This is a genomic window from Janibacter limosus NBRC 16128 (assembly GCF_001570985.1).
Taxonomy (GTDB): domain Bacteria; phylum Actinomycetota; class Actinomycetes; order Actinomycetales; family Dermatophilaceae; genus Janibacter; species Janibacter limosus.
Window position 1 is genome coordinate 1 of record NZ_BCSS01000015.1, and the last position, 56,196, is coordinate 56,196.

General features: G+C 69.8%; 55 protein-coding genes (1 of these 55 only partly in view). 10 read left to right on the forward strand and 45 right to left on the reverse strand.

Translation table 11 applies throughout. The features are described from left to right. The 3 genes from JLI01S_RS07350 to JLI01S_RS07360 form a co-directional block, all read right to left on the reverse strand. On the reverse strand, positions 1–903 hold a 903-nt coding region (locus JLI01S_RS07350; protein WP_068262400.1), incomplete at its 3' end, for a uroporphyrinogen decarboxylase/cobalamine-independent methonine synthase family protein. Then, complete coding sequence (gene mnmA / locus JLI01S_RS07355; protein WP_068262403.1) at positions 900–2,072, reverse strand: tRNA 2-thiouridine(34) synthase MnmA; 1,173 nt, start codon at positions 2,070–2,072, stop codon at positions 900–902. The genes JLI01S_RS07350 and mnmA, both read right to left, overlap by 4 nt. After that, the gene (locus JLI01S_RS07360; protein WP_068262583.1) at positions 2,072–3,256 is read right to left on the reverse strand and encodes a cysteine desulfurase family protein; all 1,185 of its coding nucleotides are present in this window, start codon (positions 3,254–3,256) and stop codon (positions 2,072–2,074) included. The genes mnmA and JLI01S_RS07360 overlap by 1 nt, the downstream gene beginning before the upstream one ends. A gap of 98 nt (positions 3,257–3,354) precedes the next feature. On the opposite strand from JLI01S_RS07360, the gene JLI01S_RS07365 reads away from it, so the two are divergent. After that, positions 3,355–4,836: an MFS transporter gene (locus JLI01S_RS07365; RefSeq protein ID WP_068262406.1), complete on the forward strand. Its 1,482-nt coding sequence runs from the start codon at positions 3,355–3,357 to the stop codon at positions 4,834–4,836. A gap of 51 nt (positions 4,837–4,887) precedes the next feature. On the opposite strand, the gene JLI01S_RS17455 is transcribed toward JLI01S_RS07365, so the two are convergent. The 8 genes from JLI01S_RS17455 to JLI01S_RS07405 all read right to left on the reverse strand — a co-directional run bounded on the left by JLI01S_RS17455 (position 4,888) and on the right by JLI01S_RS07405 (position 11,165). After that, positions 4,888–5,787, reverse strand: coding sequence for a VldE C-terminal domain-containing protein (locus JLI01S_RS17455; protein WP_068262409.1), 900 nt, complete (start codon positions 5,785–5,787; stop codon positions 4,888–4,890). Positions 5,788–5,993: 206 nt separating this feature from the next. After that, positions 5,994–6,935 carry an electron transfer flavoprotein subunit alpha/FixB family protein gene (locus tag JLI01S_RS07375; RefSeq protein WP_068262411.1) on the reverse strand — a complete coding sequence of 314 codons (942 nt, stop codon included), beginning with the start codon at positions 6,933–6,935 and terminating at the stop codon, positions 5,994–5,996. Positions 6,936–6,966: 31 nt separating this feature from the next. Next, positions 6,967–7,746, reverse strand: a complete 780-nt coding sequence (locus JLI01S_RS07380) for an electron transfer flavoprotein subunit beta/FixA family protein (protein ID WP_068262414.1) — start codon at positions 7,744–7,746, stop codon at positions 6,967–6,969. A 188-nt stretch (positions 7,747–7,934) separates the two neighbouring features. Beyond that, positions 7,935–8,267 carry a YqfO family protein gene (locus JLI01S_RS07385; protein WP_245634551.1) on the reverse strand — a complete coding sequence of 111 codons (333 nt, stop codon included), beginning with the start codon at positions 8,265–8,267 and terminating at the stop codon, positions 7,935–7,937. A 1-nt stretch (position 8,268) separates the two neighbouring features. Then, positions 8,269–8,910, reverse strand: a complete 642-nt coding sequence (locus JLI01S_RS07390; protein ID WP_245634552.1) for an acyltransferase — start codon at positions 8,908–8,910, stop codon at positions 8,269–8,271. 13 nt (positions 8,911–8,923) lie between these two features. Further along, positions 8,924–9,886, reverse strand: a complete 963-nt coding sequence (locus JLI01S_RS07395; RefSeq protein WP_068262420.1) for a class I SAM-dependent methyltransferase — start codon at positions 9,884–9,886, stop codon at positions 8,924–8,926. Then, the gene (locus JLI01S_RS07400) at positions 9,886–10,665 is read right to left on the reverse strand and encodes an enoyl-CoA hydratase/isomerase family protein (protein WP_068262423.1); all 780 of its coding nucleotides are present in this window, start codon (positions 10,663–10,665) and stop codon (positions 9,886–9,888) included. The genes JLI01S_RS07395 and JLI01S_RS07400 overlap by 1 nt, the downstream gene beginning before the upstream one ends. After that, complete coding sequence (locus tag JLI01S_RS07405; protein ID WP_084349272.1) at positions 10,662–11,165, reverse strand: T3SS (YopN, CesT) and YbjN peptide-binding chaperone 1; 504 nt, start codon at positions 11,163–11,165, stop codon at positions 10,662–10,664. The genes JLI01S_RS07400 and JLI01S_RS07405 overlap by 4 nt, the downstream gene beginning before the upstream one ends. A 34-nt stretch (positions 11,166–11,199) precedes the next feature. Between JLI01S_RS07405 and glgX the strand changes: the two genes are divergently transcribed. After that, positions 11,200–13,302, forward strand: a complete 2,103-nt coding sequence (glgX, locus tag JLI01S_RS07410) for a glycogen debranching protein GlgX (protein WP_068262434.1) — start codon at positions 11,200–11,202, stop codon at positions 13,300–13,302. Positions 13,303–13,662: 360 nt separating this feature from the next. Here the strand turns inward: glgX and glgP are convergent, their stop codons facing one another. Then, positions 13,663–16,233 carry an alpha-glucan family phosphorylase gene (gene glgP, locus JLI01S_RS07415; protein WP_068262586.1) on the reverse strand — a complete coding sequence of 857 codons (2,571 nt, stop codon included), beginning with the start codon at positions 16,231–16,233 and terminating at the stop codon, positions 13,663–13,665. Between the two features lie 73 nt (positions 16,234–16,306). Between glgP and JLI01S_RS07420 the strand changes: the two genes are divergently transcribed. The 3 genes from JLI01S_RS07420 to glgB are packed head-to-tail and all read left to right on the forward strand — an operon-like array spanning position 16,307 to position 21,979. Beyond that, positions 16,307–18,355: an alpha-1,4-glucan--maltose-1-phosphate maltosyltransferase gene (locus tag JLI01S_RS07420; RefSeq protein WP_157074860.1), complete on the forward strand. Its 2,049-nt coding sequence runs from the start codon at positions 16,307–16,309 to the stop codon at positions 18,353–18,355. A gap of 16 nt (positions 18,356–18,371) precedes the next feature. Continuing rightward, positions 18,372–19,787 (forward strand): maltokinase N-terminal cap-like domain-containing protein, encoded by a 1,416-nt coding sequence (locus tag JLI01S_RS07425; RefSeq protein ID WP_068262592.1) that lies wholly within the window; start codon positions 18,372–18,374, stop codon positions 19,785–19,787. Beyond that, positions 19,784–21,979 (forward strand): 1,4-alpha-glucan branching protein GlgB, encoded by a 2,196-nt coding sequence (gene glgB, locus JLI01S_RS07430; protein ID WP_068262436.1) that lies wholly within the window; start codon positions 19,784–19,786, stop codon positions 21,977–21,979. Before JLI01S_RS07425 ends, glgB begins: the two co-directional genes overlap by 4 nt. An 88-nt stretch (positions 21,980–22,067) precedes the next feature. On the opposite strand, the gene JLI01S_RS07435 is transcribed toward glgB, so the two are convergent. The 5 genes from JLI01S_RS07435 to JLI01S_RS07455 form a co-directional block, all read right to left on the reverse strand. Continuing rightward, the gene (locus JLI01S_RS07435; protein WP_068262439.1) at positions 22,068–23,030 is read right to left on the reverse strand and encodes a tetratricopeptide repeat protein; all 963 of its coding nucleotides are present in this window, start codon (positions 23,028–23,030) and stop codon (positions 22,068–22,070) included. A gap of 33 nt (positions 23,031–23,063) precedes the next feature. Next, positions 23,064–24,047, reverse strand: a complete 984-nt coding sequence (locus JLI01S_RS07440) for a hypothetical protein (RefSeq protein WP_068262443.1) — start codon at positions 24,045–24,047, stop codon at positions 23,064–23,066. After that, entirely contained in the window at positions 24,044–24,685 is a 642-nt protein-coding gene (locus JLI01S_RS07445; RefSeq protein ID WP_068262446.1) for a hypothetical protein, read from the reverse strand. Before JLI01S_RS07445 ends, JLI01S_RS07440 begins: the two co-directional genes overlap by 4 nt. Before the next feature lie 108 nt (positions 24,686–24,793). Continuing rightward, the gene (locus JLI01S_RS07450; protein ID WP_068262595.1) at positions 24,794–25,096 is read right to left on the reverse strand and encodes a thiamine-binding protein; all 303 of its coding nucleotides are present in this window, start codon (positions 25,094–25,096) and stop codon (positions 24,794–24,796) included. 14 nt (positions 25,097–25,110) lie between these two features. After that, positions 25,111–26,577, reverse strand: a complete 1,467-nt coding sequence (locus JLI01S_RS07455) for a serine/threonine-protein kinase (RefSeq protein WP_169797301.1) — start codon at positions 26,575–26,577, stop codon at positions 25,111–25,113. Positions 26,578–26,677: 100 nt separating this feature from the next. Between JLI01S_RS07455 and JLI01S_RS07460 the strand changes: the two genes are divergently transcribed. Continuing rightward, entirely contained in the window at positions 26,678–27,235 is a 558-nt protein-coding gene (locus JLI01S_RS07460; protein WP_157074861.1) for a hypothetical protein, read from the forward strand. 72 nt (positions 27,236–27,307) lie between these two features. Here JLI01S_RS07460 and meaB read toward each other — a convergent pair whose 3' ends face one another. Next, the gene (gene meaB / locus JLI01S_RS07465; protein WP_068262454.1) at positions 27,308–28,270 is read right to left on the reverse strand and encodes a methylmalonyl Co-A mutase-associated GTPase MeaB; all 963 of its coding nucleotides are present in this window, start codon (positions 28,268–28,270) and stop codon (positions 27,308–27,310) included. Positions 28,271–28,272: 2 nt separating this feature from the next. After that, complete coding sequence (locus JLI01S_RS07470; RefSeq protein WP_068262457.1) at positions 28,273–29,472, reverse strand: acetyl-CoA C-acetyltransferase; 1,200 nt, start codon at positions 29,470–29,472, stop codon at positions 28,273–28,275. 229 nt (positions 29,473–29,701) lie between these two features. Between JLI01S_RS07470 and mce the strand changes: the two genes are divergently transcribed. Both mce and ccrA read left to right on the forward strand, forming a co-directional pair. Beyond that, positions 29,702–30,133, forward strand: a complete 432-nt coding sequence (mce, locus tag JLI01S_RS07475) for a methylmalonyl-CoA epimerase (RefSeq protein WP_068262460.1) — start codon at positions 29,702–29,704, stop codon at positions 30,131–30,133. Between the two features lie 156 nt (positions 30,134–30,289). After that, a complete protein-coding gene (gene ccrA, locus JLI01S_RS07480) occupies positions 30,290–31,630 on the forward strand; it encodes a crotonyl-CoA carboxylase/reductase (RefSeq protein WP_068262598.1) in 1,341 nt (446 codons plus the stop codon). Positions 31,631–31,728: 98 nt separating this feature from the next. Here ccrA and JLI01S_RS07485 read toward each other — a convergent pair whose 3' ends face one another. The 4 genes from JLI01S_RS07485 to JLI01S_RS07500 form a co-directional block, all read right to left on the reverse strand. Beyond that, positions 31,729–33,729: an ABC transporter ATP-binding protein gene (locus JLI01S_RS07485; protein ID WP_068262463.1), complete on the reverse strand. Its 2,001-nt coding sequence runs from the start codon at positions 33,727–33,729 to the stop codon at positions 31,729–31,731. Continuing rightward, entirely contained in the window at positions 33,726–35,459 is a 1,734-nt protein-coding gene (locus JLI01S_RS07490; RefSeq protein ID WP_068262466.1) for an ABC transporter ATP-binding protein, read from the reverse strand. The genes JLI01S_RS07485 and JLI01S_RS07490 overlap by 4 nt, the downstream gene beginning before the upstream one ends. Positions 35,460–35,546: 87 nt before the next feature. Beyond that, the gene (locus JLI01S_RS07495) at positions 35,547–35,831 is read right to left on the reverse strand and encodes an Rv1322 family protein (RefSeq protein WP_068262469.1); all 285 of its coding nucleotides are present in this window, start codon (positions 35,829–35,831) and stop codon (positions 35,547–35,549) included. 201 nt (positions 35,832–36,032) lie between these two features. Then, positions 36,033–37,241 carry a 3-hydroxyacyl-CoA dehydrogenase family protein gene (locus JLI01S_RS07500; RefSeq protein ID WP_068262602.1) on the reverse strand — a complete coding sequence of 403 codons (1,209 nt, stop codon included), beginning with the start codon at positions 37,239–37,241 and terminating at the stop codon, positions 36,033–36,035. A 107-nt stretch (positions 37,242–37,348) separates the two neighbouring features. On the opposite strand from JLI01S_RS07500, the gene nucS reads away from it, so the two are divergent. After that, entirely contained in the window at positions 37,349–38,044 is a 696-nt protein-coding gene (gene nucS / locus JLI01S_RS07505; protein WP_068262472.1) for an endonuclease NucS, read from the forward strand. An 11-nt stretch (positions 38,045–38,055) separates the two neighbouring features. On the opposite strand, the gene JLI01S_RS07510 is transcribed toward nucS, so the two are convergent. The 5 genes from JLI01S_RS07510 to JLI01S_RS07525 form a co-directional block, all read right to left on the reverse strand. Beyond that, the gene (locus JLI01S_RS07510) at positions 38,056–38,367 is read right to left on the reverse strand and encodes a hypothetical protein (protein WP_068262477.1); all 312 of its coding nucleotides are present in this window, start codon (positions 38,365–38,367) and stop codon (positions 38,056–38,058) included. Between the two features lie 23 nt (positions 38,368–38,390). Then, positions 38,391–38,522 (reverse strand): hypothetical protein, encoded by a 132-nt coding sequence (locus JLI01S_RS17640; protein ID WP_281177454.1) that lies wholly within the window; start codon positions 38,520–38,522, stop codon positions 38,391–38,393. Next, positions 38,519–40,606: a protein meaA gene (locus tag JLI01S_RS07515; RefSeq protein ID WP_068262480.1), complete on the reverse strand. Its 2,088-nt coding sequence runs from the start codon at positions 40,604–40,606 to the stop codon at positions 38,519–38,521. The genes JLI01S_RS17640 and JLI01S_RS07515 overlap by 4 nt, the downstream gene beginning before the upstream one ends. Before the next feature lie 76 nt (positions 40,607–40,682). After that, the gene (locus JLI01S_RS07520; protein WP_068262485.1) at positions 40,683–41,777 is read right to left on the reverse strand and encodes a DUF418 domain-containing protein; all 1,095 of its coding nucleotides are present in this window, start codon (positions 41,775–41,777) and stop codon (positions 40,683–40,685) included. 50 nt (positions 41,778–41,827) lie between these two features. Next, positions 41,828–42,181, reverse strand: coding sequence for an STAS domain-containing protein (locus JLI01S_RS07525; RefSeq protein ID WP_157074862.1), 354 nt, complete (start codon positions 42,179–42,181; stop codon positions 41,828–41,830). Positions 42,182–42,347: 166 nt separating this feature from the next. Here JLI01S_RS07525 and JLI01S_RS07530 point away from each other — a divergent pair, with 166 nt between their 5' ends. Beyond that, positions 42,348–42,980 carry a cob(I)yrinic acid a,c-diamide adenosyltransferase gene (locus tag JLI01S_RS07530; RefSeq protein WP_068262491.1) on the forward strand — a complete coding sequence of 211 codons (633 nt, stop codon included), beginning with the start codon at positions 42,348–42,350 and terminating at the stop codon, positions 42,978–42,980. A gap of 21 nt (positions 42,981–43,001) precedes the next feature. Here JLI01S_RS07530 and JLI01S_RS16615 read toward each other — a convergent pair whose 3' ends face one another. The 17 genes from JLI01S_RS16615 to prmC all read right to left on the reverse strand — a co-directional run. Further along, the gene (locus tag JLI01S_RS16615; protein ID WP_084349274.1) at positions 43,002–43,436 is read right to left on the reverse strand and encodes a DUF2550 family protein; all 435 of its coding nucleotides are present in this window, start codon (positions 43,434–43,436) and stop codon (positions 43,002–43,004) included. A gap of 5 nt (positions 43,437–43,441) precedes the next feature. After that, a complete protein-coding gene (locus JLI01S_RS07540; protein WP_068262500.1) occupies positions 43,442–43,708 on the reverse strand; it encodes a F0F1 ATP synthase subunit epsilon in 267 nt (88 codons plus the stop codon). Between the two features lie 74 nt (positions 43,709–43,782). Beyond that, complete coding sequence (locus tag JLI01S_RS17360; RefSeq protein ID WP_068262502.1) at positions 43,783–44,262, reverse strand: DUF2752 domain-containing protein; 480 nt, start codon at positions 44,260–44,262, stop codon at positions 43,783–43,785. Next, entirely contained in the window at positions 44,259–44,801 is a 543-nt protein-coding gene (locus JLI01S_RS17365; protein ID WP_218005477.1) for an NINE protein, read from the reverse strand. The genes JLI01S_RS17360 and JLI01S_RS17365 overlap by 4 nt, the downstream gene beginning before the upstream one ends. Before the next feature lie 110 nt (positions 44,802–44,911). Further along, the gene (gene atpD / locus JLI01S_RS07555; protein WP_068262505.1) at positions 44,912–46,366 is read right to left on the reverse strand and encodes a F0F1 ATP synthase subunit beta; all 1,455 of its coding nucleotides are present in this window, start codon (positions 46,364–46,366) and stop codon (positions 44,912–44,914) included. A 17-nt stretch (positions 46,367–46,383) separates the two neighbouring features. Continuing rightward, positions 46,384–47,286 carry a F0F1 ATP synthase subunit gamma gene (locus tag JLI01S_RS07560; protein WP_068262508.1) on the reverse strand — a complete coding sequence of 301 codons (903 nt, stop codon included), beginning with the start codon at positions 47,284–47,286 and terminating at the stop codon, positions 46,384–46,386. A gap of 131 nt (positions 47,287–47,417) precedes the next feature. Continuing rightward, positions 47,418–49,052, reverse strand: a complete 1,635-nt coding sequence (gene atpA, locus JLI01S_RS07565; RefSeq protein WP_068262511.1) for a F0F1 ATP synthase subunit alpha — start codon at positions 49,050–49,052, stop codon at positions 47,418–47,420. 71 nt (positions 49,053–49,123) lie between these two features. Beyond that, positions 49,124–49,933, reverse strand: coding sequence for a F0F1 ATP synthase subunit delta (locus JLI01S_RS07570; RefSeq protein WP_068262515.1), 810 nt, complete (start codon positions 49,931–49,933; stop codon positions 49,124–49,126). After that, the gene (locus JLI01S_RS07575; RefSeq protein WP_245634553.1) at positions 49,933–50,580 is read right to left on the reverse strand and encodes a F0F1 ATP synthase subunit B; all 648 of its coding nucleotides are present in this window, start codon (positions 50,578–50,580) and stop codon (positions 49,933–49,935) included. Before JLI01S_RS07575 ends, JLI01S_RS07570 begins: the two co-directional genes overlap by 1 nt. 50 nt (positions 50,581–50,630) lie before the next feature. Further along, positions 50,631–50,837 (reverse strand): ATP synthase F0 subunit C, encoded by a 207-nt coding sequence (locus JLI01S_RS07580; RefSeq protein WP_218005478.1) that lies wholly within the window; start codon positions 50,835–50,837, stop codon positions 50,631–50,633. 100 nt (positions 50,838–50,937) lie between these two features. Next, positions 50,938–51,735 (reverse strand): F0F1 ATP synthase subunit A, encoded by a 798-nt coding sequence (gene atpB, locus JLI01S_RS07585; protein ID WP_068262518.1) that lies wholly within the window; start codon positions 51,733–51,735, stop codon positions 50,938–50,940. Further along, a complete protein-coding gene (locus tag JLI01S_RS07590; RefSeq protein ID WP_068262521.1) occupies positions 51,732–52,067 on the reverse strand; it encodes an AtpZ/AtpI family protein in 336 nt (111 codons plus the stop codon). Before JLI01S_RS07590 ends, atpB begins: the two co-directional genes overlap by 4 nt. A 41-nt stretch (positions 52,068–52,108) precedes the next feature. Next, positions 52,109–52,528, reverse strand: coding sequence for a hypothetical protein (locus tag JLI01S_RS07595; protein ID WP_068262524.1), 420 nt, complete (start codon positions 52,526–52,528; stop codon positions 52,109–52,111). Between the two features lie 150 nt (positions 52,529–52,678). Next, the gene (locus JLI01S_RS07600; protein WP_068262528.1) at positions 52,679–53,818 is read right to left on the reverse strand and encodes a glycosyltransferase family 4 protein; all 1,140 of its coding nucleotides are present in this window, start codon (positions 53,816–53,818) and stop codon (positions 52,679–52,681) included. Between the two features lie 28 nt (positions 53,819–53,846). Next, entirely contained in the window at positions 53,847–55,124 is a 1,278-nt protein-coding gene (gene glyA, locus JLI01S_RS07605) for a serine hydroxymethyltransferase (protein ID WP_068262531.1), read from the reverse strand. Beyond that, positions 55,121–55,900 carry an L-threonylcarbamoyladenylate synthase gene (locus tag JLI01S_RS07610; protein WP_068262614.1) on the reverse strand — a complete coding sequence of 260 codons (780 nt, stop codon included), beginning with the start codon at positions 55,898–55,900 and terminating at the stop codon, positions 55,121–55,123. Before JLI01S_RS07610 ends, glyA begins: the two co-directional genes overlap by 4 nt. A 253-nt stretch (positions 55,901–56,153) precedes the next feature. Further along, positions 56,154–56,196 carry the end of a peptide chain release factor N(5)-glutamine methyltransferase gene (gene prmC / locus JLI01S_RS07615; protein WP_068262534.1) on the reverse strand. Its footprint extends 833 nt past the window's final position, so the window shows 43 of its 876 coding nt (coding positions 834–876); its start codon lies beyond the right edge, outside the window — the gene reads right to left on this strand; it ends in the stop codon at positions 56,154–56,156.

A 56,196-nucleotide genomic window follows, 5' to 3' on the forward strand; every position in this document is an offset into this window, starting at 1 on the left:
CGCACCCGCCAGCCCGCAGGCGGGGGTCACGACGACGGCTTCGAGGGCGGCGAGCGGCAGGCCGACCCGCTGCCAGGCGCCCACGACCCGATCACGGGCGGAGCGCCAGTCGGCGGCCCCCGACGTCGGGACCGCCCCGGCCCACAGGACGGTCCCGGCCTCCACGGCCGTCGCCACCTGCTCCCAGCGCGGGTCGTCGAGCAGTGAGGTGTCGAGCGAGATCGCGTGGGCGCCGCTCTCGCGCAACAGGTCGACGGGGACATCACCGGCACAGCAGTGCACGACGGTCGGTGCCTCACCGGCGCCGTCGAGCACGGTCCGCAGCCCGTCACGGAGCTCGTTGCGCCCGACCGGGCGCAGTCGTCCATAGCCGGACTGCGTGGGCAGACGCCCTTCGAGGACCGCCGGCAGGCCTGGCTCATCGATCTGGACGGTCAGCTGGGCACCGGGGACGAGTCGCTGGACCTCGCCCAGGTGGTGGGCGAGCCCGTCGGCGAGGGCTGCGGCGATGTCCCGGCGGGCGCCGGGGTCGGACACCGCGCGTTCGCCGCGGGTGAGCTCGATGCTCGCGGCGAGGGTCCACGGTCCGGTGACCTGCAGCTTGAGCGGTCCGGTCCAGCCGTCGTAGGCCTCGGCCAGCTCATCGAGGTCCTCGCGCAGGAAGGCGCGGGCCCGCCCTTCGTCCTTGCCCGGCCGATCGACGAAGCGCCATCCGTAGGGCTGGGTCTCGACGTGCAGCTCAGTGAGCAGCGCTGCCGTGCGGCCGACCATGTCGGCACCGACACCGCGTGCGGGGAGCTCCGGCAGGTGAGGGATGCCGTCACCCAGCAGGTCGCGCACGGCGACGACGGCCTCCCGCGATCGCGTGCCGGGCCACGACCCGATCCCGGACGCGCGGGTCACGCCGACCTCCCGCCGGGTGAAGGTGTAGGCGCTGGTGATTCGCCGGCGCGTACACCTCCACCCGGGGAGTGGGAGGCGGAGGCGCGGTAGGCCCGCGCGATGGTCCCGGACCCGACGACGCGGGTGCCGTCGTAGAGGACGATCGACTGGCCCGGAGCGGCGCCGCGCACGGCGCTGTCCAGGCGGACGACCAGGCGGGTGTCCTCCCCTTCGCCCCCGACCTCGGCCAGGGCCGGGATCTCCTCGCCGTGCGCACGGATCTGCGCACCCAGACGGTGGCGACCGGAGGCTGCTGGACCGCACCAGCGGACGTGGTCGGCCTCGATCTCGTCGGCGCCGAGCAGGTCGGCCGTGCCGATGAAGACGCGGTTGCTCTCGGCCTCGACCCTCGTGACATATCGGGGCTCGCCGTCCAGGCCCGAGCGGTCCAGACCCAGACCGCGACGTTGCCCGACGGTGAACCCATAGGCACCGCGGTGCTCACCGACGACCTCGCCGGATCCCTCGTCGACGATCTCGCCCTCCTGCTCGCCCAGGCGTCGGGTCAGCCAGCCTCGGGTGTCGCCGTCGGAGATGAAGCAGATGTCGTGGGAGTCGGGCTTCTTGGCCACGGCGAAGCCGCGCTCGGCAGCCTCCTCGCGGATCTGCGGCTTGGTCGTGTCACCGAGGGGGAAGAAGGCACGGGCGAGCTGCTCCTCGTCGAGCACGCCGAGGACATAGGACTGGTCCTTGGCCATGTCGACCGCGCGGTGCAGCTCACGCCCATCGGGCCCGTCGACGATCTGCGCGTAGTGGCCGGTCGCGACGGCGTCGAAGCCGAGCGCCAGCGCCTTGTCGAGCAGCGCCGCGAACTTGATCTTCTCGTTGCAGCGCAAGCAGGGGTTGGGGGTGCGGCCCGCCTCGTACTCGGCGACGAAGTCCTCGACGACGTCCCGGGCGAAGGGGGTGGCCATGTCCCAGACGTAGAACGGGATGCCGAGCGTGTCGGCGACCCGACGGGCGTCACCGGCGTCCTCGATGGTGCAGCAGCCGCGGGCGCCCTCGCGCAGGGTCTTGGCATTCTTGGCCAGGGCGAGGTGCACCCCGACGACCTCGTGCCCGGCCTCGATCATCCGCGAGGCGGCGACCGCGGAGTCGACCCCACCGCTCATGGCTGCGACGACGCGCATCAGGCGGCCCCGCTGGCCCGCCGGGCCCGGGTGACGGCCTCGGGGAGGGCGGCGAGCACGGCATCGACGTCGGCCTCGGTGGACGTCCAACCGAAGGAGACCCGCAGGGAGCCCCTGGCCTCCTCCTCGGACCGACCCATGGCCAGCACGACGTGGGAGGGCTGCGGGATCCCGGCCTGGCAGGCGGAGCCGGTCGAGACGGCCACGTCAGCGGCGTCGAGGAGGTAGAGCATGGAGTCGCCCTCGCACCCGGGGATGGTGATGTGGGCATTGCCCGGGAGCCGGGTCGTGATGTCGCCGGCCTCCCAGCAGCCGGTGACGCGGATCCCGAGGTCGAGTGTCTGGGTGCCGGCGAGGAACATGTCGCGCAGCGCGCCGATGCGGGCGGCCTCGGCCTCGCGGTGGTCGACGGCCTCCCCGAGAGCGACGGCGAAGGCACGGATGGCCGGCACGTCGAGGGTGCCGGAACGGATGCCACGCTCCTGCCCACCACCGTGGCTGAGGGCGACGAGCCGGGCGTCGCGCTTGGCCACCAGCGCGCCGATGCCGATCGGTCCGCCGAGCTTGTGGGCGCTGACGCTCATCAGGTCGACACCGCTCGCGGCGAAGTCCACGGCCAGGTGACCGGCCGCCTGCACGGCGTCGGTGTGGAAGGCGAGCCCGTGCTCGTGCGCGATCGCCGCCATCGACGCGACGTCCTGGACGGTCCCGACCTCGTTGTTGGCCCACATGACCGAGATGAGGCCGACGCTGTCCGGGTCCTCCTCGATCGCCGTGCGCACGGCGTCGGGGTGGACGGTGCCGCACTCCCCCGGTGGGACGAAGGTCGCCTGCGCGCCCTCGTGCTCGACCGCGTGGTCGACGACGTCGAGGACCGCGTGGTGCTCCACGCCGCTGACGACGATGCGGGAGCGAAGGGGGTCGGTCGCCCGCGCGGCCCGCAGGCTGCCGGTGATGGCGAGGTTGTCGGACTCGGTACCGCCGGAGGTGAAGACGATCTCGCTCGGCCGTGCTCCCAGCGCGGCGGCGATCCGCTCGCGTGACTCCTCGACGACCCGGCGCGCATCGCGGCCGGGGCCGTGCACGCTGGATGCGTTGCCGGTGATCCCGAGCTGCTCGACCATCGCCTCCCGGGCAGCCGGGGTCATGGGCGTGGTCGCCGCGTGATCGAGGTAGGTGGTCATCATCAGGAGTCTACGGACCGACGACGGTGGATATTCCCCCCTTCGTCGGTGGTGGGAATGACGGCGCCGTCGCTGGCGTTCGTCTGCAGGATGCATGCATGAGCTTCGGGAGGTCACGGGTGGCGGGTCAGGGCGACGCGGTCGCAGGTCCCGATGACGCGATCGCGAGCGCCCAGCGTTGGCGAATCCTCGCGGTCCTGCTCGTCGCGATCTTCATGTCCCTCGTCGGCGTGAGCATCGTCAACGTCGCCATCCCCTCGATCCAGCACGGCCTCGACGCCAGCGACTCCGATGTCCAGTGGGTCCTGTCCGGGTACGCACTGACCTTCGGTGTCGTCCTCGTCGCCGGTGGCCGCGCCGGTGACCTCCTCGGGCGCGGCGGCCTCTTCATCATCGGTGCGACGATCTTCACCCTCGCCTCTGTCGCCGCAGGCTTCGCTCCGGGCGCCACCTCCCTCAACGCCGCCCGCTTCGTGCAGGGCGTCGGGTCCGGGCTGCTCAACCCGCAGGGCGTCGGGATGATCCAGCAGTACTTCCGGGGAGCCGAGCGCGCCCGAGCCTTCGGGGCCTTCGGCAGCGTCGTCGGCGTCGCCGTGGGGATCGGGCCCGTCATCGGTGGGCTGCTCATCGAGCTCGGCGGGACGCAGATCGGCTGGCGGCTCACCTTCCTCGTCAACGTGCCGGTGGGCGTGCTGTGCATCGTGCTCGCCTTCCTCTGGTTCCCCAGGCCGCTGCTGAGTCGGCCACGCGCGACCGACGGACGCGCCGCTCCCGGGATCTGGCGCTCGCTCGACCCCGTGGGCTCTCTCCTCCTCGGCCTCGCGGTGCTGGCGACCATGCTGCCCTTCGTCGAAGGGGGCTCCTCACCGCTCTTCTGGCTCACCCTGCCCGCCGGGCTCGTCCTGGCGTGGGCGTGGGTGCGCTGGGAGCGTCACCACCGGGCCACCGGTGGCATCCCCATGGTCGACCTCGGGATCTTCTCGATCCGCAGCTTCACCCAGGGCAGCATCATCGCGCTGCTCTACTTCCTCGGGATGACGAGCATCTGGGTGCTCGTGGCGCTGTACCTGCAGGACGGCACGGGCAAGAGCGCCCTGCAGGCCGGGCTCGTCGGGGTCCCGTCAGCGATCCTCGCCGCGCTGGCCTCCGGCTGGGCCGGACGCAATGTGCCGCGGTACGGCCACACGATCATCATCGGCGGCCTCGTCCTCGCCTTCATCGGCGTCGCGTCGAGCATCGGCGTCGTGCTCCTGCAGGAGGGTGGTCACGTGAGCGAGTGGTGGCTGCTGCTCACCCTCGCCTTCGTCGGCGCGGCCCAGGGGGCGGTGATCAGCCCCAACCAGGCGCTGGCCCTGGAGGAGGTCCCGCTGGCCTACGCCGGCAGCTCGGGCGCCGTGATGCAGACGGGTCAGCGCATCGGCACCTCGATCGGCATCGCGGTCATCACCTCGGTCGCCTTTGCCACCCTCGCCGTGAGCAGCTGGGCGGTCGCGATGGCCGTGAGCTTCGGCGTGATCCTCGTGGTCGTCCTCGTGGCGCTCGCCGTGGCGATCAAGGACCAGCGCGAGCGTCGCCGCTGACGACGCAGGCCCCGCCGCGCGAGTGCGCGACGGGGTCTGGTGCGGCAGGTGTCAGTTGACCGACACGTGCACGTGGTCGTAGTGGTTCTGCGTCGGGCTGCCCCGGTCGGACATGCCCTTCCAGCCGCTGCCGGGCATCCAGATCTGCTGCTGCCAGATGACGTACTTGATGTTGAGCTCACCGGCGTGGGCCTGCAGCCAAGCGGAGACCTGGTCGCCGCGGGCACCGGTGACCATGATGTCGACGGCGTTGCCGCTGCCGTGGTCGCCCGGGTCACCGGCGCGGAAGCCACCGATGTTGCTCATGTCGGGGAACTGCGTGCGCACGGCCGAGTAGACCGCCTGCGCGTTGGCGCCCAGGCCCAGGGCAGCCCCCTGCGAGGCGTAGCCGCCCGTGTCGACCGACCCGCTCGACGGGGTCTCGGCCTGCTCGGGGCTGCGGGCGGTCTCGGTGGAGGCCTGGTCCTCGCCAGCCTGCGCCTGCTCGGCGTCCTCGCCCGTCTGCTCCTGGTCCGTCTGCTCCTGCGGCTCCTCGACCGGCTTCGGCTTGGGCTTGGGCTTCGGCTTCACGACCGGGTCGAGAGCCAGGACACCGACGCTGTCGTGCACGTCCTTGGCCGTGGACCCGGTGGGGGCGGTGACGGCCGTCGCGGTGCGGTTGGCCGACCTCGATGCGGCGGGGTCGGCCGCGCGCTCACCGAGGAGCTCGGTGACCGAGGCGGTGTCGGTGTCGGCGCTGATCGACGCGAGGTCGGTCGAGGCCGGGGTGCCAGCGGCCGAGCTCGGGGCGATGACGAAGGCACCGGAGCCCAGGACGATGCCGACACCGGCGACGGTCTTGACCGCCGCGCGGGCTCCGTGGGAACCGACCGACGAGGGCAGGCCCCCCAGGCGGGCGAGCGGGCTGCGACGGCGGGAGCCGTGGCGGCTGACATATCGGGACGAACTCACGCGAGACCTCAAAGCGTTGAAAACACGGACGGCCTCACGGCCACGCACACCATAGCGAGAACCCCACCCCAAAGTCACGTTTTGGTAAAGGCGACCTGTGGAGACCTCGCCCACGCTCCCCTGGCGGAGCTGTGCGCGGGGACGCGCGAAGGGGGGTCACGCACCGAGATGGTGCGTGACCCCCCTTCGTCAGGAGTGACTCGAGGTCACTTGCCCTTGACGGCCTCCGTGGCCTGCGGCAGGACGGTGAAGAGGTCACCGACGACACCGAAGTCGACGAGTTCGAAGATCGGGGCCTCCTCGTCCTTGTTGATCGCGACGATCGTCTTGGACGTCTGCATACCGGCGCGGTGCTGGATCGCACCGGAGATGCCCGCGGCGACGTACAGCTGCGGGGAGACCTGCTTACCGGTCTGCCCGACCTGCGAGGTGTGCGGGTACCAGCCGGCGTCCACCGCGGCGCGCGAGGCGCCGACAGCGGCCCCCAGCGTGTCCGCGAATGCCTCGACCGGGCTGAAGTCGCCACCGGTGCCACGACCGCCGGAGACCACGATGGCCGCCTCGGTGAGCTCGGGACGACCAGAGGCCTTCCGCGGCTCGGACGCCGTGATCTTGGCGGACTTCGCACCGTCGGAGATCTCGACGGTGAGCTCCTCGAAGGCACCGGCGCCATTGGCCTGCTCCGGCGCAGCGGAGTTGGGCTTGACGCAGATGAGCGGGGTGCCCTTGGTGACCTTCGCCTGGACGGTGTAGCTACCGGCGAAGACGGACTGCGTGGTGACCGGACCGGCCTGCACGTCGACGGCGTCGGTGATCAGACCCGACTCCGTCTTGACGGCCAGACGCGCACCGATCTCCTTGCCGCCGGCGTTGCTCGGGATGAGCACTGCCGCGGGCTGCTTCTCCTGGACCAGCTGCGCGAGGATCTCGGCCTGCGGGGCGACGAGGTTCTCGAGAGCGGCCGGGTCGGAGACGGCGTAGATCTTGTCGGCGCCGTAGCGCGCGAGCAGGTCCTTGGCGGTCTCGGCACCGGGGCCGATGAAGACGGCGGAGGGCTCACCGAGGCGGCGAGCGATGGTCAGCATCTCCGCGGCGGGCTTCTTCACCTCACCGTTTGCGTGGTCGATGAGGACGAGGACTTCAGCCATGTTGTTGCTCCTTGATGTCCGGAGTCGTCACTCAGACGAACTTGTTGGTGGTCAGGAACTCGGCGAGCTTGGTGCCGCCGTCACCCTCATCGGTGACGATGGTGCCCTGCTCGCGCGGGGGACGCTTCGTGGTCGACTCGACGGCGGTCGCCGCATTGGCGAGACCGACCTGGCCGGCGTCGACGCCGAGGTCGGCGAGGGTCCACTCCTCGACCGGCTTCTTCTTGGCGGCCATGATCCCCTTGAAGGAGGGGTAACGCGGCTCGTTGATCTGGTCGGTGACCGAGATCAAGGCCGGGAGGGAGGCCTCGACGGTCTCGCTCGCGGTGTCGCCGTCACGACGGATCGTGGCGACGCCACCATCGACGGACAGCTCCGAGGCGTAGGTGACCTGCGGGAGGCCCAGACGCTCGGCGAGCATCGCCGGAACGACACCCATGGTGCCGTCGGTGGATGCCATACCCGTGAGGACGATGTCCGGGGTACCGATCTTCTTGATGGCCTCGGCGAGGACGAGCGAGGTCGCGAGGGCGTCAGAGCCGGCAATCGCGTCGTCGCAGATGTGCACGCCCTTGTCGGCACCCATCTGGAGCGACTTCTTGACGGCCTCGGCGGCGTCGGCGGGACCGATGGTCAACACAGTGACCTCGCCCTCTCCGGCCTCGGCGATCTGGAGGGCCTGCTCGACGGCGTACTCGTCGAGCTCGGACAGCAGACCGTCCACGCCTTCGCGGTCGGTCGTGTTGTCCTCGTTGAATCCGCGGTCGGACTGTGCGTCCGGAACGTACTTCACGCAGACGACGATATTCATCGGTGAATCGTCCTCTTCCTGGGTGAGGGGGCTGGGTACCGGGCGATCCTCTCAGCAGACGCGCGTTGTGGGCACGAACTGTGGGGAGGGTCCCAGTCCGCTCACGCTATCCACCGGGGTGGTGGACCACCAAGGCGGCCGGGGGTGCCCTTGGACACACCCTTCGAGACGCGTGCTGCGCACGCTCCTCAGGGAGCGTGGTCAGCCGCGTTGACGAGGACGTGGAAGGAGGGCTCCTCGTAGGGGTGCGCCGCGCGAAGCGCCTTGACCACCACCGCGCGTCGCGACCTGGGGAAGGTGACCTCCACCCGGTCCTCGACGACGTGCTCGAGCTCACCGACGGTCCCGATGGTGGGGTTGGCGGCTCCCACGGGGCGAAACCTCCCTTCGCCTCGCTGGACGAAGGCGCACTCGCGGTACTCCCCCACCGCCCCGGCTCCGACGGCGAAGAGCGCCGCGAGGACCTCGTCGGTGTGCGTGGCCGGGATGTGCGCGACGAGGACGTCGAGCGGCTCGCTCACGTCACCACCCCGCAGGCAGGTCGAGGTCGTCATCGGTCACGGCGACCTGTTGGCGGTGCTTGAGCACCCTGGCCGGAACCCCACCGATGACGACGAAGGGGGGATGGCTCCCCCGGACGACGGCGCCGGCACCGACGACCGAGTGGGCACCGATGTCGGTGCCGCGGGTGATGACGCACTTGGTCGCGACCCACACGTCGTCGCCGAGGCGCACGGGCGACTTGATGATCCCCTGGTCCTTGATCGGCACCTCGAGGTCATCGGTGACATGGTCGAAGTCGCACACGTAGACGTCGTCGGCGAAGAGGCAGGCCTCACCGACCTCGATGTCGAGCCAGGTGTTGAAGGTGTTGCGGATCCCGATGATGGTCTTGGCGCCGATGCGCAGCGTGCCCTCGTGCGCACGCAAGGCAGAGCCGCCGCCGATGTGCGTGTAGGCGCCGACGATGAGTCGACCGGTGCCCGGGGTGACCTGGAACTGCACGCCCGGCCCGATGAAGCACGGACCCTCGAAGACGAGCCCCGGGGTGGTGGCCCGGGCGCGGACCATCCGCAGGTACCCCAGGACGTGGTGGTGGCTCCAGGCCCGGTTGGCGATGACCCACCGGGCCCAGTGCCACCACGTGAAGCGAGAGGCGGCCATCAGCGCGAGCACCTCACCGAAGGGGCTTGGTGCCCGTGACGCCGACGTTGTAGAAGAACCGCTGGGGCACGACCCGCCCGAGGAGTGCGTCGACCTTCATCAGGCGCTTCCACGAGCTGTGGGCGAAGGTCGCCCAGCCGAAGCCGAGCGCGTCCTCGGCGACCGCGTACTCGAAGGTGCGGATCGGCCAGCCGGCGAAGGCGGAGAGCAGCTCCTCGGTCGCCGTTCCGACGTCGGCGGCGCCGGCGTGACGCGCGATCGCGGCGAGCTCCCCCGGGTCGAAGGTGTGCAGGTCGACGACGGCCTCGAGCGCCGCGGCGCGCGAGGACTCGTCGAGCTCGGCCTGCGCGCGCGCCCACTTCGTGCGGAAGGGGGGCAGCTTGCTGACCCGGATGGCCGTCTCCCACGTGGCGCGGGAGATCTGCCGTGCGTACCAGTGCCCGATCCTCGTCGGCTCACCGGCGATGACGAAGCGGCCGCCCGGCTTGAGCACCCGCACGACCTCGCGCAGCGCGCCCTCGACATCGGGGATGTGGTGGATGACCGCGTGGCCGACGACGAGGTCGAAGCTGTCGTCCTCGTAGGGCAGCGCCTCGGCGTCCGCGACCCGGCCGTCGATCTCGAAGCCCAGCCGCTGGGCATTCTGCTGGGCGGCCTCGACCATGCCCGGGGACAGGTCGCTGACGTGGACCTCGTCGACCAGGCCCGCGAGCTTGAGGTTGAGGGAGAAGAAGCCGGTGCCGGCGCCGAGCTCCAGGGTCCTGCCGTAGGGCAGCGACTCACAGGGGCGACGCGTGGACTCCAGGACGTGCAGGAAGCGATCGCGCACGACGCTGGTGCACCGGTCGTCGAAGCTGATCGCCCACTTCTCGTCGTAGGTCTGGGCTTCCCAGTCGTGGTAGAGCACCTGGGCGAGCTTGTTGTCCGCCCAAGCCTGCTCGACCTCCTCAGCGCTCGCGGCGCCGGTCGTCGTCATCAGATGCCTTCGAAGGTGGCCTTGCCGGGGCCGTTGTCGACGAAGCTGCGCATCCCGGCCTTCTGGTCCCGGGTCGCGAAGAGCGCGGAGAACAGTTGCGCCTCGATCTCCAGACCCGTACCCAGGTCGGTCTCCAGGCCCTTGTCGACGGCCTCCTTGGCCGCACGCAGCGCCTGGGTCGGACCGGTGACGAAGGGGGCGACGAGCGCCTGGGCCGTCGCGAGCACCTCGGCCGCCGGGACGACCTTGTCGGCCAGCCCGATCTCGAGGGCCTCTGCGGCGCCGACGAAGCGACCGGTGAAGATCATCTCCTTGGCCTTGGCCGGACCGACGAGGCGCGGCAGCCGCTGGGTGCCACCGGCGCCGGGGATGATCCCGAGGGTGATCTCCGGCAGGCCGAGCTTGGCATTGTCGGCGACGACACGGAAGTCGCAGCACAGCGCCGTCTCGAGCCCGCCACCGAGCGCGAAGCCGGTAATGGCGGCGACGGTCGGCTTGGGGATCGCGGCGAGCGCGCGGGAGAAACGCTGCAGCAGGCGCACGTGGGCAGCCATGTCGGTGTACGACATCTCCGCCATCTCCTTGACGTCGGCGCCGGCGGCGAAGACCCGCTCGCCACCCCAGACGATGACGGCCTTGACGTCATCGCGGTCGGTGGCCTCCTGGGCCACGTCGACGAGGCGACGCTGCATGTCGGCGTCGAGAGCGTTCATCTTCGGGCGGTCCAGGACGATCGTGCCGATGCCGTCGGCGACCTCCAGGCGGACGATCTCGCTCATGCCTGCGGCTCGCCGGCGTCGGGAGCGCCCTGCTCGTCGGGGTCCTGGCCGGTGGCGCGCTGGTGCCACAGCTGCACGCCCTGGAGGACGAGCGGGAGGGCCAGGCCGAGCAGGCCGCGCACGTCGGCGCCCCGCGGGAGGATGTGCTCGCTGGTCACGAGGAGGGTGTCGCCGGCGACCGCGGCCTTGACGAGGTTGAAGGCGACGTTGAGGTCATTGCTGACCTGCAGGCGCTCCATCGGGTCGGTGGGCACCGGGTCCTCGAGGGCCCACTGGCCGAAGACGCGCAGGACATTGGACTCGTCGTCCTGGCAGCGGACGAACATCTGCTGCTCGGAGAAGAGGAAGGCCACGTCGCCCTCGTCGTCGACGGTGGGCTCGAGGCCCAGCTCGCGCAGGGCCTCCTGCACGCGGTCGCTCAGGGGGGTTTCTTGTTCGGGCTGGGCACCACCGTTGGTGGGAGTGGGGCCAAAGTTCGGGAGGGCGGTCGGATCACTCATGCCCTCAACGTACCGACTGCTTACCCTGTGAGCCATGTCGACCACTTCCGCGCAGGCACTCCCCCACCTTCCGACTCCGGGCGTGCGCCCTGTCGACGGCGGCATCGAGGTCGCGATCCACGCCGCGGCGGCCAGCGCCGTATGGCTATGCACCTTCGACGACGAAGGCGATGTCCTGAGGCGCGACGGAGGAGCCTCGAAGGGGTGCGAGACCCGCGTCGCGCTGCCTGCCGCCGACGACGGGTGGTGGGCCGGCTTCGTCCCGGACGTCCAGCCGGGCACGCGCTACGGGCTGCGGGCCTACGGCCCGTGGGAACCCGCTGCGGGCCACCGGTACAACCCCGCGAAACTGCTGCTCGACCCGTGGGCCCGCTCCGTCGAGGGCGACCTCTCCTACGAGCCGGCCGTCTACGGGCACGTGGTCGACGAGTCCGGCGAAGGGGACCCCAGCGTTCGCTCCGAGCTGGACTCCGCCCCCTTCGTCCCGCGGTGCGTGGTGCTGGACACCGCCTTTGACTGGGGCGAGGACGCGCGACCGGCCCACCCTCGTGACGAGCGGGTCGTCTACGAGGTGCACGTGCGCGAGATGACGATGCGGCTGCCCGGGGTGCCCGAGCACCTGCGCGGTACCTACGCGGGCCTGTGCCACCCGGCGACGATCGAGCACCTCAAGGCGCTCGGTGTGACGACGGTGGAGCTGCTGCCGGTGCACGCCTTCGCCGATGAGCCACACCTCGCGCACCGGGGCCTGACCAACCACTGGGGCTACAACACGCTCGGGTTCTTCGCGCCGCACGCGCCGTACGCGAGCAACCAGGACCCGCACGAGGTGCTGCGCGAGTTCAAGGGCATGGTCAAGCTCCTGCACGCCGCCGGGATCGAGGTGCTGCTCGACGTCGTCTACAACCACACGGCCGAGCAGAGCATCGGCGGCGCCACCGTCTCGTGGCGGGGACTCGGCGCGCCGACCTGGTACCGGCTGGACGAGCAGGGCAACGACGTCGACGTGACCGGCTGCGGCAACACCCTCGACCTCACCGACCCGGTCGTCCTCGAGATGGTCCTGGACTCGCTGCGCTACTGGGTGAACGAGTGCCACGTCGACGGCTTCCGCTACGACCTGGCCGTGGCGCTGGGCCGTGGCGAGGACCTCGGGTACGACGCGGACCACCCCTTCCTCGTGGCGGTGCTCGAGGACCCGGTCCTGTCACAGGTGCTGCACGTCGCCGAGCCGTGGGACCTGGGACCGGACGGCTGGCGGACCGGCCAGTTCCCCGGGGCGTGGGCGGAGTGGAATGACCGCTTCCGCGATGCCGCGCGCGACTTCTGGCTGGCCGACGCCGGCGCGCTGTCGCGCGGTGAGGTGAGTGGTGACGGCGTGCGTGAGATCGCCACCCGGCTCGTCGGCAGCCGGGACCTCTTCGGCGAGCGCACCCCCCTGTCCTCGGTCGGCTTCGTCACCGCGCACGACGGCTTCACCATGGCCGACCTGGCCGCCTACGACACCAAGCACAACGAGGCCAACGGCGAGGACAACCGCGACGGCAATGACCACAACCGCTCGTGGAACCACGGCGCAGAGGGCGCGACGGACGACGCGGTCATCCAGCTCGCTCGGCGGCGCTCGGTCCGCAACCTGCTCGGCACCCTCCTGCTGTCGTCGGGGATCCCGATGATCGCCTCGGGCGACGAGATCGGGCGGACGACGGGCGGCAACAACAACCCCTACTGCCAGGACAACGAGATGACCTGGCTGGACTGGGAGCTCGACCCGGCGCAGGAGGACCTGCGGGCGACGGTCGCGCACCTGACCGCCCTGCGCCGTGAGATCCCGGTGCTGCGCGACCACGACGAGTCGGTGATCGGCTGGTACGACGAGACCGGTGCGCCCATGCGCGACGAGACCTGGGAGCAGGACGATCGCCGCACCCTCCAGCTGCACCTGGCCGGAGAACCCTCGGCCCTGCTCGTCCTGCACGGCGGCCTCGGCCCCGTCGACGTGACGCTCCCCGACGTCGGGCCGCTGCGCCTGCGGTGGGACAGTGCGTGGGAGCGGCCGGCTGGGCCGGGATCAGCCCCCGGCGAGCGTGGCGTCGAGACCCTCACCCCCCTCAGCGTGCGGCTCTACACGAGCTGAGCCGCGCCCAGAGCGCCCGACATCGGCGGCCCGGGCCGCCGATGCTGGGCGGCGGTTCTTGTTACCTGCGGGTACGACGTGCACCACCCACAACTAGAGATGACCAACCCGCGAATATCCGGGACCCCACCCGCTCAGCTCGCCACAGGTGCACGTCGTACCCGCAAGTAACAATCGGGAGCGGGGCGGACGCGGGAGGCAAAGCGCCGGACGGCGGAGGGGCGTGGCGCGACTCAAGGAAAAGTCCGGACTGACAAGAACCCGCACGGTGCAGGGAGAGCAGTCCGGACTTTTCCCCAGCGCCACGTCCCTGCGCCGTCCAGATCAACCCGACCGAGCGGACAGTCCTCGTCGTCCCGGTCAGGCGTTCGCGACCAGCCCCAGACTGGCCGGGAAGGCCATCAGCTCGTGCTTGGGCAGCACCCGCACGGTCCAGCCGAACTGGCCGGTGCGCTCGATGGGGACCTGCCCGCCGAACCTTGCCTTGCCGTCCTCGTAGCCCTCGACGAAGGACAGCGAGGTCGCGTCCCACTCGACGAGGTCATCGGTGCCCAGCGCGACGCGACCGGCGACGACCTGGACGTCGACCTCGTCCGGGGCGAGGCCGTCGAGGGCGACATAGGCGTCGACGCTGAGCGACTCCCCGACGATCGGGCTGTCGGAGACGCCGGAGCCTTCGACATGGTCGACGTGCACGGACGGCCAGCCGGCGCGAGCGCGGGCCTTGTAGTCCGCGAGCTCCTTGGCGCCGGCGTGGTCGTCGGCGTTGACCCGGGCGTTGTGGGCGGCCGCGGGGGCGTAGAGACGCTCGGTGTAGTCGCGCACCATGCGGGTGGCCAGGACCTTGGGCCCGAGGGTCGTGAGGGTGTGGCGCAGCATCGAGAGCCAGTGCTGCGGCAGGCCGGCCTCGTCGACGTCGTAGAAGCGCGGGGCGACCTGGGTCTCGATGAGGTCGTAGAGGGCCGCGGCCTCGATGTCGTCGCGGCGGGACTCGTCCTCGACGCCGTCAGCGGTCGGGATCGCCCACCCGTTGTCACCGTCGAACCACTCGTCCCACCAGCCGTCGAGGATCGACAGGTTGAGGCCGCCGTTGAGGGCTGCCTTCATGCCGGAGGTCCCGCACGCCTCGAAGGGACGCAGCGGGTTGTTGAGCCAGACATCGCAGCCGGGGTAGAGCGTGCGGGCCATCGCGATGTCGTAGTTGGGCAGGAAGACGATGCGGTGGCGCACGTCCTGCTGGTCGGCGAAGCGGACCATCTGCTGGATGAGCTGCTTGCCGGTCTCGTCCGCCGGGTGCGACTTGCCGGCGATGACCAGCTGGATCGGACGCTCGGGGTGGAGCAGCAGTGCCTTGAGCCGCTCGGGGTCGCGCAGCATCAGGGTCAGTCGCTTGTAGGTCGGCACGCGGCGGGCGAAGCCGATCGTCAGCACCTCGGGGTCGAGGACCGAGTCGGTCCAGCCGAGCTCGGCGTCGCTCGCCCCGCGCTTGCCCCAGCTGGAGCGCAGCCGGGCGCGCACGTCCTCGACGAGCCGCGAGCGCATCTGCGCCTTGGCCGACCAGATCGACTCCCCCGGCACGTCCGGGATCTCGCTCCACCGGTCGGAGGCCTCGACGTCACGGCCGCCGAGGTACTGGGCGGCGATGTCGTAGACCGAGTCGTCGACCCAGGTCGGGGCGTGGACGCCGTTGGTGATCGAGGTGATCGGCACCTCGGAGTCGTCGAAGCCGGGCCACAGGCCGTCGAACATCCCCCGGGAGACGACCCCGTGCAGCCGGGAGACGCCATTGGCCCGCTCGGCCAGCCGCAGCCCCATGACCGCCATGTTGAAGATGCCCTCGGAGCCGCCCTCGTAGGTCTCGGCACCGAGCGCGCGCAACTTGTCCAGAGGGACCCCGGGCAGCTCCTGCGCGCCACCGAAGTAGCGCTCGAGCAGGGCCACGTCGAAGCGGTCGATGCCTGCGGGCACGGGCGTGTGCGTGGTGAAGACGGTGCCGGCGCGGGCGGCCTCCATCGCCTCCTCGAAGCTCATCCCCGCGGATTGGGTGAACTCGCTGATCCGCTCGATGCCGAGGAACCCGGCATGCCCCTCGTTGGTGTGGAAGACCTCCGGCTCGGGGGCTCCGGTGAGGCGCGACCAGAGACGCAGTGCGCGCACGCCGCCGATGCCGAGCAGCATCTCCTGCTGGAGCCGTTGCTCGCCGGCGCCGCCGTAGAGGCGCTCGGTGACCGCGCGCATGGCGTCGTCATTGCCCGGGACATCGGAGTCGAGGAGCAGCAGCGGCACGCGGCCGACCTGAGCCCGCCAGACGTGCGCTCGCAGCTCGGCACCGCCGGGCATACCGACGGTGATGACGCACGGGGTCTCGTCGTCCTCGCGCAGCAGGGTGAGCGGCAGTCCCTGCGGGTCGAGGACCGGGTAGTTCTCCTGCTGCCAGCCATCGGCGTCGAGGCTCTGCTTGAAGTAGCCGGTCGTGTAGAAGAGGCCCACGCCCACGATCGGGACGCCGAGGTCGGACGCCGCCTTGAGGTGGTCGCCGGCGAGGATCCCGAGGCCTCCGGAGTACTGCGGGAGCACCTCGGTGATCCCGTACTCGGGGCTGAAGTAGGCGATCGACGACGGGAGGCTCTCCCCTGCGTCCTGGTACCACCGGCGGGAGGTCAGGTACTCGTCGAGGCCGGCCTTGGCCGCGCGGACGCGGGCGACGAGGTCCTCGTCCGCGGCCAGCTCCTCCAGCTCGCTGCCGGAGAATGCAGCGAGCAGGCGCACCGGGTCGTGGTCGGCCTCCTCCCAGCGCTGCGGGTCGAGCCCCGCGAAGAGCTCCCGCGTGGGCGAGTGCCAGCTCCACCGCAGGTTCATCGCGAGGTCCCCGAGTGCGGCGATCGGCTCGGGCAGGGCAGTGCGGACGCTGAAACGTCGAATGGCCTTCACCCCGCCCATCTTGGGGGATCCGGAGGGGGCGCGCCAAGTCCTCACGGGTGTCGCCGCGGGTAACGTTGCGGTGGTGAGCACCGATTTCACCGTTGCCCCCTCCCCCCTGAGCGCGGTTCCCGTCTCGGCACCGCCGCAGCAACCCCTCGGCCGCATCCCGGTCCTGGACGTGCAGCCATGCGTCGACCACGGCGCGCGGCCGGCCAGGTCCGTCGTCGACGAGCCCTTCACCGTGACCGCCGAGGTCTTCCGAGAGGGCCACGACGCGGTCAACGCCACGATCGTGCTCACCGATCCGGACGGCGTCGAGCGCCACCTGCCGATGACCTGCACCAACTCCGGCCTGAGCACCTGGGCGGCCGAGGTCGTCGCCGACCGCGAAGGGCTGTGGACCTACCGTGTGGAGGGCTGGTCCGACCCGTGGGCCACCTGGGTGCACGACGCGTCGATCAAGATCCCCGCCGACATCGACGCCTCCCTCATGCGCGCCGAGGGGGCGATCGTGCTCGACCGGGCAGCCACCGACCCCGACCGGGACGAAGGGGGGCGCTCCGCCCTTCGCTCCGCCGCCGCCGTGCTGCGCGACGAGCAGGGCCACCAGGCCACCGCGGCCCTGCACCTCGTGACGACCGGCACCGCCGCCGTCGAGCTGGCGACCACTCCCCACCGTGAGCTGGTCAGCCCGAGCGCGGACCTGCCCCTGCTCGTCGAGCGGGAGCTGGCCCTCTTCGGCTCCTGGTACGAGATCTTCCCCCGCAGCGAGGGCGCCCACATCGACCCGGTCACCGGGCGCTGGGTCACCGGCACGCTGCGCACGGCTGCCCAGCGACTGCCGGCCATCGCCGGGATGGGCTTCGACGTCGTCTACCTGACGCCGATCCACCCCATCGGCACGACGGCGCGCAAGGGGCCCAACAACACGCTGGAGGCCGGCCCGGACGACCCCGGATCCCCCTACGCCATCGGCTCCCCCGACGGCGGTCACGACGCGATCCACCCGGACCTCGGGACCTTCGAGGACTTCGACGCCTTCGTCGCGGACGCCACGCGACTGGGTCTCGAGGTCGCGCTCGACCTGGCCCTGCAGTGCTCCCCCGACCACCCGTGGGTCATCGAGCACCCGGAGTGGTTCACCACGCGCGCCGACGGGAGCATCGCCTACGCGGAGAACCCGCCGAAGAAGTACCAGGACATCTACCCGGTCAACTTCGACAACGACCCGGCCGGCATCTACGCCGAGGTGCGTCGCGTCGTGCAGGTGTGGATCGACCACGGGGTGAAGATCTTCCGCGTGGACAACCCCCACACCAAGCCGGTCGAGTTCTGGCAGTGGCTGATCAGTGATGTCGCGGCGACGCATCCCGATGTCATCTGGCTCGCCGAGGCCTTCACCCGGCCCGCCATGATGCACGCGCTGGCCAAGGTCGGCTTCCAGCAGAGCTACACGTACTACGCCTGGCGCAACACCGTGCCCGAGCTCGTCGAGTACGGCACCGAGATCAGCGGCGAGGCGGCGGCCTACATGCGGCCCAGCTTCTGGCCGACGACCCACGACATCCTCACGCCCTACATGCAGTTCGGCGGCCCCGCAGCGTGGAAGGTGCGCGCTGCGATCGCCGCGACGATGGTGCCGACCTGGGGCGTGTACGCCGGCTACGAGCTGATGGAGCACGTCGCCCGCCCCGGCGCCGAGGAGCAGATCGACAACGAGAAGTACGAGCTCAAGGACCGTCGCTGGGACGAGGTCGCCGAGGCAGGCGGGTCGCTCATCGACTGGCTGACGATGCTCAACCGGGTGCGGCGCGAGCACCCCAGCCTGCAGCTCCTGCGCAACCTGACCTTCCACCACGTCGACGACGAGAACCTGCTCGCCTACTCCAAGTCGCGCGCCCTCGCCGACGGCACGACCGACACGGTCATCGTCGTCGCCAATGTCGACCCGCACTCGACGCGCGAGTCGACGCTGCGGCTGGACATGGAGTCGCTCGGCTTCGACTGGGGCGACCAGCTCCACGTCGAGGACCTCGTCACCGGCGCCCAGTGGGTCTGGGGCGAGGCCACCTATGTGCGTGTCGGTGTCGAGACCGAGCCCGTGCACATCGTCTCCGTGCGGCACCGCTGATGGCTGGGTGGTCGTGATGGCACAGATCCACCGGGCCGAGCTGCACCCCTCCAAGCTCGAGCTGCTCACCGAGTGGATGGGCGGGCAGCGCTGGTACGTCGGCGCCGGCCGGCGACCGCGGCTGCGCAGGCTCGACTCGTGGCGTCTGGACGACCCGCAGGACGAGGTCGGCATCGAGACCATCGTCGTCCTCGACGAGGCCGGTACGACGCCCGTCGTCTACCAGGTCCCACTCACCTACCGGGGCGCCCCTCTCGAGGGGGCCGAGGCCGCGCTCGTCGGCGAGATGGAGCACTCCGTCCTCGGCCACCGCTGGGTCTACGACGCCCCGCACGATCCGGTCTACGTCACCCAGCTGCTCGAGCTGCTCTGCGGGCGCGTCACCGCGCAGGCCGGCTCGACGTCGGACACCCCCGACCCGGACATCGTCGGCGCTCCGCACCCCGCATGGCCGAGCGACCCGGTCGTGGCCTCGAGCCGCGTCCTGGCCGGCGAGCAGTCCAACACCTCGATCATCATCACCCCCGCCCCCGGGACGGGGGCACCGATCATCCTCAAGGTCTTCCGCACCCTCTCCCCCGGCGAGAACCCCGACATCACCCTCCAGGGCGCACTCGCGGCGTCCCGCTCCCCCTTCGTCCCCGCGAGCGTGGGGCACGTCGCCGGCGCCTGGCTGCGGCCCGACGGCGAGGCGAGGGACCTCGGCCAGCTCGCCTTCGCGCAGGAGTACCTCGAGGGCGCGACCGATGCCTGGCGCACCTCGCTGCAGCTGGCCGCGACCGGTACCGACCTCGGCGAGCGCGCCCGAGAGCTCGGGCGCGTCCTGGCCCATGTCCACGAGAGCCTCGCCCGTGCCCTGCCCACGCGCGCCCCGGACGCGGCCGACATCGAGCGACGGGTCGCCGCGATGCGGCGTCGGGCCGCACTGGCGACGAACGAGGTCCCGGCGCTGTCCGCGCACGACGCCCGGGTGGCCGCCGTCCTCGACGCCGCCAGCGCATCCGACTGGCCCGCCCTGCAGCGGATCCACGGCGACCTGCACCTGGGACAGGTGCTCGACGTGGCGGACCGCGGGTGGTTCCTCATCGACTTCGAAGGTGAGCCACTGCGCTCCCTGGCCGAGCGCAATGACCTGGACTGCCCCCTTCGCGATGTCGCCGGGATCCTGCGCTCGCTCGACTACGTCGCCGGGACGCTGGAGCGCTCCGACCGTCCTGTCGACGCCCGTGCATGGTGCACGGCCGCCCAGGACGCCTTCCTCGACGGCTACGCCGAGATCGGGCCGGACCCTCGCCAGCAGCCCGCGCTGCTCACCGCATTCGTCCTCGACAAGGCCCTCTACGAGGTTGTCTACGAAGCGCGCCACCGACCCGGGTGGCTCTCGCTGCCCACGACCGCGATCGACCGACTCCTGCAGGAGGAACGCTCGTGACATCCACCCCTCCGCCCGACCTGACCGGCGCCCTGTGGGCCCTCGCCCACGGCCGCACGGCGCAACCCCACGACATCCTTGGCCAGCACCTCGAGGAGACCGGTCTGCGCGTGCGCGTGCGACGACCGCTCGCCACCCGGGTGCGCGTGCGCTTCGAGGACGACGTGGTCATCACGCTCGAGCACGAGGGCGAGGGCATCTTCTCGGGCGTCCGCGCCGGCGCCACCCGGGCGATGGACTACCGGGTGCTCACGACCTGGGAGGACGGCGTCGAGCACCTCGGCGACGACCCGTATCGCTTCGCCCCCACCATCGGTGAGGTCGACCGCCACCTGATCAACGAGGGCCGGCACGAGCAGCTGTGGACCGTGCTCGGCGCGCACACCCGCTCCTACGAGGGGCCGATGGGCCCCGTCGACGGTGTCTCCTTCGCCGTGTGGGCGCCGCGCGCCAAGGCCGTCCACGTCATCGGCGACTTCAACGGCTGGGACGATCGAGCGCACCCCATGCGCCTCCTCGGCAGCTCGGGCGTCTGGGAGCTCTTCGTGCCCGCAGCCGCCGCGGGTGATGTCTACAAGTTCGCGGTGCGCGGCGCCGATGACGTCCTACGGCACAAGGCCGACCCGCTGGCGCGGCTGGCCGAGACCGCACCCGCGACCGGATCCGTCGTCACGAGCAGCGCCCACGTCTGGCAGGACGAGGCCTGGCTGGAGCAGCGCGCCGCGAGCGACCCGCACACGGCTCGGATGAGCATCTACGAGGTGCATCCCGGGTCCTGGCGTCAAGGGCTCGGCTGGCGGGAGATGGCCACCGAGCTCGTCGAGTACGTCGTGCGCCACGGCTTCACCCATGTCGAGCTCATGCCCGTCATGGACCACCCCTACCCGCCCTCGTGGGGATACCACGTGACGAGCTACTTCGCGCCCAACTCGCGCTTCGGCTCACCCGACGACTTCCGTCATCTCGTCGACGCCTTCCACCGCGCGGGCATCGGCGTCCTCCTCGACTGGGTGCCGGGACACTTCGCGACGGACGAGTGGGCACTGGTGCGCTTCGACGGACTGCCGCTCTACGAGCACCCCGACCCGCGGCGCGGGTGGCAGCCCGACTGGGGCAGCTATGTCTTCGACTTCGGTCGGCCCGAGGTGCGCAACTTCCTCGTCGCCAATGCCCTGTACTGGCTCGAGGACTTCCACATCGACGGGCTGCGTGTCGACGGTGTCGCCTCGATGCTCTATCTCGACTACTCGCGTGAGGCCGGGGACTGGGTCCCCAATGTCCACGGTGGCCGGGAGAACCTCGAGGCCGTCGCCCTGATCCAGGAGGTCAACTCCACGGCCTACCGACGCTCTCCCGGCATCGTCATGATCGCCGAGGAGTCGACCGCGTGGCCCGGCGTCACCCGCCCCACCGACGCCGGGGGGCTGGGCTTCGGCCTGAAGTGGAACATGGGCTGGATGAACGACGCCCTGCGCTACATCGGCGAGGACCCGGTCAATCGGCAGTACCACCACACGCTCCTCAGCTTCGCGATGATGTACGCCTACGCGGAGAACTACCTCCTGCCGATCAGCCACGACGAGGTCGTCCACGGCAAGGGATCGATGCCCTACAAGGTCCCGGGTGAGCAGGAGGAGCGCTTCGCCACGCTGCGGGCCTTCTTCGCCTACCAGTGGGCCTTCCCCGGCAAGCAGCTGATCTTCATGGGCACCGAGTTCGGGCAGACGAGCGAGTGGGCCGACGGCCGGTCGCTGGACTGGCACCTGCTGGACCACGCGGTCCACCGGCGCACCGCCGATCTCGTGACCCAGCTCAACGCCTTCGCGCAGCGCCACCCCGCGATGTGGGCGCTCGACGCCGACCCGGCAGGCTTTCGCTGGCTCGATGCCGACGACAACGAGGGCAACACCGTCGCCTTCCTCCGTCAGGCCGAGCAGCACGACGACATGGTCGCCGTGGTCGTCAACTTCGGTGGCACGGACCGCGCACCCCTGCGCATCGGGGTGCCGCAGGGGGGTCGCTGGGAGGTCTGCCTCGACACCTCGGGCTATGACGCGGCCGGATCACCGAGCCAGGCCGGAGTCGTGCTGGAGGCCCGCCCCGAGCCCTGGCAGGACCAGCCGTGGTCCGTGGAGGTCCGCGTCGCCGCCCTGAGCGCCGTCTACCTCACCCCCGCATCTGCCGAGGCGTGATGCCGAGCTCGCACGACTGAAACGCGCATCTGCGGTGGCAGATGCGCGTTTCAGTTCGTCCGGGCGTGAGGGACGTGCGCGTCTCGGGTCAGAAGAGGGCGCTCATCAGGCTCGTCCGGCCCTTGCGCACACGCTCGTCCTGGTTGCCCACGACAGCGAAGAGGTCGAGCAGGTGAGCCTTGACGCGCTCACGGTCATCGTCGGCGGTGACCCGCACGAGATCGATGAGACGCACGAAGGCATCCTCGACGTGCCCACCCAGGACGTCCAGGTCGGCGATGAGCAGGGCCGCGTCGACATCCGAGGGGTCACTGGCGGCGGCCTCACGGGCGGCCTGCAGGTCGACGCCCCGAGTGCGCTTCATCAGGGCGACCTGGGCCAGACCCAGCTGGGCGTCGGTGTCCTTGGGGTTGGCGGCGATGGCCTGCTCGTAGGCAGCTGACGCCGCGTCGAGGTCGTCGCGCTCGATGGCGTCGTAGGCCTCCTGGTGCAGCGGCGGGAGCTCGTCCTGCGACTCCGCCGGAGCGTCGCTCGCGTTGACCCGTCCGGTGACACCGTGCTGCACAGCGACCTGGAGGAGCTGGTCGAGCACCGCGCGGAACTGCTCCTTGTCGACCAACCCGCTGAAGAGCGGCACCGGCTGGCCACTCACGAGCCCGAGAGCGAGTGGCACCTCCGGGGGCTGGACTGCCTGCATGATGCCGGGGTTGGTCGCGATGTCGATGCCGACGACCTGCACGCGCCCGTCGAGACCGGCAGCGATGTCGATCGCGTCCTCGAGCAGTGCCCGGCTCTGCGGCTGCTGCGAGGACCAGACGACGGCCACCGCGGGCACGATGCTCGTGCGTCCGACGATCTGGTTGAAGGTCGCGTCGGTCGCCTCGACGACGGGGCCATCGATCGCGCCGGGGTCCTGCGACGCCGGACCGCCGGCTGCGGGACTCGCGCCGCCGGCCGGGGCCTGGGCAGCAGGGGCGGACGCGGGGCGGGCAGGGCCGCCGAGGCCGGACAGATCGACGGCTCCGCGCAGGGGTCGGGTCGGATCACTCATGACCCCATTGTCTCTCACCGCCGGGGCCGTGCCTCAACGCCCCTTGGCCGACGCCAGCACCTCGCTCGCGGCGACGACCCGGGACTTGCCCTTGGCGGGCGTGACGAAGACGACCGTCTCCGCGTGCCGGACCGACAACGACGTGGTGACCTTGGAGGCATCGAGCAGGTGCTTGAGCGCAGGCTGCTCGATCTTGAGCTCCTTGAGCTTGTTGGTCGCGGTGATCGTGTCCGTGCGCGTCATCGGCACAAAGGTGAGCGACCCGCCCTCGGCGAGCTCGAACTCGACGCTCTCGCCCTTGGCGATCGCCTGGCTCTGTCGGTAGTCGGCCAGCTTGCCGAGCTCACGGTCGGTGCGCTTGGCATTCTTCTTCAGCGCAGCGGAGAAGCCGTCGCTCACCGAGACGTCCTTGGGTGCCTTCTTGGCCGCGGGGAAGGCCACTCCCTTCGCCCAGGAGTCGGCCGCCGTGGTGACCTTCTGCGAGGGCGCCTTCGACAGCTTGACCGGGGCGCCTTCCTCCAGGGGCGCCAGCGCGGGCACGCTCGCCCCGGCGGCCATCGGCACATCGGCGAAGAGCGTGTACGGCTGGTCCGCGGACCTGGCGACGAGCACGTGGAGGTACTGCACGTCCTTGGTCCGCGAGGTGGCGAGCACGGCGCGCGGCCACTCGATGCCGCGGCTGACACCCAGCACCTTGAGATCATCGACGGACGTGCCCGAGCGGTTGGTGCGGTCCCGGCTCGCGACCGCGGCCTCGACCTGGCGCAGCGCGGGTCCGGAGAGGACCTCCTTGCGCTGCGCGTCGTGGGCCTTGCCGCTCTTGCGGGAGACCGAGGCGGCGTCAGCGATCACTCGCTCGCTCACCTCGCCCGCGGTGTCGGAGGAGATCGACGCCCCGTCGGTGCGTTCGGTGGGGGCGTCGTGGACACCCGCCAGCGAGGAGCCGATGCCACAGCCTCCGAGGAGGACGGGCAGGGCCACCACGGTGGCGACGAAGGGGGTGGGGCGGCGGCTCATGCTGCAGACTCCTCACGGGTGGTGCGGGAGACCCGCGAGCGAATGGCGGCAAGCGCCCCGGTACGGACGAGCAGTGCCAGGCCGATGACGAAGAGCACGATGCCCACGATGAGCGTCGTCAGTGCCGTGGTGCCCCAGCCGCCGTCCTCGACCGTCATGGTCAGGTGCTCGACCTCGGCGCCCTCGGGGGCCGCGATGACGAGCGACTGCGGTGCGTCGGCCTGGTCGATCGTGCGCTTGACCTCGTCGGAGCCGGTCGTCGACTCCTGCCAGATGTCGAGCCCACCGGGATCGATCGCCTCGCCCTTGCCGGCGGCTGACGTGGTCAGGGCCCAGTCGCCGACGTCGACGCCGGTGACCTGCGTGCGCGACCCGTCGCGGAGGAGTGCCTCGGCGTCTGACGGGCGGGCGGTGCCGGCCCACAGATCGCCGTCGCCGGTGGCGGTCACCGTGACCGGGTGGTCCACCCGGTTGAGGACATCGGGGTCGAGGACCACGACGCGCTGGCCGGGGTCGGCGGTGAAGGTCGCCGTGCCGGAGGTGCCGAGGTTGGCGAGGAACCAACCACCGACGATGGCTGCGCCGAGGCCGACGAGGGCCAGGGCCACGCCGGCGACGCGCTGGATGAGCGTGCTCACATCAGTGCTTTCCGTGGGAGAACAAGAGGGTGCCCGCCGCTGCAGCGGACGTCCCACCATGACAAAGGTTGCCCGAATGTCACAAATCGGTCACGGATGCCGGGTCACTCATCCGTCGGCGAGGAGGCCCTCCACGCGCTCGACCTTGGCGCTCATCTGGCCCGTGCGTCCCGCGCGGATGTCGGCCTTCATGACGAGGCTGACGCGGTCACCGAAGGGCTCCATCGCGTCGACGCAGCCCTTGACCACCGTCATCACCTCGTCCCACTCCCCCTCGAGCGTCGTGAACATCGAGCCCAAGTCATGGGGCAGGCCGCTGTCGCGGACGATCCGTAGCGCCGCGGCCACGGCCTCAGCGTAGGAACCCTGGGCATCCGGTGAGGCCGGGGCGATCGAAAAGGCGAGGAGCACGGGGACCTCCGAGGTCACTTGGTCATGCGGATCTGGCCGTCGATGCGGGTCAGCGCGTAGGTGTGCTGCTCCACGGTCTTGTCACGGTCCTTGGGGTGGTAGGTGAGGGTCACGGTGACCGCGCCGGAGTCCTCGTCGACGGTGATGTCGCTCGTCGTGACCGAGGTGATGCCGCTCCAGAAGTCGTCGTAGCCGGACCGGTCGGCCTGACGCTCCGGAGCGAGCATGTCCCAGGCGGCGTCCCGGTCCGAGGTGACGGTGGAGAAGTAGTCCTCGACGAAGGCACGGCCTTCGGCCTCGGTGATCCCCTCGTCGGAGGTCTCGCTCGAGGACGTCGAGGAGCTCGAGCTCGGACTGGCGGTCTCCGTCTGCGTCGTGGTCTCGGTGGTCGTCTTCGGCTCGCTGGTCGTCGTCGTCCGGCTTGCGGTGGTCCGGTCGCCCCCGGTCGCGCCGGAGGCGCCCGCGGAGCCGTCGGAACCGTCACCCCGGGTCATCGCAAAGGCGATGCCCCCGACGAGGAGTGCCACCAAACCGGCAGCCAGCAGGGCCCACAGCCAGCCGCCCCCACGACGAGGCGCAGGCCCCTGCGGGCCCCTACCGGGCTGGGCCATCCCGGGGGTGTGCGGTGGCGCCATCGTGGACGTGGCGGCCACGGGCGCCACGCCGTGCCCACCGGCAGCGATGCTCTCGAGGCGCCGCAGCACCTGCGTCATCGAGCCGCGACGGGACACATCGCGCGAGAGCATGTCGGCGAGCACCGGCTCGAGCGGGCCGGCGCGCTCCGGACGACGAGGAGGATGAGCGGCGATGCTGCGCAAGGTCGCCAGCGCATTGCCCTGGGGCGGATAGGCGTCCTGGCCCTCGACCGCGAAATAGATGGTCGCCCCGAGCGCCCACACGTCGGCGGCCTCGCCGTGGTCATCGCCGACGGCAACCTCGGGTGCCATGTAGCTCGGGGTGCCGGTCACGAGCCCCGTCTGAGTCAGCTGGTCGTCGGCCCCCGCACGCGCGATGCCGAAGTCGCCGAGCTTGGGCCGACCACCGCCGATGAGGACATTGGCGGGCTTGACGTCGCGGTGCACGATCCCGGCCCGGTGTGCCGCTGCCAGGGCCCCGGCAAGCTGCGCGCCGAGGTCGGCAGCCCCCTTCGGCGTCATGGGGCCGCGCTCGCGGATGGCGGAGGCCAGCGTGGGCCCCGCCACGTACTCCATGACGAGCCACGGGGTGCCCTCGTGCTCCGTCACGTCGTAGACGGCCACGACATTGGGGTGGTTGAGGGCCGCCGCGGCCCGCGCCTCACGCATCGCGCGGCGGGTCTCGCCCTCGCTCTCGCCCGGGAAGTCGCCGATCTGCTTGATCGCGACCTGACGGCCGAGGACGGTGTCGCGAGCCAACCAGACGATGCCCATCCCGCCACGGCCGATCGGCCGCACGGTCTCGTAGCGGTCGCCGATCAGCCCGGGGGTTGTGTCATCAGTCATGTCACCGCCAGCGTAGATGCTCACCCTTGATGCCGGGACGTAGACTGCCCCCGCGGGCGGTCGCCCGCTCCATCGCCACGTCTTGCAGGGGGACCCACCCATGTCGTATCCAGCCCCGCCGCCGCCCGGTGGCGCCGGTAGCCCCAACCCGTACCAGGGTGCGCCCTATGGCTCTGGTGGGCAGATGGGCACGCCGCCCAAGAAGGACAACACGCTCTGGTGGATCCTCGGGATCATCGCCGGTGTCGTCCTGCTGTGCTGCTGCGGCATCGCCGGCTTCTTCATCTTCATCGCCAACGAGGCCAGCGACGGCATCTCGAGCATCAGCTCCTCCGCCAATGCGTCCAAGAACGCCGATGCAGCCAGTGCGCTCGTGGTCAGCGAGGGCGGCTCCGTGGTCGTCGACGGCGCCTCGATCCAGTCCGGCTGGAGCGTCAGCTCTGACGACATCAACGGTCTGACGGTGCGCAACGACAGCGGATCGAGTGACTCCTTCTACCTGACCTTCTACTTCATGAAGGACGGTGACGTCATCGACGACGTCACCTGCAACACGGACTTCCTCGACGCCGGGCAGTCGGACTACTCCCCCACCTGCATCGGTGCGATCTTCGACATCGATGACGCGGACGAGATCCGCGTCGCCGAGGGCTACTGACCCCACGCACGACGAGCGCCGCCGGCCCCTCGGGGTCGGCGGCGCTCGTGCGTGCGGGTCTGGCAGGTCTGGTCAGACCCCGAGGCCGGAGAGCAGCTCCTCGGCCGCGGTGTGCGGATCACTCCCACCGTCGACCACCCGGGCCGCCAGCGCGTCGAGGGCGCCACCGGAGCCGAGGTCACCCATGCGTGCGCGCAGCCGGGCGATCACCAGCGCGGTGATCTCGTCGCGCGCTCGGGCCGTACGGCGTTGTCGCAGTGCACCGCTCGACGCGAGCCAGCCCAGGTGATCCGCGATCGCGGCAGCGAGCTCGTCGATCCCGGTGCCGTCGAGCGCCGAGGCCTTGATGACCGGTCGGCGCCACCGGCCGGGGGCAGTGCCCTCGCCCAGCTGGATCATGTGCCGCAGGTCGCGCACCGTCGAGTCGGCGCCGTCCCGGTCGGCCTTGTTGACGACGAAGACGTCCCCGATCTCGAGGATGCCCGCCTTGGCGGCCTGGATGCCGTCGCCCATCCCCGGGGCCAGGAGCACGAGCGTCGTGTCGGCAGCACCGGCGATCTCGACCTCTGACTGACCGACGCCCACGGTCTCGACGATGATCGAGTCGAAGCCGGCCGCGTCGAGCACCCTGATCGCCTGCGGTGTGGAGACCGACAGGCCACCGAGGTGCCCCCGGCTGGCGAGGGAGCGGATGTAGACGCCCGGATCGCTCGCGGACTCGTTCATCCGGATGCGGTCACCGAGCAGCGCCCCTCCGGAGAAGGGGGATGACGGGTCGACCGCGAGGACGGCCACCCGCTGGTCCTGGTCGCGCAGGGCGCGGATGAGGGCATTGGTCGTCGTCGACTTGCCGACGCCGGGTGACCCGGTGAGGCCGATGACGTGCGCGCCACCCGTGTGCGGCGCGAGCGCGGCCATCAGCTCCGGCAGCGCCGGGTGCTGGTCGTCGACGAGCGAGATGAGTCGCCCGACAGCGCGAGACGTCCCCGCCCTGGCCTCTTCGACCAGGACGGGGACGTCGACAGTGCGGGTCAAGCTCAGGCGCTCGGCACGCGGACGATCAGGGCGTCGCCCTGGCCGCCACCGCCGCACAGGGCCGCTGCGCCGATGCCACCACCGCGACGCTTGAGCTCGTGCGCGAGGGCGAGGGTGATGCGGGCGCCCGACATGCCGAGGGGGTGCCCCATGGCGATCGCGCCACCGTTGGGGTTGACCTGCTCGTCGGACAGGCCGAGCTGCTTGGCCGAGGCCAGGCCGACGGCCGCGAAGGCTTCGTTGATCTCGACGACGTCGAGATCGGACACGGAGATGCCCTCCTTCTTGACCGCAGCCTCGATGGCATTGGCCGGCTGGGCCTGCAGGGTCGAGTCCGGGCCGGCGACGACGCCGTGGGCACCGATCTCGGCGAGCCAGGTCAGGCCGAGCGCCTCTGCCTTGGCCTTGCTCATGACGACGACCGCGGCGGCACCGTCGGAGATCTGCGAGGCGGAGCCGGCGGTGATGGTGCCGTCCTTGGCGAAGGCCGGACGCAGCTTGCCGAGGGACTCGGCCGTGGTGTCGCCACGCACGCCCTCGTCGGTGGCGAAGACGACCGGGTCGCCCTTGCGCTGCGGGACCTCGACCGGGACGACCTCGTCGGCGAACGTGCCGTCGGCCCAGGCCTTGGCGGCCTTCTGGTGGCTCGCGGCGGCGAAGGCGTCCTGCTCCTCGCGCGTGAACTCGGAGTTCTCGGCGTTCTTGGCCTCGGTCAACGAGCCCATCGCCTGGTCTGTGATGATGTCGTACAGGCCGTCGTGGGCCATCGAGTCCTTGAGCTTGGTGTCGCCGTACTTGATGCCCTCGCGGCTCTTGGGGAGCAGGTGGGGAGCGTTGGTCATCGACTCCTGGCCACCGGCGACGACGATGTCGAACTCGCCGGCACGGATCAACTGGTCGGCCAGGGCGATCGCGTCGATGCCCGAGAGGCAGACCTTGTTGACCGTCAGCGCGGGGACATTCTTGGGGATGCCGCCCTTGATCGCGGCCTGGCGCGCGGGGATCTGGCCCTCGCCCGCGGTGAGGACCTGACCCATGATCACGTAGTCGACGTCCTCACCCTTGACGCCCGCCTTCTCCAGCGCGCCCTTGATGGCGAAACCGCCGAGGTCGGATCCGGAGAAGCCCTTGAGGGAGCCGCTCATGCGGCCCATCGGGGTGCGGGCCCCGGCGACGATGACGGACACGGGACGGTCAGACATGTGGATTCCTCCAACATTCGTGGTGTGCGCGCGCCCGGCAGGACGTCGCGTCTCTTGCGGCTCACCCTAGCGACGCGATCGAAGGGAGGGCAGTGCCTTCCTTCGTGGTGGACGCCACAACCCCGTCCCGGACGGGCAGGGGGTTGTGAGCCGACCCGGCGGCACCGGGTGTTCAGGACCACAGGCGAAGGGGGCGCGCGCGCTCCCTTCGCCTCCGTAGTCTGCGGTCATGACTGATCTCTTCACCGCCATCGACCACGTCGGTGTCGCCGTGCCCGACCTCGACGAGGCCATTGCCTTCTACCGCGACTCCTACGGCATGGAGCTCGCCCACGAGGAGACCAACGAGGAGCAGGGCGTGCGCGAGGCCATGATGCGCGTCGGCGACTCCGGCTCCTGCATCCAGCTGCTCGCCCCCCTCACCCCCGAGTCGACGATCGCGAAGTTCCTCGACCGCAGCGGCCAGGGCATGCAGCAGCTCGCCTACCGGGTCGAGGACATCGACGCGGTCTGCGCCACCCTGCGCGAGCGCGGTCTGCGCCTGCTCTACGACACCCCCAAGCGGGGCACGAGCAACTCGCGCGTGAACTTCATCCACCCCAAGGACGCCCGTGGCATCCTCGTGGAGCTCGTCGAGCCCGCTGCGGACGCCGCGCACTGACCCCCTTCGCCCGTCCTGCATGTGTGGGCGGGCACCACGATCCGGCGTGTGAACTCAGTCATGACCCCGTTCCTCTCGGCGCCATGACGACCTAGGTTGCACGCAGACGCACCACCTGACCCATCCCCACGAGGCCGAGGAGCCCCTTCAATGGCAATCGACCAGATCCGCGACGCGATCCTCTCCGGAGACCGCAGCGAAGAGACCTACACCAACATCCCCCTGCCGGACACCTACCGCGCGACCACCGTCCACAAGGACGAGGTCGAGATGTTCAAGGGGATGGCCAGCCGCGACAAGGACCCGCGCAAGTCCCTGCACCTGGACGACGTGCCGATCCCGGAGCTGGCCCCCGACGAGGCGCTCGTCGCCGTCATGGCCAGCGCGATCAACTTCAACACCGTGTGGACCTCGATCTTCGAGCCCGTCTCCACCTTCGGCTTCCTCGAGCGCTACGGCCGCCTCAACAAGTACTCCAAGCGTCACGATCTGCCGTACCACATCGTCGGCTCCGACCTCTCCGGCGTCGTCCTGCGCACCGGTGAGCACGTGTCGAAGTGGAAGCCCGGCACCGAGGTCGTCGCGCACTGCCTGTCCGTCGAGCTCGAGGACGCCGACGGTCACGACGACACGATGATGGACCCGCAGCAGCGCATCTGGGGTTTCGAGACCAACTTCGGCGGACTCGCCGAGCTGGCCATCGTCAAGGCCAACCAGCTCATGCCGAAGCCGGACCACCTCACCTGGGAGGAGTCCGCCTCCCCCGGTCTGGTCAACTCCACCGCCTACCGCCAGCTGATCTCCAAGAACGGCGGCGCCCTCAAGCTCGGTGACCGCGTCCTGATCTGGGGTGCCTCGGGCGGCCTGGGCTCCTACGCCACGCAGATGGCCCTCGCGGCCGGCGCCACCCCGATCTGCGTCGTCTCCTCCCCCGAGAAGGCCGAGATCTGCCGCGCCATGGGCGCCGAGCTGATCATCGACCGCCGCGCCGAGGACTACAAGTTCTGGAACGAGGACAACACCGAGCAGAACCCCAAGGAGTGGAAGCGCCTCGGCGCCAAGATCCGTGAGCTGACCGGCGGCCACGACGTCGACATGGTCTTCGAGCACCCGGGTCGCGAGACCTTCGGCGCCTCGGTCTACGTCACCCGCAAGGGCGGCAAGATCGTCACCTGCGCGTCGACCTCGGGCTACATGCACGAGTACGACAACCGCTACCTGTGGATGAACCTCAAGCGCATCATCTCCAGCCACTTCGCCAACTACCGCGAGTCCTGGGAGGCCAACGAGCTGATCAACCGCGGTCTCGTCCACCCGACCCTGAGCCGCACGTACACGCTCGAAGAGGTCGGCCAGGCCACGCTCGACGTGCACCACAACAAGCACCAGGGCAAGGTCGGCGTCCTCACCCTCGCCCCTGAGGCCGGACTCGGCGTGACCAACCCGGAGAAGCGCGCGAAGTTCGAGAAGCAGATCAACCGCTTCCGCGACAGCTGAGGCTCACAAGGACTGCAACTCACGCTCGGCCGACGGGCCGGGGCCCGGGATTCCGGGCCCCGGCCCGTCGCCGGTTCACGACCTGCAGTCCCTCTGGGTCAGGCCAGGTTGACCGAGGTGTCCAGCTCGTTGACCGCGGCGGTGAACTGACTGCGGTACAGACGCGCGTAGGCCCCGTCCGCGGCGAGCAGGCCCTCGTGCGTGCCCTGCTCGGCGATGTGCCCGTCCTCCATGACGACGATGAGGTCGGCGTCGCGGATCGTCGAGAGGCGGTGCGCGATGACAAAGCTCGTCCGGTCGCCGCGCAGCGCAGCCATCGCCTGCTGGACGAGCCGCTCCGTGCGGGTGTCGACGGAGCTGGTCGCCTCGTCGAGGATCAGCAGGCTCGGGTCGGCGAGGAAGGCGCGGGCGATGGTCACCAGCTGCTTCTCGCCAGCCGAGATGTTGCCCCCTTCGTCGTCGAGGTGGGTGTCGTACCCGTGGGGCAGGGAGTGCACGAAGCGGTCGACATAGGTCGCCTCAGCCGCCGCGCGCACCTCCTCGGGCGTCGCCCCCGGGCGGCCGTAGGCGATGTTGTCGCCGATCGTGCCGGCGAAGAGCCAGGTGTCCTGCAGGACCATCCCGGTGCGTGAGCGCAGGTCCGCCCGGGACATCTGCGTGATGTCGACGCCGTCGATCGTGATCCGGCCCGAGTCCAGCTCGTAGAAGCGCATGATGAGGTTGACCAAGGTGGTCTTGCCCGCGCCCGTCGGGCCGACGATGGCGACCATCTGACCCGGCTCGACGACGAGGTTGAGGCCTTGGATGAGCGGCCGGGCGGGGTCGTAGCGGAAGGAGACATCCTCGAAGGCGACCCGGCCGTGGCCCTCGCCGACGCCCGCCGGGCCGCTCGGGTCCGCGACCTGCTCAGGGGCGTCGAGCACCTCGAAGACCCGCTCCGCGGAGGCGACGCCGGACTGCATGAGGTTGGCCATCGAGGCGACCTGCGTCAGCGGCTGGGTGAACTGGCGCGAGTACTGGATGAAGGCCTGGACCTCGCCCAGCGTCATCGTCCCGGAGGCCACGCGCAGGCCGCCGATGACGGCGATGATGACGTAGTTGAGGTTCCCCACGAACATCATCGCCGGCATGATGATGCCGCTGACGAACTGCGCGCCGAAGCCCGCCGCCCGCAGCTCGTCGTTGCGCTCGGCGAAGGTTGCGTCGACCTCGGCCTGACGACCGAAGACCTTGACGAGCGAGTGGCCCGTGTAGGTCTCCTCGATGACCGAGCTGAGCTCGCCGGTGGACTTCCACTGCTGGACGAAGTGGCGCTGGCTGCGCTTGCCGATGAATGCCGTCAACGCGATCGAGATCGGGATGCTCACGAGGGCGATCACCGCGAGCAGCGGCGAGATCCACACCATCATCGAGACCATCGCCACGACCGTGATGAGGCTGGTGAGCAGCTGGCTGAGCGTCTGCTGCAGCGATTGCGCGACATTGTCGATGTCATTGGTGACGCGACTGAGCAGCTCGCCGCGCGGCTGCTGGTCGAAGTAGGGCAACGGCAGCCGGTGCAGCTTGGCCTCGACCTGGGCGCGGAGGTCGAAGACGACCTGGTTGACCGCGTGGACGATGACCCGCCCCTGCACCCACGACAGCACCGCGGCGACGACGTACAGACTGAGCGCGAGCAACAGGATCTGGCCGATGGCACCGAAGTCCATGCCCTGCCCGGGCACGAGATAGGGCATCGAGGCGATCATGTCGGCCCGCTGCCCCTCACCCGAGGCGCGCAGCTGCTCGACGATGCTCGCCAGTGGGACGCCGTCGGGCAGCTTCGAGCCGATCCATCCGGCAAAGATGTGGTCGGTGGCCCGGGCCAGGATCAGCGGGCCGACGGCGCTCAGGCTGACGGAGACGACCGTCAGGCCGATGGCCATGAGGACGCGCGCCCGCTCGGGCCGCAGCCGACCGACGAGTCGCTTGGCCGAGGGCAGGAAGTTCTTCGACTTCTCCCCCGGTGTCGCGGCGGACATCGGGCCCCGACGCGCACCGGCGCCGGGCCCTCGGCGTGCCTGGGCCGCCTTCTCCTCTGCGGTGGGAACCTCGCTCATGCTGCCTCCTCCCGCGCTGCCTGGCTCTCGACGATCTCGACATAGGTCGGGCAGCTCGCGAGCAGCTCCTCGTGGGTGCCGTCGCCGACGACCCTCCCGTCGTCGAGGACGACGATGTGGTCGGCGTCGATGATCGAGGAGACGCGTTGGGCGACGACGAGGACGACGCTGTCGGTGACGGCCGGACGCAGGGCGGCCCTCAGCCGGGCGTCCGTCGTCAGGTCGAGCGCGGAGAAGGCGTCGTCGAGCAGGTAGATCGCCGGGCGACGCACGAGGGCCCGAGCGATGGACAGCCGCTGGCGTTGGCCTCCGGACAGGTTGGTCCCGCCCTGGGCGATCGGTGAGTCGAGCCCCTGCTCGAGGTCCTGCACGAAGCCCTCCGCCTGGGCGATCCGCAGGGCCTCCCACAGCTCCTCGTCACTCGCCTCGGGCCGGCCCTGCCGCAGGTTGGTGGCGATGGTGCCGGTGAAGAGGAAGGGCTTCTGCGGGACGACGGCGATGCTGCGCCACAAGGCGTCAGGGTCGAGCTCGCGCACGTCGACGCCACCCACGAGGACCCGCCCCCCGGTCGCGTCGTGCAGGCGCGGCACGAGGTCGAGCAGGGTGCTCTTGCCCGCGCCGGTGGACCCGATGATCGCCGTGGTCCTCCCCGGCTCGGCCCGCACGTCCACATCGCACAGGACCGGCGAGTCCGCGCCGGGATAGGAGAACTCCACGCCCTCGAGGACGACCGACGGACGCTCCTGCGTCATCGGCCGCGGGTCGGTCGGCGGCACGACGCTGGACTCGGTCGAGAGCACCTCGTCGATGCGACCGGCCGAGACCGCGGCACGCGGGATCATCATCGACATGAAGGTCGCCATCATCACCGACATGAGGATCTGCATGAGATAGGTCATGAAGGCCGTCAGGGCGCCGATCTGCATCTGGCCGCTGTCGATGCGCTGGGCGCCGAACCACAGGACCGCCACGGTCGAGGCATTGAGGATGACCATGACGATCGGGAAGGCGAGCGACATCAGGCGGCCGACGGCGATGGCCGAACCCGTGTACTCGGTGTTGGCCACCCCGAAGCGCTCGCGTTCGCTCCCTTCGCGCACGAAGGCCCGGACCACGCGCACGCCGGTGATCTGCTCACGCAGGATCCGGTTGACCGTGTCGACGCTGGTCTGCATGCGTCGGAAGTTGGGGACCATCGCGCGGATGACCAGCCCCACGGACACGGCGAGCAGGGGCACGGCGACCGCCACCAACCAGCTCAGTCCGATGTCCTCGCGCAGCGCCATGATGACGCCGCCGATCATCATCATCGGCGCGGTGACCATCATCGTCAGCGCCATGTTGGTGACCAGCTGCACCTGGGTGACGTCATTGGTCGTGCGCGAGATGAGTGTCGGCGCGCCGAAGCGGGCGACCTCCTGCGCGCTGAAGCTGCCGACCCGGGAGAAGACCGCCGCCCTCAGCCGGGCAGCCATCGTCGCGGACAGCCCGGCACCGATCCAGGTCGCGGCGATGGTGGTGACGATCTGCAGGACCGACACCGCGAGCATCACCCCGCCGTGGCGGACGATGTAGCCGGTGTCACCGGTCGCGACACCGTTGTCGATGATCTCGCCGTTGAGGCTGGGCAGGTAGAGGGAGGCGAGGGTGGCAGCCAGCTGGAGGACGAGCAGGGCCGCGACCCGGCCGCCGGTGCCGCTCAGGTGGCGGCGGACGAGGCGTAGGAGCACCGGATGATTGTTGCACCGTGCAGGCTTTTGCCCAACCAGGTTCCCCCGACCCCTGCGGAGGCCGCCCGCAGCCATCTCGAAGGGGGGTCAGCGCCCGTATCGACCCTGGTCGCGGGCCTTCCAGCAGGCGTTGTGCCAGTGCCGGCGGTCGTCCACTCCCCCGAGTCCGTCGTCGGGCCAGACGACGACGTGCGCGGTGCCCGGCGCGATCTGGTGGGTGCACCCCGGGCAGACATAGCTGCGGGTCGAGGTCTGACCGCTCAGCTGTCGCACGATCCAGGCGCGACCCATCCAGGTCTCCCGCGTCTGGGGCGCCCGACCCAACGCGAGCGGACGGTGCTCGTCTCGTCTGCGGCGGTTGGATCGACCCATGCCAGCAGTGTCCCAAACTCAGCGCACGGGGAAGGAAGGGAGGTGGGTCGACGCGACTCAGGCCGACGTCGAGAACGAGAGGTGACCACACGAGGACGAAGGACTTCGGCCCAGCGTCGACCCATCTCGCTTCCGCACCCGAGGACGCTCTGAGCCCCGGACCAAGGCGGTCCGGGGCTCAGGTGAGCGAAGGGGGTGGGCTCAGTAGGTGCGGAACCCCTCACCGGTCTTGCGGCCGAGCTTGCCCGCAGCGACGACCTCGCGCAGCAGCGGCGCGGGGGTCAGGGACTCGTGCTCGAACTCCGCGAGGAGCTCCTCCTCGATGGCCAGGGCCACGTCGTTGCCGACGACGTCGAGCAGGGCGAAGGGCCCCATCGGGTAGCCGTAGTGCTCGGTGATCGCGCCGTCGATGACGTCGAGCTCGGCGCCGTCCTCGTGCGCCTTGATGGCGTCGTTGAGGTACGGGAAGAGCAGCGCGTTGACGATGAAGCCGGAGCGGTCGGAGCAGCGGACGGCGACCTTGCGCGTGCTGCGGCACAGGTCCTGGACGGTGTCGAGGACGTCCTGACCGGTGCTCGGGTGGTCGATGATCTCGACGAGCTTCATGACCGGTGCAGGGTTGAAGAAGTGCATGCCGACGACGTCCTGCGGGCGCTTGGTCTGCGCGGCGAGGTCGGAGATGGAGAGCGAGGAGGTGGTCGTGGCGAGCACGGCGCCGGGCTTGCAGATGCGGTCGAGGTCGGCGAAGAGCTGGTTCTTGATGCTCATCTCCTCGGCGATCGCCTCGACGACGATGTCGACGTCGCCGAGCGCCTCGCGCTCGGTGGAGCCGGTGAGGCGACCGAGGATCGCGTCGGCGTCGCCCTGCTCGAGCCGGCCCTTGGTGACCTGACGGCCGAGGTTCTTGGCGATCGTGGCGGCGACGGCGTCGATCTTGTCCTGGCTGCGCGCGATGTAGGTGACGGGGAACCCGTTGACGGCGAAGACCTCGATCATGCCGGTCGCCATCGTGCCGGAGCCGACGACACCGACGGCCTTGATCGGGCGGGCAGCGCCCTGACCGACATGGGAGGGGGTGAGCTCGTCGGCGACGACCTCGTCACCCTCGTAGGTGTAGAAGCCCTTGCCGGCAGCCTTGCCGGTGCGCCCCTCGGAGACGAGGCGCTCGATGGCGGGGTTGGGCTGGTGGCGCGGGTCACCGCTCTCAGCGAAACGAGCGGCGAGCGCGTCACGGACGGTCTCGAGGCCGAGCTCGTCGATGACGGTGAGGGGTCCCTTGGGCAGCCCGCAGCCGAACCGCATGCCGTTGTCGACGTCCTCACGGGACGCGTACTTCTCCTCGAACATCGAGGCGGCGTGGTTCAGGTACGGGAAGACGAGGGCGTCGGCCAGGGCGCGGGAGTCAGACATGACAGGCAGCATCTCAGCCGCGATGACCCGTCGGTAGGGGTTGGCAGCGTGACGGTCCGCACAGGACGATCACGACACGATTCCGTTGTGCGCGTAGGGTCTGCGGGGTGCGAGTGGTGATTGCGACCTGCAGCGTCGATTACGAGGGGCGGCTGAACGCCCACCTGCCCCTGGCGACCCGTCTGCTCATCGTCAAGGCGGACGGATCGGTGCTGATCCACAGTGACGGCGGCTCCTACAAGCCGCTGAACTGGATGGCACCCCCGTGCTCCATGGCCGAGATCGAGCCGGACGAGACAGAGGTCACCGAGGGGGTGACCGCAGTGTGGAATGTGCAGCACGCCAAGAACGAGGACCGCCTGCGGGTGAAGCTCCACGAGATCCACCACGACTCGGCCCATGAGCTGGGCATCGACCCCGGGCTGGTCAAGGACGGCGTCGAGGCCCACCTGCAAAAGCTGCTCGCCGAGCACATCGAGACCCTGGGCGACGGCTACACGCTCGTGCGCCGCGAGTACATGACCGCCATCGGTCCGGTCGACATCCTCGCCAAGGACGCCAAGGGCGTCTCCGTCGCCATCGAGATCAAGCGCCGCGGCGAGATCGACGGTGTCGAGCAGCTGACCCGCTATCTCGAGCTGATGAACCGGGACCCCGCGCTGCGGCCGGTCACCGGAGTCTTCGCCGCCCAGGTCATCAAGCCCCAGGCCCGCACCCTCGCCGAGGACCGCGGCATCCGCTGCGTCACCCTCGACTACGACGAGCTCAAGGGCATCGACACGAGCATGCACCGCCTCTTCTAGCGAGAGCGGTCTCAGTCGAGCTCCATGCGGGCGAAGGGAGTCTCCCCCGCCCCCTCGCAGGTCAGGACGAGCACCGTCTCCCCCCGGTGCAGGTCGGCGATCTCCCCAAGCACGGCCCTGCCCGGCCCGGGCGCTGCCAGCCCGGGCTCGTCCTCCAACGGCACGTCGAGCGTCTGCGCCAGCCGACCACCGGCATCATCCGTGGGTGCCCGCACGACAGCCAGCACCCGCTCTCCGGCGAGGGCTGCGACGAGCTCGTCGGCCCCCTTCGGATCACGGGGTGAGGCGGCGACCAGCAGGATCGCCGGGCAGTGCAGGGCCATGCCTCGAGACTAGACCCGCGGTCTCACACCAGGCTGAGGGCCATGTCCGCGAGCGCCAGCGTCAGCGCGCCAGCAAGCACGACCCAGGCGATCGCCGCGACCGGCACCGACTCGACCACGTGGATCCAGGAGAGCTGCCGGCCCAGACGGCTCACGCGTCGGTGGTCTCGAGCGCCGGCAGGCCCCGGTTGTCGCGGATGATGTCGAGGAACCGGCCCATGATCTCGTTGAGCCCGAAGTCCTTGGGCGTGAAGACGGCCGCCACGCCCATCTCGCGCAGCTTCGCCGCGTCGGACTCGGGGATGATCCCGCCGACGATGACCGGGATGTCACCGGCGCCCTGGGCCTTGAGCCCCTCGATCACGTCGGGGACGAGCTCCATGTGCGAGCCGGAGAGGATCGAGACACCGACGAGGTCGACGTCCTCGGCCACGGCCGCGGAGACGATCTGGTCGGGGGTCAGGCGGATGCCCTGGTAGATGACCTCGAAGCCGGCGTCACGCGCGCGGACGGCGATCTGCTCGGCGCCGTTGGAGTGACCGTCCAGCCCCGGCTTGCCGACGAGGACGCGCAGCGAGCCGCCGAGCTCCTCGCTCGTGGCCCGGACGCGGTCGCGGACAGCGGCCAGGTCGGCCGAGCCACCCGAGGCGACACCGACGGATCCGGAGACACCGGTGGGCGCGCGGAACTCGCCGAAGACCTCACGCAGGGCCTGCGCCCACTCACCGACGGTGACACCGGCGCGCGCGCAGACCATGGAGGCCTCGAAGAGGTTGTCGTCGGTCGCCGCGATCTCCTTCAGGCGCTCCAGCGAGTCCGTCGCCGCCTTGGCGCCGGCGGGGTCGGCATCGCGCTGGGTGCGCCAGGCGCGGATGGCCTCGATGGCCTTGGCCTCGACGTCGGCGTCGACGGTCTGGATCGCGGTGTCGAGGTCGGCGGTGAGCGGGTTGGGCTCGGTGGTCTCGAACTTGTTGACACCCACGACGATGTCCTGACCCGCCTCGATGCGCTGGCGTCGCAGGGAGTGGCTCGCGACGAGGGCGTTCTTCATGTACCCGGACTCGACGGCCGGGACGGCACCGCCCATGTCCTGGATGCGCTCGATCTCGGCCTTGGCGCCCTCGACGAGCTCGGCCACCTTCTTCTCCACGACGGGAGAGCCGGCGAAGAGGTCGTCGTACTCGAGCAGGTCGGACTCGAAGGCGAGGACCTGCTGCAGGCGCAGCGCCCACTGCTGGTCCCACGGACGCGGTAGGCCGAGGGCTTCGTTCCACGCCGGCAGCTGCACAGCGCGGGCGCGGGCGTCCTTGCTCAGCGTGACCGCGAGCATCTCGAGGACGATCCGCTGGACATTGTTCTCCGGCTGCGCCTCGGTCAGGCCCAGGCTGTTGACCTGGACGCCGTAGCGGAAGCGGCGCTGCTTGGCATCGGTGACGCCGTAGCGCTCCCGGCAGATCTCGTCCCACAGCTCGACGAAGGCGCGCATCTTGCACATCTCCTCGACGAAGCGCACGCCGGCGTTGACGAAGAAGGAGATGCGGGCGACGACCTTGCCGAAGTCCTCCTCCGGCACGCGGCCGGAGTCACGCACGGCGTCGAGGACCGCGAGCGCGGTCGACATCGAGTAGGCGATCTCCTGGACGGGGGTCGCCCCGGCCTCCTGCAGGTGGTAGCTGCAGATGTTGATGGGGTTCCACTTCGGGATCTCGTTCACCGTGTAGGTGACCATGTCGGTGATCAACCGCATCGAGGGAGCCGGCGGGAAGACATAGGTCCCGCGGCTCAGGTACTCCTTGATGATGTCGTTCTGCGTCGTGCCGGCGAGCCGAGCGCGCACCTCGGCGGGGTCCTGGCCAGCGGCCTCGGCCTGCTCCTCGGCTGCGACCTGGTACATGGCGAGCATGTACATCGCGACCGCGTTGATCGTCATCGAGGTGTTCATCTCGTCCAGCGGGATCTGGTCGAAGAGCCGTCGCATGTCACCGATGTGGCTGATCGGCACGCCGACCTTGCCCACCTCACCACGGCTGAGCACGTGGTCGGGGTCGTAGCCAGTCTGGGTCGGCAGGTCGAAGGCCACGGACAGACCGGTCTGGCCCTTGGCCAGGTTGCGTCGATAGAGCTCGTTGGACGCCGCGGCACTGGAGTGTCCGGCGTAGGTGCGCATCACCCAGGGGCGGTCACGCTCGGGGCGTGCTGCCTCGGCTGCAGGGGTGGGGGCATCAGTGCTGTCGGCCATGGTGGCAAGTTACCCTCGCGCGGCCGTGCGCCACAGGCCTGTCCGCGGTGAATACGGCCACACTCCGCGTGGCCGTTCACCCGATCCGATCGGTGACCAGCCCCATGGCCCTTTCGATGGGTCCCTTGCCAAGCAGCCGCCACCACGCCCAGCAGGCCAGCACGGTGATGACGAGGATCCCACCGCCATAGAGCAGCCAGTGCTCGTAGGGGGCCCTCGGGTCCTCGACGAGCACCGAGCGCTGAGCCAAGGCGATGAGGCAGACGTGCAACACATACGCGGTGAGCGCCATGGCACCCACCGCACGCACGGGCATCAGCACCGTGACGGCGGGTGCCATGGGCGCCCACCGCGCGAGCAGCACGATGACGCCGAGCGCTGTGCCTGCGAGCGCGACGTCGAGGAGGGCGTCGGGCACGCCTCCCGAGACGATCTCGCTGACCCCGTGGCCGTGTCCGAGCAGGCGCAGGACGATGACTGCCGCACCGGCGAGCACTCCGACGCCGATGCTGGTCAGGGCCGTGCGGACGGTGAGCCGGTACCGGGCGAGCAGCACACCTGCCAGGACGAAGGGGAGCAGGCTCACCACCCGGTAGTGGGTGGACAGCACGAGCCACTGGAGCACCTGATCGACCCATGCGGTGCCGTACACACGAGCCGGGTCGAGACCGGCACGCGCGGCAGCGTTGACCCAGGGCCCGATGGCGAAGGTGGCGACGGTGGTCACGGCCAGGATCGGCACGGGCAGCAGCGCCAGCGGCGAGGCGACCACGAGCGTCGCGCCGAGAGACATCAGGACGATCGCGACGAAGGTCCCGAGCTGCTGCAGCAGCACACCGAGGGCGATGAGGATCAGGCCGCGGACCACATTGCGCACGACGAAGGTGGCGCCGGCCGCCCGGTGGCGCCGCCTGGTGAGCACGATGCCGGCGGAGACGCCCATGACGAGGGCGAAGAGCGGCGAGGCGACGTTGTTGACCATGAGGAGGGTGAGCTTCACCGGGACGGCATCGGTCGGGGCCCACACCCGTACATGCGCGATGATCATGCAGACGACGGCCACTCCCCGCAGCAGGTCGACCGCGGGATCACGTCCGGTGTCCCACGGGTAGGCAGTGATGCGGGCTCGCTCGGTGCCCGCATGGCCTACTGCCTCGCTCTGCTGCGTCATGTCGCCTCCGGTCCTCGTCCTCGGCCGGAGTCTAGGGCGAGGGGCGTGACTCAGACCGCCAGGTGGGCGCGGCGACGCACGACGCTCGTCGTGGGCGCGTCCTCGAGCAGACGGATGAGCCCGGCACGCCGCAGCAGGCGGGTGGTGCGCTCGTCGGCCCCGGTGAAACGCAGTCTGCGACCCGCACGGGCCGCCCGGGCATGCGCCCCCACGAGCGTCGCGAAGCCGAGCTGGTCGACGACGGTCGAGTCCGAGATGTCGACGAGGAGCTCATGGCCCTCGCGGATCGCGGTGACGAAGCCCTGCCGGAGATCTGCGCTGTGCCGCAGGTCGAAGGGCACGTGCACTCGCACTCGGGTGGTCCCTGAGCCACCCACCGGCGTCAGCGCTGTCATCGCGCTCATGACGGTCACCTGCCTTCCCCTGATGCTGTGTCCGATGGCATCCAGTGTGACGTGCGTGACTGCCGCTCGCACGTACTCGGCAATCACGATGTGATCACGCCATTACCAGCACCGGGTCATGGACCAGCCACCGGGGGGTCATCCCGCGCTCTGACACGATGGGCCCATGGTCAACCTCACGAAGATCTACACGCGCACCGGCGACGAGGGCACGACCGCTCTCGGGGACTTCAGCCGGACGTCCAAGACCGACTCCCGCCTGCAGGCCTACGCCGACACCAACGAGGCCAATGCGGTCATCGGGGTGGCCATCGCCGCGGGCGACCTGGACGAGGACGTCGCCGTCACCCTGACACGGGTGCAGAACGACCTCTTCGACGTGGGCGCGGACCTGTGCACCCCCCTTCTCGCCAACCCTGAGTACCCGCCGCTGCGGGTCAAGCAGGAGTGGATCGACGAGCTCGAGGCGGACTGCGACGAGTACCTCACCCGGGTGGACACGCTGCGCTCCTTCATCCTGCCCGGCGGCTCTGCCGGCTCCGCCCACCTGCACCACGCGACCACCGTGGTGCGCCGTGCGGAGCGCTCGGCGTGGGCTGCTCGGGAGGACTACGGGACCGAGGTCGCGGACGAGCGGGGTGTCGGTGGCGTCAACCCGCTGACGACCACCTACCTCAACCGGCTCTCCGACCTGCTCTTCATCCTCGCCCGGGTCGCCAACCTCTCGGTGGGCGGCGACGTGCTCTGGCAGCCGGGCGGCGGCCGCGAGGACAAGCCGCAGAAGCCCGCACGCCGCTGAGGTGATGCGGGCGAAGGGCGATCAGGTGACGTTGACCCCACGGCCGGGAGGTGCCGACTCCAGCCAGGAACGGACCGCGGGGTAGATCTTCGGCTCGAGGGCGAGGTCGGCCAGGTCACCGGCGGACTCGTCGGAGAGCGTCAGGGACACCGCCGAGAGCAGTCCCGGTATGGAGACCGTCTCGGACGACGGTGTGGAGATGTCCAGGCCCTCTCGGGTCCACGACATCGTCGGGCTCGTCGTCATTCCGCTGACACTGAACCAGTCGAGCTGACCGGAGCTCAGACGCAGCAACCCGAGCCGCCAGCGAGGCGACCCGGGAAGGCGGACGGCACAGGGACTCACAGGCCCGTGGGCAGCGAGCGCACGGCGGCGCAACCACAGCAGGACCAGCCAGAGCCCGATGACAAGACACCCTGCAAGGAGGATTACCTCCACCACTTGCAGGGTCGACATGCGAGTCAGCCCTTGGCCAGGGCCTGGACGGTCTCGGCGACGATCGTCACGTTGTCGTGATCGACCGACAAGAACCCGCCGTCGATGGTCGCGGTCTGGTCACCCTCCGGGGAGTGGATGACGACGTCGCCCTCGATCAGGACACCGAGCATCGGGGTGTGGCCGGGCAGGATTCCGATCTCGCCCTCGGTGCTGCGGGCACGAACCATCGTGGCCTCACCAGACCAGACCTTGCGGTCGGCGGCGACGAGTTCAACATTGAGGGAGCTCACTGACGGGGTCCTTCGTCTCGATATGGCGGCAGGCAGTCATCGTATCCCGCCGCTCCGGTGTGTCTGCGCGCGCCTCAGGCGACGACGAGCGCGAAATAGTCCTGGCCGATCCCGATGCTGACCATCCGCACGACGGAGTAGCCCAACCACAGGCCCATGGCGACCATGAGGAACTTCGGGTTGAGCTGGTCGAAGAGGCGTTCAGTCGGTCGTCGGCGCACGAGGGCCACGACCGTGTAGATGACCAGTCCGGCCGCAGCAGCCATGGCAAGCGGCCCGAAGACGTTGTACTCGAAGGCCGTCAGCACGTCCCCGTGCGCCATGTGGACCCACGAGCGCGTCATCCCGCACCCCGGACAGGGCAGTCCGGTGAGGATGCGCATGATGCAGGTCGCATCGCCCGAGACCACGGACTGCACCGGCCACACCCGAGCGATGATCAGCCCGACAAGGCTGATCAACGCGAGGACCGGCACGACGGCCCGCTGGCCGATGCTCAAGCCGCGGGTGAGGTGGACCCGGCGCTGTGCCGGAGGCGCTGACGGGGCGGTCACCGCAGCGGACGCCCGTCGACGTCGACCATCTTGCGCATGACGACGAAGATGACATCGATGATGGTCCAGATGCCCATACCGCCACAGGTGATGAGCTTCAGGACGCCCAAGCCGGTCTGGCCGAGGTAGAAGCGGTCGACACCGAACTGGCCGACGAAGATCGACAGCAGCAGGGTGGTCATCCACTCGCGGCTGGAGAAGAGGCCGGGGACCTGCGATGCGGGGTACCAGTTGGACTGGCCCTCACCACGCACCGGGGTGTCACCCTTGAGCTGGCCGTTGACCGCCATCCCAGCGAGCTCGGCGACACCGTAGGGGCCGTACTCCTGACCCATGACGTTGAGCTGGTACTTGCCGCTGGCGGGAGCCTGGACCTGCGGGGCCTGGGGAGCCTGCTGGTAGCCGCCCTGGGGGGCCTGCTGGTGCCCGCCCTGCGGGTAACCGCCCTGCTGGCCCTGCTGCGGAGCGCCCTGCGGCTGCCCGGGAGGGGGCGGCGGGGTGGACCCGGGCTGGTTGTACTGCTCGCCAGAATTCGTCATGGCGCCAGTGTAGAGGCGCATGGCTCGCTCCCCCAATGCCGTCCGACAACGGCTGCGGCCGCCCCCTTCGCAACGAAGGGAGCGGCCGCAGCCGTGCACTGAACGTGAGGTCAGAGGTTCTTCTGGATCTCCGCCCACTGGCGCTCGACGTCGTCGAGGCCACCGCACATGTAGAAGGCCTGCTCGGCGACGTGGTCGTACTCGCCGTCGCAGATCTTGGTGAACGCCTCGATGGTGTCCGCCAAGGACACGGTCGAACCCTCGATGCCGGTGAACTGCTTGGCGACGTAGGTGTTCTGCGACAGGAAGCGCTGGATGCGACGGGCGCGGTTGACGAGGATCTTGTCCTCTTCGGACAGCTCGTCGATACCGAGGATCGCGATGATGTCCTGCAGCTCCTTGTTCTTCTGAAGGATCTGCTTGACGCGCACCGCGGTGGTGTAGTGGTCCTCCGCGATGTACCGACGGTCGAGGATCCGGCTCGTCGAGGTGAGCGGGTCCACGGCCGGGTAGATACCCATGGACGCGATCTCACGGTTGAGCTCGGTCGTCGCGTCGAGGTGGGCGAAGGTCGTCGCCGGAGCCGGGTCGGTGTAGTCGTCGGCGGGGACGTAGATGGCCTGCATCGAGGTGATCGAGTGGCCACGCGTCGAGGTGATGCGCTCCTGCAGGGTGCCCATCTCGTCGGCGAGGGTCGGCTGGTAGCCCACTGCGGAGGGCATGCGGCCCAGCAGCGTGGAGACCTCGGAACCGGCCTGCGTGAAGCGGAAGATGTTGTCGATGAAGAGCAGCACGTCCTGGCCCTGCACATCGCGGAAGTACTCCGCCATGGTCAGAGCGGACAGGGCCACGCGCAGACGCGTGCCCGGCGGCTCGTCCATCTGGCCGAACACCAAGGCGGTCTGGCCAAGGACTCCGGCCTCTTCCATCTCGACCATGAGGTCGTTGCCCTCACGGGTGCGCTCGCCGACACCGGCGAAGACGGAGACACCACCGTGGTTGCGGGCGACACGCGCGATCATCTCCTGGATGAGCACGGTCTTGCCGACACCGGCACCACCGAAGAGGCCGATCTTGCCACCCATGACGTAGGGCGTCAGGAGATCGATGACCTTGATGCCGGTCTCGAACATGGCGGTCTTCGACTCGAGCTGGTCGAAGGGCGGCGCCTGACGGTGGATGCCCCAACGCTCGGTGACCTCGAGGGTCTGGCCCTCCTCGAGGTTGAGGCAGTCGCCGGTCGCGTTGAAGACCTTGCCGAGGGTGACATCACCGACGGGCACGCTGATCGGGCCGCCGGTGTCCTGGACCGCCGCACCGCGGACGAGGCCGTCGGTGGGCTGCAGGGAGATCGCGCGGACCATGTTGTCGCCGATGTGCTGGGCGACCTCGAGGTTCAGATTGCGGGCGACCCCGTCCAGGGTGACCTCGGTGGTGAGCAGGTTGTACTGCTCGGGCATGGTGTCGACGCCGAACTCGACGTCGACGACCGGGCCGATGACGCGGGAGATGCGTCCGACCCCGCCTGCTGTGGTGGTGGTGTCTTCGGTGACGGTGGCAGTCATCTGTTCTCTCTACCTTCTCACTTGGCATCGGCGAGGGCGCTGGCGCCACCGACGATCTCGGAGATTTCCTGGGTGATCTCGGCCTGGCGGGCCTGGTTGGCCAGCCGGGTGTACTTCTTGATGAGCTCCTCGGCGTTGTCCGTCGCCGACTTCATGGCGCGCTGACGCGCTGCGAGCTCAGAGGCCGCCGCCGACAGCAGGGCGTTGAAGATGCGGGCGTTGACATAGCGCGGCAGCAGCGTGTCCAGCAGCTCTTCGGGGTTGGGCTCGAACTCGTAGAGCGGGTACAGCTCGCTCTCGTCCTCTGGCGCCTCGACGCCCTCGACGACCTCCAGGGGCAGCAGGCGGATGACCTCGGCCTCCTGGTTGACCATCGAGACGAAGCGGGTGGAGACGATGTGGACCTCGTCCACGCCGCCCTCCTCCGTGGGCTTGATGAAGTCCGCGACCAGCCGCTCGCCGATCTCGCGGGCATTCTCGAAGCTCGGCTTCTCGGAGCTGCCGGTCCACTCCGCCGCGAACTCACGCTTGCGGAAGGAGTAGAAGGAGACCGCGCGGCGACCGACGAGGTAGGGCACGACCTCCTTGCCCTCGGCCTGGAGGGCAGCGGAGACCCGCTCCCCCTCCTTGAGGACATTCGAGTTGTAACCGCCGGCCAGACCACGGTCGGCCGCGACGACGACGAGCGCAGCGCGCTTGACATTCTCGGGCTCGGTGGTCAGCGGGTGGTCCTCGTCCGAGTACGTGGCAACGGCCGAGGCCGCGCGGGTCAACGCACGGGCGTACGGCGTGGACTCACGCACTGCCTGCTGGGCCTTGACGACCCGCGAGGCCGCCATGAGCTCCATGGCGCGCGTGATCTTCTTGGTCGCAGTGACGGACCGGATGCGCTGTCGGTACACACGGATCTGTGCTCCCATGTGCTGCCGCCTCTCTGGTGGGTCGTGGTCGGCTGGTGGTCATCGGCGCTGGGCCGGTGCCTCCGCCTGGTCGGATGCTGCGGTGCTGCTCCCCGGTGGGGCGTCGTCGCCGACGCCCCACCGGTGGTGGATCAGCGCTTCTGCTTGACGATCTGGACCTGCTCGGACTCCTGGGCGTCCTCGCCGGTCTCCTCGTTGCCGACCGGGACATCGTCCTGGTTGGTCGGGACGAAGGCGTCGCGGAAGGAGGCGATCTCGGTCTCGAGCGCCGCGATCGTGGAGTCCTCGAACTTGCCGGTCTCCTGGATGCCGTCCAACAGGTCCTGCTTGTTGCGACGCAGGTGGTCGAGGAACTCGGCCTCGAACCGCTTGATGTCCTCGACCGCGATCGGGTCGAGCTCACCCGTCGTGCCGGCCCAGATCGTGACGACCTGCTCCGGGACGGGGTAGGGGTCGGCCTGCTTCTGCTTGAGGATCTCGACGAGACGCGCGCCTCGGGCCAGCTGCTGCTTGGACGCGGGGTCCAGGTCCGAGGCGAACATGGCGAAGGCCTCGAGCGAGCGGTACTGCGCGAGATCCAGCTTGAGTCGACCGGAGACCGACTTCATCGCCTTGGTCTGCGCGGCGGAACCGACACGGGAGACGGAGACACCCACGTCGATGGCCGGACGGACATCGGAGTTGAAGAGGTCGGCCTGCAGGTAGATCTGACCGTCGGTGATCGAGATGACGTTGGTCGGGATGTACGCGGAGACGTCACCGGCCTTGGTCTCGATGATCGGCAGACCCGTCATGGAGCCGGCACCGAGCTCGTCGGAGAGCTTGGCGCACCGCTCGAGCATGCGTGAGTGCAGGTAGAAGACGTCACCCGGGTAGGCCTCGCGGCCCGGCGGACGACGCAGCAGCAGCGACATCGAGCGGTAGGCCTCGGCCTGCTTGCTCAGGTCATCGAAGACGATGAGGACGTGCTTGCCCTGGTACATCCAGTGCTGGCCGATGGCCGAACCGGTGAAGGGGGCGAGGTACTTGAAGCCGGCGGCGTCGGACGCGGGGGCCGCGACGATCGTCGTGTACTCCATGGCGCCGGCCTCCTCGAGCGTGCCCTTGACGGACGCGATCGTGGAACCCTTCTGGCCGATGGCGACGTAGATGCACCGCACCTGCTTCTGCGGGTCGCCGGTCTCCCAGAACTGCTTCTGGTTGATGATCGTGTCGACCGCGACCGTGGTCTTGCCGGTCTGGCGGTCACCGATGATCAGCTGACGCTGGCCACGGCCGATCGGGGTCATGGCGTCGACCGACTTCAGACCGGTCTGCAGGGGCTCGTGGACCGACTTGCGGTCGACGACGCTGGGGGCCTGGAGCTCGAGCGCGCGGCGCTCGGCGGACTCGATGTCGCCGAGGCCGTCGATCGGCTGACCGAGCGGGTTGACGACGCGGCCGAGGAAGTTGTCACCGACCGGGACCGAGAGGACCTCGCCGGTGCGCTTGACCTCCTGCCCCTCCTCGATCTTGGAGAAGTCGCCGAGCACGACGACACCGATCTCGTGGACGTCGAGGTTGAGCGCGAGGCCGAGGGTGCCGTCCTCGAACTCGAGCAGCTCGTTGGTCATGGCCGAAGGGAGTCCCTCGACGTGGGCGATGCCGTCACCGGCGTCGGTGACGCGGCCGACCTCTTCGCGGGAGGCCGCGCCGGGGTTGTAGGACTGCACGTAGCCGTCCAGGGCGTCCCGGATCTCCTCCGGACGGATCGAAAGCTCCGTCATGTTGTCTTCTCCTCGTTGCCGGCCGCACTACGGGCCGAATATGTGGTCTGCATGGGGTGTCTGAGCGGGGCTCAGCTGGCCAGGTGGCGCTTCGCCTCGTCGAGACGTCGCAGGATGGTCCCGTCGACGACCTCGTCGCCGATCTGGACCCGGATCCCGCCGATGACGTCCTCGTCGTGGATGACCTGCAGCAGGACGGGCTTGCTGTAGATCTTCTGCAGGGCGCCCGAGAGGCGGGTGCGCTGCTCCTGCGTGAGGTCGACCGCTGTGGTCACGACGGCGGTCAGCTGCTGACGACGCTCGGCGGCGATGTCGAGGAAGGCCTCGATCGTCCGGTCGAACCGTCGACCCCGAGGGGCGAGCACCGCCTGGCGGGCCAGGCGCAGCGTCTCCGGTCGCGTCTTGCCCTCGAGGAGGGTGCTGACCAGGTCCGCCTTGCCGACGTTGTCCCCGAGGCGGTTGCCCAGGGCGTCACGCAGCTCGGGGTTGCCGGCCACGAGGCGCTCGAAGCGGAAGAGCTCGTCCTCGACCTGATCGATCGCTCCGCTGTTCTCGGCCCCCTTGAGGGAGGCCTCGACGGCGAACCGCTCGAGGGTGTCGGTGAGGTCGCGCTCCTGCGCCCAGCGCTGGGCCACGAGGACCGAGGCGATGCCCACGGACTCGTTGGAGACCTTGCCCTGGAGCAGCCGGGTGATCAGCTCGGACTTGTCCTTGCCCTCTCGCGAGGGGTCGGCGACGCCGCGACGCAGGGTCGCGTTGTCGTCGAGCAGCCCGGTCACGGCGAAGAGCTCGTCCGCCACGACGGCCGGGTCACCGGACATCAGCGCCGACTCGAAGGACGTACGTCCCTCGATCACGGCAGCTCGGGAAGAACCTCGCATCAGGCGTCACGACCTGCGTCGCCGAGGTCGAGCTGACCCTGCTCGGGCGAGGTCGCGGCTGCCGAAGCGGCGGCACCGACCTTTTCCGGCTGGACCTGACCCGACTCGAGCTCGGCCAGGAACCGGTCGATCAGACCCTGGCGGCTCGAGGAGTCCTGCAGCTCGTGGCCGACGATGCGGCCGGCCAGGTCGGTCGACAGACGACCGACCTCACCGCGCAGCGAGACGGACGCCTGCTGGCGCTCGGCCTCGATCTGCTTGTGAGCGGACTCGGTGATGCGGTTGGACTCGTCCTGAGCCTGCCCGCGCATCTCCGCAACGATGGCAGCGCCCTCGGCGCGTGCGTCCTCGCGGATCTTTGCGGCCTCGGCACGAGCCTCGGCCAGCTGCGACTCGTACTGGGCCTTGGCGGCCTCGGCCTCGGCCTGGGCGTTTTCAGCCTGGGCGATGCCACCCTCGATCGCGGCGTGGCGCTCGGTGTAGGCCTTCTCGAGGTTCGGGGCCACGTACTTCGCGACAACGAAGTAGAGGATCGCGAACATGACGAGCCCGAAGACGAGCTCCGGGATGTGCGGGATGAGCGGCATGCTCTCCCCGTCGGCCGCGGCGAGACCCACGACCGACGAGGCGGTTGCGGTGATGTGCACGGGTACTCCTAGTTACTGGTGCCGATGACGGATGGCCGTTGCCGGCAGGCTCAGAGGAAGAAGAGCACCAGACCGAAGATGGCGAGGGCCTCGGCGAGGGCGAAGCCGAGGATGGCGATCGGCTGCAGGAGGCCGCGGGCCTCGGGCTGGCGGGCGACACCGTTGATGTAGGCGGCGAAGATCAGGCCGACGGCGATGGCCGGGCCGATGGCGGACAGGCCGTACCCGATGAGGGAGAGGTTGCCGGTGATTTCCACGATGATTCCTCTTTCGTGTTCTTGTGATCCTCCGCGGGGTCTGTCCCGCGGGGAAGTGCTGGGTTGTCGAGCTATGCAGTTGTGGGTGGGTGGGGCCGACTCAGTGGTCGTCGGCCAGTGCGCCTGCGATGTAGCTGGAGGTGAGCAGGACGAAGACGAAGGCCTGGAGGAACTGGACCAGGGCCTCGAAGAGGACCATGACACCAGCCATCAGGAAGGTCGGCAGCGACAGGAGCTTCAGGACGACTCCACCGTCGAGCAGGAAGTAGGCGCCGGCCGAGACGAAGAGGTAGATGACCATGTGGCCGGCGAACATGTTGCCGAAGAGTCGCAGGGCGAGCGTCAGCGGGCGGGTGACGAAGTACGTGACCAGCTCGAGCAGGAAGACCACGGGCACGATCCACGTGGGCAGTCCCTCGGGGACCATGTGCTTGAAGTAGCCGATGAAGCCCATCTTCTGGAAGCCGACCCAGTGGTAGACCACGTAGACGACGAGCGTCAGGGCGATCGGGAAGGCGACCTTGCCGGTCACCGGGTTCATCGCGAGGGGGAAGATCCCCATCAGGTTGTAGAAGAGGACCATCGTGAAGAGCGTCACGATGAGCGGCACGAAGCGGCGGAACTCCTTGGTGCCGATCATGTCCCGGGCCACGCTGTTGCGCGGGAAGTTGTAGAAGCCCTCGAGGAGCCACTGGCCCTTGCTCGGAAGGACGGCCGCCTTGCGGCTGAGTGCCACCAGGACGACACAGACGATCCCCGTGACGATCGCCGCCCAGGCCATCTGGTTGGTGACGACGATGCCGCCGACCTCGAAGAGCGGCTGCCAGAAGATCTCTGGGCCGGGTGATTGGAACTCGCCTCCACCGGCGGCAGGCAGCGCGGGCGCAGTCAGGATCACTGGTTCTCCTCGTTGTGTGGCTGGGCACCGAGCGTCGACGCTGTGGCGCGGTCGGTGGGGGGTGCCTGGGACGTACCGTACCGGAGCCAGATCACGTACAGCGACAGAGCCATGCCGCCGACGATCCCGACCACGACGAGGACGGATGTCCCCAGCCAACGGTCGAGCAGCCAGCCGATGGCTCCGTAGAGGATCGGTCCGGTGATCAGGTGTGCGAGGACCGTGGCCGCCATCGCATCCGACGCCGCAGCGGGATGAGGGGCCGTGGGGTCCGGCTGGTAGCGCGCAGCGTGGGCCGCGGACTCTTGTGCGCTCGGGAGCGCCTTGGTCACCAGGCGGGGACCATCCCCCGGGTGCCGTCGAGCGAGCGCGCTCATGCGCTGGCCCCGGACGGGTGGATCAGGTGACGTCCGCGGACATAGCCCGCGACGACACCGGCCTGCAGGACGACCGTCGAGACGATGGCCGACAGCGCTGCGGTGCGTCCGTCGAGCCACGGCATCTCTCGCAGCACTGCGACGGCGGCGAAGAGAATGATCAGCTGGCCGAGGTAGACGACTCCGGCACCGGCCATCGACGTGCCCACATCACCAGCCACGATGAGTGAGATCGCGACCAGTCCGGTGACGACGACGAAGAACGCCAAGAGGGAACCGGCCAGCGCGCTGAGCGCTCCGTCCTCCCCCGCCGTCACGGCCCCGCCGATGGTCAGGAGCGCGGTCCCGACGAGTCCGGCAACGAGGACGCCTCGGCGCATGCCCTGCACGGGGCTGCGGCGGGAGGTCGTCGACATCGGCTCACTTCGGGGACGGGAGCACGAGGTGCTCTACGGGTCGGACCTGGCGGTCCGGGGCGCTTGTGAAAGTTTACACAAGCGCCGGGAGCGCCACCAATCCGCTCACCCCACGCTGGTCGAGGTGCGACGAAGGAGCCTCGAGACCCCTCAGCCGTCGATGCGCTGGCCCTGGGTGTCGTACTTCTTGGGCCGGTGCCCCGGTGCGGAAAACCTCGGCAGCCATGCCGTCAGTGCCGCCGCGAGCGCCAACATGAGCACCACCCCGATGCCCGCCCAGGCGGACGACGGCACGACGACGAAGCTCACCGAGCCCAGCGCGGCCACGCCACCCCACAACCAGAGCAGGAGCACCGCGCGACGGTGGCCGTGGCCGATCCGGAGCATCCTGTGGTGCAGGTGCTGGCTGTCGGCCTGCCAGGGACGCTGGCCTCGGGCAGTGCGCCGCACCACCGCCCACATGACGTCGAGCAGCGGCAACAACATGATCGAGATCGGGATGAGCAGCGGCAGGATCGTTGCCGCGAGCTGGTTGGTGCTGACCTGCGCGGGGTTGATCTGCCCGACATTGAGGATCGCTGCTGCCGCGAGCAGCAGACCGAGGGTGAGCGCCCCGGAGTCGCCCATGAAGAGCTTCGCCGGGAAGACATTGTGCGGCAGGAAGCCCAGGCAGGAGCCGGCGAGCGCCGCGGAGACGAAGGTCGAGGACGAGAAGACGTTGGGCGGCGCATAGCTCGCCGAGATGGCGTAGCTGTAGATGAAGAAGGCCACGGCGGCGATGGTCACGAGTCCCGCGGCGAGGCCGTCGAGGCCGTCGATGAAGTTCACCGCGTTGATGCACAGCACGACGATGAAGATCGTCATCAGGACGAGCAGGGGTGCCGGCAGCACGGTGACGACACCCAGCGGCAGCGAGAAGAACTGCACACCGGCGAAGGCGATGACGGCCGCCGCGACGAGCTGACCGCCGAGCTTGGTCAGGGCATCGAGCTCGCGGATGTCGTCGATCGCTCCGACGAGGCAGACGACACCCGCCCCGATGAGGATCCCGATGAGCTCCCCCGACTCGAAGACCTGCCGGAGGAAGGGCATCCGCCACGCGGCGAGCGTGGCGGCGGCGTAGCCGAGGAACATGGCCACACCGCCGAGCCGTGGGATGGGCACGACGTGCACATCCCGCTCGCGGACCTCGGTGAAGGCGCCGACCCGGATCGCCACGGTCCGCACCAGCGGTACGAGCAGATAGGTCGTCACGAGCGCGACGAGGAAGACGAAGACGTACTCCCTCATCGCGCGTCTCCCCCGGGTCCCTGCAGGATCAGCGGGGGTAGGCGGGGAAGCGGGTGACCAGGTCGCTCACCTGAGCGCGCACCTCGCGGGAGACCTCGTGCTCCGGGTCGGCGTCGCCCGTCGTCACGGCCGTGTGGATGAGCTCGGCGATCGTGACCATCTCGTCGGTGCCCATGCCCTGGGTCGTGACGCACGGCGTGCCCACGCGGATGCCCGAGGCGATCGAGGGCTTCTGCGGGTCGTTGGGGATGGCGTTCTTGTTGAGCGTGATGCCGGCCGCGTCGCAGCGGGCCTCCGCGTCGACGCCGGTGACGCCGACGCCCTGGAGGTCCAGGAGCGCCAGGTGGGTGTCGGTACCGCCGGTCGTGGGGCGGATCCCCCGCTGGAGCAGCTCCTCGGCCAGCACCTTGGCGTTGGCGATGACGTCCTGGGCGTACTGCTGGTACTCGGGGGTCGCGCACTCCTTGAAGTTGACCGCCTTGGCCGCGATGGTGTGCATCTGCGGACCGCCCTGCATCATCGGGAAGATCGCCTTGTCCAGGGCCTTGGCGTGCTCCTCCTTGCACACGAGGGCACCGGAGCGGGGGCCACGCAGCACCTTGTGCGTGGTGAAGGTGACGACGTCCGCATACGGGACCGGGCTCGGGATCGCCTTGCCGGCGACGAGGCCGATGAAGTGCGCCGCGTCGACCCACATGATCGCGCCGACCTCGTCGCAGATGGCCCGGATGCGCTCGAAGTCGATCAGGCGCGGGATGGCCGACCCGCCGGAGCAGATGACCTTGGGGCGGTGCTCCTTGGCCAGGCGCTCCATCTCGTCGTAGTCGACGTCCTCGGTCTCGGGGTGGACGCCGTAGTGGACGGCGTCGAACCACTTGCCGGAGAAGGAGACCTTGGTGCCGTGGGTCAGGTGCCCGCCGTGCGGCAGGGACATCGCCAGGATCTTTTCGCCGGGCGTGAGGAAGGCGCCGTAGACGGCCTGGTTGGCGCTCGCGCCGGAGTGGGCCTGGACATTGGCGTGCTCGGCGCCCAGGAGGCTCTTGGCCCGATCGATCGCCAGGATCTCGGCCTTGTCGACCTCGGAGCAGCCGCCGTAGTAGCGGCGGCCCGGGTACCCCTCGGCGTACTTGTTGCTCAGGGTCGAGCCGAGCGGGGTCAGGACCTCCGGCGAGGAGATGTTTTCGCTCGCGATGAGCTGCAGGCCGCCGCGGATGCGGTCGAGCTCGCTGGTGAGCACACCCGCGATCTCCGGGTCGAAGGCGCTCAGGGCGCCGAAGTCAGAGCCGTAGAAGGTGTCGTCGGTCATCGCGGGTCCTCCGTGTCGGGGGTGGGGTCGGTGGACGGGTCGTCCGGGGTGTCACTGCTCGAAGGGAGATCCTGCCACTGCTCGTCGTCGCCGGCAGCGGTGGTCGTCTCCTCCTGCGTCGTGCGTTGGCCCTCGGGCTCGTCGAAGCCGGCGCCGAGGATCTCCTCCAGGCGGTCGCGCCCGATCGCCCCCTCGCGCAGGACGACCGGGGTCTCCCCCGTGCAGTCGATGATCGTGGAGGGCTCCTGGGAGGTGCGCGCTCCCCCGTCGAGGTAGACGGTGACGGCAGGTCCGAGCTGGACGGCCGCGTCGGTGATCGTCGTCGCGGCGGGCTCCCCGGTGCGGTTGGCGCTCGTGACGGCCATCGGGCCGGTCTCGCGCAGCACCTCGAGCGCGACCTGGTCGTCGGGCATGCGCAGTGCGACGGTGCCGGCGGTCTCGCCGAGGTCCCAGTGCAGGGAGGGCTGGGCCAGCAGGACGAGTGTCAGCGGACCGGGCCACAGCTCCTCGATGAGCCGTCGGGCCCAGTCGGGCACGGCGCGGGCCAGCCCGTCGACGGTGCGCACGTCCGGGACGAGGACGGGCGGCGGCATGTCGCGGCCCCTGCCCTTGGCGGCCAGCACCTGGGCGACGGCCGACGCGTCGAAGGCATCGGCCCCGATCCCGTAGACGGTGTCGGTGGGGATGACGACGACCTCCCCGCGCCGGACGGCGTCGACGGTGGCAGCGATGCTCTCCGCACGGTCTTCAGTGGTCGCATCGACGACAGGGCTCATGGCGTCCACCATATGTCGCGGGCCGGCGCGGCTCATGGGTGACCATGCATGCGCACCCTCCTGCGGGGTAGAAGGGTGGGGACGGACCAGTCATCACCTGCACCAAGGAGGAAGTCATGCGTGGTTCCAGCCTCATTTGGACGATCGTCGGTGTCCTGCTGATCATCGCCCTGCTCATGTTCATCCTCTGAGGACGATCACACCGATGGAGGGGGCCCGGCCGACTCGGCCGGGCCCCCTCGTCGTCGTGCGCTCAGGCCCGGGTGGCCGTCGTGGTCCGAGCCCGTCCGGTGAGG

What these genes read in the sequence shown, in the direction of transcription:
- glyA (WP_068262531.1), bottom strand. Translation starts at nt 55,124, where the DNA reads ATGACCGACGACACCTTCTACGGCTCTGACTTCGGCGCCCTGAGCGCC.
- JLI01S_RS07520 (WP_068262485.1), bottom strand. Translation starts at nt 41,777, where the DNA reads ATGACGCAGCAGAGCGAGGCAGTAGGCCATGCGGGCACCGAGCGAGCC.
- JLI01S_RS07365 (WP_068262406.1), top strand. Translation starts at nt 3,355, where the DNA reads ATGAGCTTCGGGAGGTCACGGGTGGCGGGTCAGGGCGACGCGGTCGCA.
- mce (WP_068262460.1), top strand. Translation starts at nt 29,702, where the DNA reads ATGACTGATCTCTTCACCGCCATCGACCACGTCGGTGTCGCCGTGCCC.
- JLI01S_RS07510 (WP_068262477.1), bottom strand. Translation starts at nt 38,367, where the DNA reads ATGGCCCTGCACTGCCCGGCGATCCTGCTGGTCGCCGCCTCACCCCGT.
- JLI01S_RS07485 (WP_068262463.1), bottom strand. Translation starts at nt 33,729, where the DNA reads ATGAGCGAGGTTCCCACCGCAGAGGAGAAGGCGGCCCAGGCACGCCGA.
- JLI01S_RS16615 (WP_084349274.1), bottom strand. Translation starts at nt 43,436, where the DNA reads ATGTCGACCCTGCAAGTGGTGGAGGTAATCCTCCTTGCAGGGTGTCTT.
- JLI01S_RS07500 (WP_068262602.1), bottom strand. Translation starts at nt 37,241, where the DNA reads ATGTCTGACTCCCGCGCCCTGGCCGACGCCCTCGTCTTCCCGTACCTG.
- JLI01S_RS07530 (WP_068262491.1), top strand. Translation starts at nt 42,348, where the DNA reads ATGGTCAACCTCACGAAGATCTACACGCGCACCGGCGACGAGGGCACG.
- JLI01S_RS07495 (WP_068262469.1), bottom strand. Translation starts at nt 35,831, where the DNA reads ATGGGTCGATCCAACCGCCGCAGACGAGACGAGCACCGTCCGCTCGCG.
- JLI01S_RS07595 (WP_068262524.1), bottom strand. Translation starts at nt 52,528, where the DNA reads ATGTCGACGACCTCCCGCCGCAGCCCCGTGCAGGGCATGCGCCGAGGC.
- JLI01S_RS07515 (WP_068262480.1), bottom strand. Translation starts at nt 40,606, where the DNA reads ATGGCCGACAGCACTGATGCCCCCACCCCTGCAGCCGAGGCAGCACGC.
- JLI01S_RS07390 (WP_245634552.1), bottom strand. Translation starts at nt 8,910, where the DNA reads ATGGCCGCCTCTCGCTTCACGTGGTGGCACTGGGCCCGGTGGGTCATC.
- JLI01S_RS07525 (WP_157074862.1), bottom strand. Translation starts at nt 42,181, where the DNA reads ATGAGCGCGATGACAGCGCTGACGCCGGTGGGTGGCTCAGGGACCACC.
- JLI01S_RS07380 (WP_068262414.1), bottom strand. Translation starts at nt 7,746, where the DNA reads ATGAATATCGTCGTCTGCGTGAAGTACGTTCCGGACGCACAGTCCGAC.
- JLI01S_RS07460 (WP_157074861.1), top strand. Translation starts at nt 26,678, where the DNA reads ATGTCGTATCCAGCCCCGCCGCCGCCCGGTGGCGCCGGTAGCCCCAAC.
- JLI01S_RS07405 (WP_084349272.1), bottom strand. Translation starts at nt 11,165, where the DNA reads ATGAGTGATCCGACCGCCCTCCCGAACTTTGGCCCCACTCCCACCAAC.
- JLI01S_RS07425 (WP_068262592.1), top strand. Translation starts at nt 18,372, where the DNA reads ATGGCACAGATCCACCGGGCCGAGCTGCACCCCTCCAAGCTCGAGCTG.
- JLI01S_RS17365 (WP_218005477.1), bottom strand. Translation starts at nt 44,801, where the DNA reads ATGACGAATTCTGGCGAGCAGTACAACCAGCCCGGGTCCACCCCGCCG.
- JLI01S_RS07560 (WP_068262508.1), bottom strand. Translation starts at nt 47,286, where the DNA reads ATGGGAGCACAGATCCGTGTGTACCGACAGCGCATCCGGTCCGTCACT.
- JLI01S_RS07435 (WP_068262439.1), bottom strand. Translation starts at nt 23,030, where the DNA reads ATGAGTGATCCGACCCGACCCCTGCGCGGAGCCGTCGATCTGTCCGGC.
- JLI01S_RS07440 (WP_068262443.1), bottom strand. Translation starts at nt 24,047, where the DNA reads ATGAGCCGCCGCCCCACCCCCTTCGTCGCCACCGTGGTGGCCCTGCCC.
- mnmA (WP_068262403.1), bottom strand. Translation starts at nt 2,072, where the DNA reads ATGCGCGTCGTCGCAGCCATGAGCGGTGGGGTCGACTCCGCGGTCGCC.
- glgX (WP_068262434.1), top strand. Translation starts at nt 11,200, where the DNA reads ATGTCGACCACTTCCGCGCAGGCACTCCCCCACCTTCCGACTCCGGGC.
- JLI01S_RS07375 (WP_068262411.1), bottom strand. Translation starts at nt 6,935, where the DNA reads ATGGCTGAAGTCCTCGTCCTCATCGACCACGCAAACGGTGAGGTGAAG.
- JLI01S_RS07600 (WP_068262528.1), bottom strand. Translation starts at nt 53,818, where the DNA reads ATGAGGGAGTACGTCTTCGTCTTCCTCGTCGCGCTCGTGACGACCTAT.
- JLI01S_RS07470 (WP_068262457.1), bottom strand. Translation starts at nt 29,472, where the DNA reads ATGTCTGACCGTCCCGTGTCCGTCATCGTCGCCGGGGCCCGCACCCCG.
- JLI01S_RS07610 (WP_068262614.1), bottom strand. Translation starts at nt 55,900, where the DNA reads ATGAGCCCTGTCGTCGATGCGACCACTGAAGACCGTGCGGAGAGCATC.
- JLI01S_RS07360 (WP_068262583.1), bottom strand. Translation starts at nt 3,256, where the DNA reads ATGACCACCTACCTCGATCACGCGGCGACCACGCCCATGACCCCGGCT.
- atpD (WP_068262505.1), bottom strand. Translation starts at nt 46,366, where the DNA reads ATGACTGCCACCGTCACCGAAGACACCACCACCACAGCAGGCGGGGTC.
- atpA (WP_068262511.1), bottom strand. Translation starts at nt 49,052, where the DNA reads ATGACGGAGCTTTCGATCCGTCCGGAGGAGATCCGGGACGCCCTGGAC.
- JLI01S_RS07400 (WP_068262423.1), bottom strand. Translation starts at nt 10,665, where the DNA reads ATGAGCGAGATCGTCCGCCTGGAGGTCGCCGACGGCATCGGCACGATC.
- JLI01S_RS07395 (WP_068262420.1), bottom strand. Translation starts at nt 9,886, where the DNA reads ATGACGACGACCGGCGCCGCGAGCGCTGAGGAGGTCGAGCAGGCTTGG.
- JLI01S_RS07570 (WP_068262515.1), bottom strand. Translation starts at nt 49,933, where the DNA reads ATGCGAGGTTCTTCCCGAGCTGCCGTGATCGAGGGACGTACGTCCTTC.
- JLI01S_RS07455 (WP_169797301.1), bottom strand. Translation starts at nt 26,577, where the DNA reads ATGACTGATGACACAACCCCCGGGCTGATCGGCGACCGCTACGAGACC.